Here is a 56,803-nt window from a genome sequence, read left to right on the forward strand (position 1 = left end):
ACAGCGGCGGTGGCGGCCGTTATTCCGCTGTTGCGCAAACTCCCCGCCTTGTTGAAGTTTGCCCCTGAAATCAACCGGTTCATGGGGTCGAAACAGCGGGAAGACGGGCATGCGCAGGGGAACGATCACGCTGGTCCGGGCGCTGATCTGGTCGGCCAGATGTCAGAGCGCGAAGCCTGCGATATCCTCGGCGTGAAAGCCGGTTGTGCCGAGGAGGACATCGTGATGGCCCACCGCCGGCTCATGCAGAAACTGCACCCGGATCGCGGCGGGAACGACTACCTGGCGGCCAAACTGAACGAAGCCAAGCAGGTCCTGCTGGGCAAGCGCCACGCCTGATATCAGGGCAAAACGTCGACCCGCACTTCAAAACTCCGGTTCTCGGACCGACTGCTGTTCACCTGATAGGTAATGCCACTGCGCTCCTGGGTTGATCGGGTTGCGGTGCTTCCCAGTGTTACCCACTGTCCCGGCTCCACACGCCGGATGGTGACTACAGCCTCCGTTTCGTAGCCGTTCAGGTTTGCCGGTTCTTCCTCGAAGGAAACAATGCTCAGTTCGACCGCCTGATCAGAAATAACCTGGGGGCTGACCAGAAAGCCACTGCGCGTTTCGACCTGCTGTAGAAAGGCAGCAGGATTTCGGCCACCACGAACAGCGACGGGGATTGTCCGGACCTGGCCCGAGGTGATGTGTGCCGACTGGCCATCCTGCATGATCACTGATCGTTCCTGAGCGCTGCCGGTACTGGTAACGCGACGCTCTGCGGATATTCCTGCCTGCCCGTTGGACGCGGAGATGCCGGCACCTGAGCGCTTGCCGCCGCTGTCGGTTCTGGAGCGAACGGTGATCCGAACCTGGACTGGCGCTACATCCAGCGTTTCGACAAGCCGTCCGATTTCCTCCAGCAAGGGCGGTTCGCCGCGCACCACCAGTTGTTGCCCCCTTGCAGTCACGGTTACGGGCGAGCCCTGATAGAGCTCGCGGATCTGCACCGCCACATCGTCGCCCGGCCTGTTGTTGAGCTGGTAGGTGCGGGACTCGGCCTGGGCCAGAACCTGGCTGGAGATCAGCCCAAGCAAGAACGCCAGGGCCAGCTGCAGAGGATATCGTCGGACAAAATAGACCATTGATTGCTCCCAACCCTGATGTCGGTGGTGAAAAAACTCCGGCATGCGGGTTGCCAAGGTGAAAACCGTGGGTATATATTGAAAAGCATGAAGACGACACACGCGACCTGTCAATTGAATGTTTTGCAAGCTTTCGGCGCCAAGCCGGCGGCTGCAGTCGCTGCTGTGTTTTTCTGGTGGTTTGGTTATGGCTTTTATTTTAGCCAGAGCCGGGGCCGCCCATAGGATCTTCATCGAACGAATAACGAGGAAGGCAGCCCGGCAGAAAACCCAGGCTGCCACCGGACTCGAAAAGCCCCGACTGGTAGCCCACCAGCCGGGGCTTTTTTGATTCTGACGCAGGGAAACGGAAGCACTGACATGAATATGTCCTTGAACACTGAACTGACACACCAGGTAGTCGGATCACCGGCCACCCACCGGGAAGAAGTGGTTCTGCCAACGCCGGCGGAGCTCAAACTTCAGATGCCGGCCAGCGACGACATTGTCCGGCAGGTCGATGAACACCGGCAGGCAATCCGGCGGATTCTGCAGGGCAGCGACACGAGAACGCTGATCGTCATGGGGCCCTGCTCCATCCACGATGAGGTGGCCGCACTCGAATACGGGGAAAAGCTGAAAGCCCTGGCGGATGAAGTCAGTGATCGCTTCCTTATCGTTATGCGGGCCTACCTGGAAAAGCCTCGGACCACGGTGGGTTGGAAAGGGCTGTTGTACGACCCCGAGCGCACGGGTGCAGGCGATCTGCATGAGGGTCTGCGTCGCTCCCGCCGCCTGCTCCTGAATCTGGCTGCCATGGGGCTGCCACTGGCCACCGAAGCCCTGAGCCCGTTCGCCATGGATTACCTCGGGGATCTGGTGAGCTGGACGGCTATTGGTGCCCGAACCACCGAGTCGCAGGTGCATCGGGAGATAGTCAGTGGGCTACCCATGCCGACCGGCTTCAAGAATGGCACCGATGGTGGTATCGCTGTCGCTACCAATGCCATGAAGTCGGCGTCCCATCCCCATCATCATCTTGGGGTTTCGGCAACAGGCGCGCCGGTGATGATTACCACCCGGGGCAACCCCGACACCCATCTGGTGTTGCGCGGTGGCCGCGGTATCACCAATTACGATGCGGCCAGCATTGAGCAGGCCGTGGGCGCCCTGGCAGAGGCGGGATTGTCCACAGCCGTCATGGTGGACTGCAGTCACGACAACGCCTGCAAGCAGTCAGAACGACAGCTGGATATTGCCCAGGACGTGATGGCGCAGCGCCGCGCCGGTAACCACCATATCCGGGGTCTGATGCTGGAAAGCTTCCTGGAGCCGGGGCGTCAGGACGACGGCGAAGATCTGCGCTACGGCTGTTCGATCACCGATCCGTGTCTTGGATGGGCGCAGACGGAGGCTCTGATCCGCTCACTGTAGACAGCAGTAGCTGTCCGGCCAGCAACAGGAGAACGCCGCCCATCAGCCGGTCGAGCCAGTGCCCGAACCGGTTAAACCCGCGGCGGACGCGGGGCAGGGTAAAGAAAATGGCAACCATGGCGAACCAGAGTGCCGTGGCCAGGGCCATGTAAATGCCATAGCCGGCCTGGAGCACAATGGGTGTGCCTGGGCTGATCACAACAGAGAAAAGGGACACAAAGAACAGCGTTGCCTTGGGGTTCAACGCGTTGGTCAGAAAGCCCAATCGCAGGGCTGCGATACCGGACTGTCCACCCGTCGGATCCTGTTCCACATGAATGCCGCCGGCCCTTGCCCGCAGGCACTGGACGGCAATCCAGGCAAGGTAAAGTGCCCCCAGCACCTTGAGAACATTGAAGAGCACGATCGATTGCTGGATCAGCAGGCCAATGCCCAGCAGTGAATAACACACATGCACCAGAATGCCCCCGCCGATACCAATGGCGCTTAGCAGCGCGTTTCGCCGGGTCTGGCACAGAGCCTGTCTGAGCATCACGGCAAAGTCCGGCCCGGGACTGGCCACTGCCAGCAGGTGGACAAAGGCTACCGTCAGAAATTCCGGCCAGTAACTCTGCATCTTCCCAATTCCTCCGTTGAGACGTCCGTTGCCTGAAAAGTCTGACAGCATAGGCGGAATCGGTGCGTTTTTCATCGTGTGGGTGAAACTTGTCACGGCTTCTATACTGGGGGCACAGCCGTCCCAATCTTCCCTGTTCCCGATTCCGGGAATGCCTGTCAGGAGACCCTTGTATGGAAAAGCGAACCGTAGACGTTGCCATTATCGGAGCTGGAACCGCCGGTATGGTGGCTTACCAGCGCGTGCGCAAACTAACCGACAAGGTTGTGCTGATCGAAGGCGGCCATTATGGAACCACCTGCGCCAGAGTCGGGTGTATGCCGAGCAAGTTGTTGATCGCGGCCGCTGATAACGCTCATCAGATGCAGCTTGGTGAGCTTTTCGGCGTGTCTGCCGGGGATATCAGGATCGACGGAAAGCGGGTGATGGAAAGGGTGCGAAGCGAACGGGACCGCTTTGTTGCTTCGGTGATTGATTCGGTCGAGAAGTTTCCGGATGCGCATCGAATGGAAGGCCACGCCCGGTTTGCCAGCCCGAATCGTCTGGTCGTCGACGGCAATGTCGAGGTTGAGGCGGGGCGTATCATCATCGCCACTGGCTCCCGACCCAATGTTCCCGGGTTCCTGAAAGATGCCAAGGATCGGCTGGTTGTAAACGACGATATCTTCGAATGGCAGGATCTTCCCGATTCGGTGGCAGTCTTTGGCCCGGGGGTGATTGGTCTGGAGTTGGGCCAGGCCCTGAGCAGGCTGGGTGTGCGTGTCCGTATGTTCGGGGTTGGCGGTTCGGTTGGTCCTATCCAGGATGAAACCATCCGGAATTACGCGCTGAAAACGTTTAATGAAGAATTTCCTCTGGATCCGGATTCGGATGTAAAGAAGGTTGAACGTGTTGAAGAGGGCGTTGCCATTACCTTTGAGAGTGGCAACGCCGGTGCAACGACGGAAACCTTCGATTACCTGCTGGCGGCTACCGGGCGTCGTCCTAACGTCGACGGGCTGGATATCCAGAACGCCGGTATTGAGCTGGATAAAAAGGGAGGGCCCCTGTTTGATCCCCATACCCTGCGCTGTGGCCAGAGCCACATATTTATCGCAGGCGATGCCAATAACAGTCTGCCGCTGTTGCATGAGGCAGCCGACGAGGGCCGGATCGCGGGCGATAACGCCGGGTCATACCCGGATGTGCGAACCGGGCTTCGCCGCACGCCGTTGGCCGTGGTCTTCACCGATCCGCAGATTGCGACGGTGGGGCTGACGATTCACCAGGTTGATGAGCGCTGCCGCGGCTGTTTCGCCGTTGGAGAGGTGTCCTTCGAGGATCAGGGCCGCAGTCGGGTTATCGGCAAGAACCGGGGCCTACTCAGAGTTTATGGAGAGCATGGAAGCGGCCTGTTCATGGGCGCAGAGATGTTTGGTCCGGCCGCGGAGCATATTGCCCACCTGCTCGCATGGTCTGCCCAGCGAAGGCTGACCGTCACCGAGATGCTGGAAATGCCGTTTTATCATCCGGTTATCGAAGAAGGCCTGAGGACCGCGCTCAAGGACCTGAACCGCAACCTCAGCATCGGACCGGCGCCAGAGGAGGGTTGCACCGATTGCGGGCCGGGTGTCTGAGCCGGCCCTTAAAAGGAATCAACAGATATGAGGCCTCGCCTCGCTCAGTGTTCCCTCTGGAACCCTTGCATTTCGCTGGCGCCGCGCCCAGATCTTTTCGTGGAAGAAATAGGCAACCGTGTTGATGGCCGGTTCCACCATGGCTATGAGGCTTCCGATGAGCAGGTCACCAGTGAGCAGGTAAGCCACGGTAAAAGCGACGGTAAAATGGGTGAGGGCGAACGTTACCGTCTTTATCAGCGACTGGTCGCCATTCGTGCCATGGTTGTGTACGAATAGTTTTAACGCGCTCATGATTGTCTCCGGTGTCGTTCTTTAATGCGATCATTAGACGCCGGGTGAGAATGATTGTTAAATGAAATGTACTTAGATGATTGATAGGTTAGGGCTATCTTTATTTCTTCTTCTATAGTGTCATTCATCAATCCTATCATCGAGATTAGCAAACTAAACTTCCTGACGTCCGCCGATCAGGCGTATATTCATATATAAACCTGTTATATAACCGCGAAGGAGAAGCGTTATGGGTAAGAATTTCATTGGTCTTGATACCGAGAAAACGGCAAAGCTTGCTGATTCCCTGAATGATCTGCTGTCCAACTATCAGATCTTTTATATGAATGTTCGCGGCTACCACTGGAACATCAAAGGCGACAACTTCTTTGAGCTGCATGTAAAGTTCGAGGAGCTCTACGACGATCTGCTACTCAAGATCGACGAGATTGCAGAGCGGGTTCTGACGCTGGGCCATCGCCCGGCTCATGCCTACAGTACCTACATAGAGCGTTCGGAAGTGCCGGAGCGAAAAGATGTTTCCGACGGCAAGGAAGCGATGGACAACATTGTCGAAAGTTTTGCCAAGCTGATCGGCAAACAGCGGACACTGCTCAGTCTGGCCGGTGAAGCGGACGACGAGGGTACCGTTGCCCTGATGAGCGACTATATCTCCCAGCAAGAGAAGACGGTGTGGATGTATCGCAGCTACCTCGGTCACTGAGCCGAGTGCGCTGAATGAATGGCGACCCTGCGGGGTCGCCATTTTTTTGTCGCTGCAATGCGTTTGTCATCAGATTGTCTTCTGTCTGACGCAGTTATGTCACCTTGCCTCAATAACGTGTGTCGTGAACCAACACACTTTAAAAGACGAGGCGAATATGGAACTGCGTAAATCCCTCCTTGGTACCGCCATACTGGCAACAGTTCTCGGCCTTGCCGGCTGTGACGGCGACGACGGCACAGACGGTGCACCTGGCACCAGTCAGACGCTCATTGAGCTGAATGTGGTGGGCTCCTATCAGGCGGAAGGAGAGGTTTTTGACGAGAGTGCTGCCGAGATTGTCGCCCACGACCCCTCGAATCAGCGACTATTCGTAGTGAATGCCCTCGCCAGTACGATCGATGTGCTCGATATCAATGATCCAGCGATGCCTGTGAAACTGAGCACGATTGACGCCACAGCTGAGGGTGCTGCTGCAAATAGCGTCGCGGTTTATGGTGATCTTGTGGCAGTGGCCATTGAAGCCGAGAACAAGCAGGCAAATGGCAAGGTTGTGTTCTACAACAGCACGGACCTCAACAAAGTTGGTGAAGTTGTGGTTGGCGCGCTGCCCGACATGGTGACCTTCACGCGTGATGGCATGAAAGTGCTGGTTGCCAACGAAGGCGAGCCGAGTGACGACTATAGCGTCGATCCTGAAGGCTCAGTCAGCATTATTGATCTGTCCAACGGCGTAGCGTCTGCCACCGTGACCACCGCCGATTTCACCGGTTTCAATGCTGACCAGGCCGACCTGGTAACCGCGGGCCTGCGGGTCTTCGGCCCAGGCGCCACACTGGCCCAGGACATGGAGCCGGAATACATAGCCGTATCCATCGACAACACCAAAGCCTGGGTGGCCCTGCAGGAAAATAACGCCGTTGCCGAACTGGACATCGCTGCCGGTGAAATCACGGCCATCGTGCCGCTTGGCTTCAAGGACCACAGCATCATCGGCAACGAACTGGACGCCAGCAACCGTGACAGCGGTATCAACATTCGCAACTGGCCAGTGAAAGGCATGTACATGCCCGACGCCATCGCAAGCTACGGCTACAACGGTAAAACCTACTACATCACCGCCAACGAGGGTGATTCGCGGGATTACGATGGCTGGACCGAAGAATTCCGCATGGGCGACCTGACCTTGAACCCAGCCGGTGAGCTGGCGGCCATAACCAATCTGTTGGAAGACGAAAACCTGGGTCGTCTCAACACCACCTCCACCATGGGCATCAGCAACGGCTGCGACCCATCACAGCTGCCCGCTGAACTCGGCGACCTGAACGGTGACACCAATGTGGACGTGGACGACGTCAAGTTCTACGTGGAAAACAGCTGCGAATACGACACCCTGTACAGCTATGGGGCACGCTCATTCAGTATCTGGAGCGCTGACGGCCAGCGTGTTTTCGACAGCGGCAGCGAATTCGAACGAGTCACCGCTAGCCTGATCCCCGACAACTTCAACGGCAACAATGACGAAAATTCCTTCGACAATCGATCGGACGACAAGGGCCCTGAGCCGGAGGCGGTGGCCGTAGGCATAATCAATGGCCAGACTTTCGCGTTTATTGGATTGGAGCGAGTTGGCGGCATCATGGTCTACAACGTTACTAATCCCCAGAATCCGGAGTTTGTCCAATATCTGAATAATCGAGATTTTTCGGTATCCCAGGCGGATCTGGAGGCGGGTATGGCCGGTGATCTTGGACCGGAAGGCCTGGCGTTCATTTCTGCGGATGACAGCCCCAGCGGTAAGCCAATGCTGGCGGTTGGCAACGAAGTGAGCGGCACCACGACGCTGTACAGCATCGACGTAATTGAACTGACTGCAAACTGAGTTCTGACCCTGAAAGAAACCCGGAAGCATCATGATAGGTGCTCCCGGGTTTTGCTTTTCGCCTCAGACAGCAACTTTCAACGGTGGCACCTCCTGGTGCAGGAACCACTTCTCTGTAACCACCTTGCGGGTAAACCAGTGGGAGCGCATCAGGCTGCTGGCCAGAGGCATCTTGACCCAGTCAGGAACCTGCCAGCCCTGGTCTGGCTCGGAGGCGCGAGTGCCGAAGCGTTCGGCAATGGCATCACCGTAAATCTGCAGGGAGGAGGCTGAGTAGTCGGTGGCCTCGCCAATCACATCGGCTGCCAGAAGGGCGGATTCGATCGCCGGCCGTATACCCTCGCCACTCTGGGTGTAGGCAAGGCCAGCGGCGTCGCCAATCAGCATCACACCGTCGTCCACCAGGGGTCTGTCGGCATGGGCGTAGAGCAGATAGGCGTGGCCCTTGAAGCGTCCGGGCAGGTCTTGTGGAATCCGGCCGGTGGATTTCATTTCCTCGACAAACGCTTCCAGATGCCCTGTCAGCTTGTGGTTGTCTTCCCGGCCCAGGCCAATATTCAGGAAATTGCCCTTACGGAACACCCAGGCATAGCCCTTCAGGTCCCGACAGAACCAGAGTTCGGGCGTATCGCCCCGGGCCAGGCAGGCTGAAGCCTGGTCCGGTGTCATTTCAAATTCAACCTCTTTGGCCGCCACAACGGTTTCATGGCCACCGGGGCCATCCCCCAACAATCGCGCAACCGGGCAGAAGTGACCGCCGGCACCGACAATAAGAGGCGCTTCCCAGGTGTCATTGACGACCCAGTTGCCGTCTTTACGAACGATGGATTTGACCGGCGTGGCCAGCTGTTTCGGAGCGTTGACGCGGCTGAGCAGGTAGTCGTCAAATTCACACCGGCGAATACCATAGCTGACTACGTCGCCGTGATCGTTCTCCACGGCCGGCTGGCCCATCATCCCGATGCGAAACCGCCGGATGGGTTGCAGGGTTCGCCCGCGGGAGTATTCCTCCGGGTCAATGCTCAGGGTCTCCATCACGGCAGGCGTAACCCAGCCTGCGCAGGTTTTGTCCCTGGGGAAATTCTGTTTATCAATGATCAGCACTTTTTTGCCGCTGTTTTCGAGGGCGCTGGCCAGGGTGGATCCGGCCGGGCCGGCTCCAACGATGATCAGGTCGTAGTAGTCCATCAGGCCTCCTCGGGTGCCGCAGGAAAGTCGTAAAGATCCCGTCTGTTCCGGGGAAGTTGGTTATTGTCGCCATGGCTGAAGACCACCTGGAACAGCTGCAGAGAACCTGCCCGGAAGGCGGCGATGGAACCGGCCAGATACATGCGCCAGGCCCGGGTGAAGTGGCCGTCGTACATGGCAGTGACCTTGTCCTCGTTCTGGTTGAAGCGCTCCATCCAGTGACTCAGGGTCTGGGCGTAATGCAGGCGCAGGTTCTCGACGTCCAGGACTGAAAAATCGCCGTGCTCACAGATTTGCATGAATTCGCCGATGCTCGGCGGATAGGCACCCGGGAAGATGCGTTTCTCGATCCATGCGTTCATCAGCATCGGGCGGTTGCGGCCAATGCTATGCAGCAGGGCAATGCCGTCAGGCTTGAGGCTGCGTTTGATCAACTCGGACAGGGCCTCGTAATTCTCCTTGCCCACATGTTCGAGCATGCCGATGGATACGAAGGCGTCGTATTGCCCCCTGATGTTCCGGTAATCGTCCTCGATATACTCCACCAGATGATCGAGTTCCTGCTTGCGAGCTTCTTCTCGGGCAAATGCGAGTTGTTCCCTGGAGATGTTGTAGGAGTGGACCTTCACGCCGTAATTGCGGGCCATGTAGCGGGCCAGGCCACCCCAGCCGCAGCCGGCCTCGACCACCGTCATGCCGGGCTTTAACCGGAGTTTGCGGCAAACGTGCTCGAGTTTGGCTAGCTGGGCCTGTTCAAGGCTCAGATCCGGCGTCTCGTAGTAGGCGCAGGTGTACTGCATTTCGGCGCTGTCCAGCCAGAGCTGATAGAACTCGTTGCCCAGATCATAGTGATGGTGAATGTTTTCCTTGGCTTCCGGGATGCCGGTGGATCGGGGGTTGTGGTTGCGCCACAGGGCCTCCAGCCATTTCGGCCACTTCTGACGCGCCTGGTGAACGGACCGGTAGAGGGTTTCCATCAGGTCCGGCAGGTCACCTTCCACCTCCAGGCGACCGGCGCTGTAGAGGTCTCCGAACGCCAGGTTGGGATTGGTTACCAGCGCGTAAAGGGCTTTGGGGTCGGTCAGATGCAGGGTGAACTGCGCGTGTTGACCCTCCGGTTCGATCACATCGCCGTTCCAGAGCCGGAAGCGCAGCGGCGGTGATCCCGCCATCCGCATGAGCTTGGCGATCAGCCAGCGCTCGTAAGTGTGCGGTGACCGGTCCACGTGGGTATTTTCCAGTGGCAGGGTCAGAACATGGCTTTTGGATTCTTGCCCGTTGTCACGGGTTTTCTGGGCAGTGCTCTGGTTCATGGACTCCGCTCTCCCTTGATAACCTCAACATCAATGTTTTTGTCGATGCGCGCGCGCCAGGGTTCCCGAATACCAGTCTGAGAATCGCCGGTTGTCCGTTCAGTATAGAAAACAGTGAGATTTTGTCAGGTTGGCTGAAAATAGAGGAAAACTATTGGAAGGATAGCGAAGAGCGAAAATAGGCGGATAAAAAAATGCCGGGCCCAGGGGCCCGGCATTATTCGGGTCAGTATGAGGAGCTCATACCAAACCATTCAGGGAAAATCACAATCAGCGCCAGCACGAACATCTGTATCAGGATGAAGGGCAGTACGCCTTTATAAATATCGGTCGTTCGCACTCCCGGCGGTGCGACGCCTTTGAGGTAGAACAACGAGAACCCGAACGGTGGCGTAAGGAAGCTCGTTTGCAGGTTCATGGCGATCAGGATGGCGAACCAGAGCATGTTGATGCCCATAGCTTCCGCCACCGGGGCAAGGATCGGCACGATGATGAAAGAGATTTCAACGAAGTCGATGAAGAAACCCAATACCAGAATGACCACCATGGCCAGAATGATGAAGCCCCACTTCTCGCCGGGCAGCTGGAGCAACCATTCTTCCAGCAGATAGTCGCCGCCGGTGTAGCTGAACACCATGGAGAAGGCTGTTGCACCGATCAGGATCGCGAAGACCATGGCGGTCACCTTCACAGTATCCTTGGATGCATCCCATACCATCTTGAAGGAAAACTGGCGGTAGATGATGGCCAGAACCACGGCGCCAACGCCACCCAGAGCGGATGACTCGGTTGGCGTGGCAATGCCGGTGAAGATCGAGCCCAGAACCACCACAATCAGTGCCAGAGGCGGGATGATCGCCAACAGCGCATTGAAGACTTCCTTTTTACGGGAAACGCCTGGCTCATCCGGCATGGCCGGCGCGGTTTCAGGTTTCAGCCTGGTCAGCACCAGGATGTAGATGATGTAGAGCCCCACCAACACAACGCCGGGCCAGACCGCGGCCTTGAACAGATCCCCAACCGGAAGGCCAAGGACATCGCCCAGAATAATAAGGATGATGGATGGCGGCACGATCTGACCGAGGGTGCCGGACGCACAGATGGTACCGGTGGCCAGTCTCTTGTCGTATTTATGCGCCAGCATGACCGGCAGCGAGATCAGACCCATGGCAACTACGCTGGCGCCTACAACACCGGTAGAGGCGGCCAGCAGTGCACCGACCAGAATCGTCGAGATAGCCAGGCCACCGGGCAGGCCACCGAACAGACGGCCCATGGATGTCAGCAGTTGTTCCGCCAGCCTGGTGCGTTGGAGTACCACGCCCATGAAGATAAAAAGCGGTACTGCCATCAGGACGGTGTTCTGCATCACGCTCATGATGCGATAGGGCATAAAGGCAAAGAGATCCATGCCCTCGGCGAAAATTCCGAAAAACAGCGCAACGCCACCGAAGGTGAATGCAACCGGGAAGCCCAGCATCAGCATCACCAGGGCCACACCGAACATAATCATACCGATCATGCGAGGCCTCCTGCGCTGTGCTCACCCGCATACGCTTTCTCCCCGGACATGACCCGGATCGCGTATGTAACCATGTTCAGGCCGGCAATACCGGTGAAAACTGCACTGATGGGAATAACGGATTTGATGATCCAGCGGTGGGGCAAACCGCCAGGATCGCCACTGCCTTCGCCCATGCTGTAAGAGTCCACGGCAAAATCGTAACCATAAATGCCGATCAGGTAGGCAAAGGGAATAACAAAAATGACTGCACCCAACAGGTTGATCCAGGCCTTGGTTTTATTGCTCCACCGGGTGTAGAAAACGTCGACCCGAACATGACCATCCGTGCGCAATGCGTAGGGAATACCCAGCAGGAACACCACAGAATAGAGGTGCCACTCCATTTCCTGCATGCCGATTGAAACGTTGTTAAAAGCGTATCGGGCCACTACGTCGTAAAAGACGTTGGCTGCCATCAGTATCATCGCGACACAGGCAACCCAGCCACAGAAGATGGACAGCCGGGCAAGCCCGTCGTCCAGTTTGATAATCCACCGCATTGATGATCCCCCGCCAGACGGACTGGCGCTTTTATCCGTTGCTATAAACGACAAAACCGGGATCACTCATAGAGCGATCCCGGCTCCGTTACAGCCTATATCTTACTCGACTTCGGCCATGGTGTTGAGGTAGGCACGCTCAGAAATGTTGGTGTAAGCGCGGCTCTTCTCAAGATAGTCGTGCTGGGACTCGATGATCTTGGCGGCCATGTCGCTTTCGGCCGCTGCTTCATCAAGCAGTTTGTTATTGGCCGCGTACATCGCGTCAAAGATATCGTCCGGGAAACGCTTGATCTGGACATTCGGATGCTCTTCGCGAATGTTAGCCCAGGCTTCTGCATTGGCGTGCTGGGAGTGAACCAGCATATCGTAGGAAGCCGTGCGCATGGCAACACGCATGATTTCCTGCAGGTCTGCCGGAAGCTTTTCCCAAACCCGCTTGTTCACAAGGAACTGAAGCTCGGTCGCAGGCTCATGCCAGCCGGTGTAGTAGTAGTCGGCAATTTGCTGGAAACCAAGACGCAGATCCAGTGCCGGACCCACCCACTCGACGGCGTCGATAGTGTTGCGCTCGAGGGCTGTGTACAGCTCGCCCGGAGCGATGTTAGTCGGGTTAACGCCAACTTCTGCGAATACTTCACCGGCGAACCCGGGGATGCGCATCTTGAGGCCCTGAAGGTCTTCCAGTGAGTTGATTTCCTCGCGGAACCAGCCGCCCATCTGGACGCCGGTGTTACCGCCCGGGAACGACAGCATGTTGTGGGGCTCGTAAACCTCCTGCATCAGCTCCATGCCGCCGCCGTGGTAGAACCAGGCGTACTGCTCCATGGCGTTCATGCCGAACGGCATGCTGGTGAAGAACAGGGTCTCTGGAACCTTGCCCTTCCAGTAGTAGGAAGCGGAGTGGCCCATGTCGTACTGGCCAGCCTTGACCATATCGAAGATGCCAAGGGGCGCTTTGTGTTTGTTTGAAGAATCGATACGGACTTTCAGGCGTCCGTCAGACATTTTCTCGACGGTTTCGGCAAAGCGCTTGGTGGTGTCACCGAAAATAGGGAAGTTTGGCCCCCAGGTTTCTGCAAGGCGGAGTGTGAAGGTATCTTGGGCGAGCGCCTGCGAGGAGGCAAAGGTTGTTGCCACAGCCAGCACAGCCGCGGAAAGAACAGAACGGATCTTCATTGCTCTTCTATCCTCTTATCTTTTTTGTGGGTCGAGCGTCTCCCCTTTTGGGGAAAATCACTCTTAATGCTAGTTCACGTTAGCAATTATCGTTAACAAACGAAATCAAAAACCGCTTGGTGTACGACCTTGGTCGTACGGCGGATCAGATGTCGTCCATGCGGCTGATCTGGCTCGACAGTCGCATGGCCTCGTGCTCTTCGAGGGAAAGCAGATCCTCAAGCAAGGCCTTGGCCTCGGGAATCTCTGCCTTGCCAATCAGGGAATCGTAGAGATCCATCACCTGGTCGTGGAACTGGAAGATTTCCCTGGCAATATCCTGAAAGCTCATTGACGCGTAGTGCGTGTAGGAGTCAGCACTGGCCCTAATTGGTTTGTGGTTCAGGTAGTCGTACATGCGGGTATTGAGAGCCTTCGGATCAGCCTGTTTCTCGAATTCCCGTACGGCTTTCTCGAGAATGGTTTCGTGGCTGGACAGGTAGTCGAGGAGGGCGCTGGCTCGCTCGTCGTTGTTGAGCTTGGCGGACTCTTTCAGGCACCTTGCAAGATGCGCGTGCAGTTGCCTCGTCCATTCGATGAGATCCTCGAACGTTTTTATTTCCATTGAGTTGCTCCTTGTCGGGCAGTTCGGTTGTAGTTGGCTTTACCGGTAAGTCTAGTCAAACTTGGAGATTACAGGGTACCTGAACCGGGCCCGGGAACCAGCGGAGCGGAAATCGGCCATGGCAACGACACTCGGCATCATTGAAGGATTTTACGGCCCCATGTGGACCTGGCAGGAGCGGCGGCAACTGGTTCGCACCCTGGCGCCCCATGGTTACGGATTTTATCTCTATGCCCCGAAGGCGGATGTTTTTCTGCGTCGGAAGTGGCAGCAGCCGCACCCGCCGGCGATGGCCGCGGAGCTGGCCGATTTCTCGCGCTTTTGCCGTAGCGAAGGCGTTCGTTTTGGTGTCGGCCTGAGTCCGTTCGAGGTGTTCAACCGGTTTGACGACGAGGCCAGGGCGGCGCTGGCAGAAAAACTCGCCCTGCTGGAGCGCATCGGGATAGATGAGCTGGCGATTCTGTTCGATGACATGCGGTCAGACACTCCGGACCTTGCCGGTACCCAGACGGACATTGTGCACTGGGTCCGTGACCGTACTTCAATCAAACAGCTGAGTGTCTGTCCCAGCTATTATTCCGATGATCCGGTTCTCGACCGCGTGTTCGGGGAGCGTCCGGCGGATTATCTGGAGACGCTCGGGCGCAAGCTGGACCACTCGGTGAACGTGTTCTGGACCGGAGAGGAAGTGTGTTCCCGGGAAGTGTCACCCGGCCATCTGAAACGTGTCGGAGACCTGCTTGGCCGCAAGCCGGTGCTCTGGGACAACTACCCGGTCAACGACGGCGACCGGATGTCGCAACATCTGCACCTGCGAGCCTTCACCGGGCGACCGGCGGCCAACGCGGCGCACCTTGCCGGCCATGGTATCAATCCGGCCCTGCAGCCAACGCTGACGGCCATCCCGGCTATCACGCTGGCGGAGTCCTACCGCCTGGGACCCTCCTATCAATACGGCCAGGCATTCCGCCATGTCGCCCGCGAGGTGCTGGGCAGGGAGTTGGCAGCGCAGCTGCATGCGGATTTACTGGTGCTGCAAGACGCTGGCTTGGGCCGGATCAGTGATGAAAAGCGCCAGAGCCTTCAGCATACCTACGATGCCTTTGACCACCCTGCAGCCAACGAGATTCTGCGCTGGCTGGCGGGTGAATATCAGGTGACCGATGAGATGGTGGCCACGCAGTAGGCGGTTGGGCTAGCGAAGGTAATATTCGACGGTTGAGACTACCCGGACGGTTTTTACCGGCTGTTGCTGTTCCATGATGCCCGGCGCCTGATCCCGGGCCAGAATCTGGAAAACGCCCTGATTGGCACGTCGCAGCCCCCCGAGTTCCGCTTTTGCATCCTGGGCGAACTGGTCGGCAGCTTCCCGGGCCGATGCCGTGGCCTCGGCAATCATCTCCGGCTTGATGTCGTTGAGCCCGTTAAATACGTACGTCGGGCCGGACGGGCCGTAGTCCGAAGACAGCACCACTCCGGAGTCCACCAGTTCACTGACACCCTGGGCTGCCTGCCGGATTCGGTCGATGTCAGTACTGCGTACCATCAGCGTCTGGCTGATGATGAACTTCTGCTCTCCGTTGTTGGCCTGGTAAGGGTTGGCCCGGGTATCGGTGACATCCAGGCGCTGGAGTTCGACCGCATTCTGGTCAATGGCCTGCAGTTTGAGGAACGCCATGATCGCGTCCCGGCTGCTTCTGGCCCTTTCCTGGGCTTCACTCAGGGACGCACCGGTGGCGAGAAAGCGGATCGGCCACAGGGCCAGATCGGCATTCACTTCCCGTTCAGCCACACCTTTAACGGTCACGTAGCGGTCGCCTGTGCGCAGATCGGTCAGGCCATTGCCAATCAGGGCGGCAGAAATGATGGCACTGACGCCGAGAATCACTGAGGCAAAAAGTTTCATGGGGTGTCCCTGTATTACGTCACCGGAATGTTCCGGAAAGCGTCCGGTGTCTGGCTGCTATCCTGAGGTCATGGTCAAGATTAGCGTTTCACGCCCCAAGCGAAAAGGAAGGAAACATGACGGTTGTGAAAGTTGAGTGCATCAGAGGAAACATTGCTGAACAGCAGGATATGGATGTGATCGTCAATGCCGCCAACGCCGAACTTTTGCCAGGGAGTGGCGTGGCAGGCGCCATACACAGCGCCGCCGGACCGGGGCTGGCAGAGGAGTGCCGGGCTCTGGCGCCGATCAGGCCGGGGCAGGCAGTCATCAGCTCGGCTCACGAGCTGCCAAACCAACACGTAATCCACTGTCTGGGGCCGGTTTACGGGGTCGACGAGCCATCCGACCGTTTGCTGGCTGAGTGTTTCAGAAATGCCCTGTTGCTGGCAGATCGGCATAAGCTGACGTCCATCGCTTTTCCTGCCATCTCCACCGGGGTTTTCGGCTATCCACTGCAGGATGCGGCGGCAGTGGCCATGAAGGCGGTGTCTGACACGCTGGCGGAGCTCAACTCTGTTCGCCTTGTCCGGTTTGTGCTGTTCAGCGACGAGGACCGGAAGGTGTTTGAACAGGCACTTGAGTTGGAATCGGGCCTGTCAGGCCGGTAGCCGGCCGTTTCAGTCACAGCTTTTGTCGGTCGAGCGGCGAAAGCGGGCTGTCATCGCCTCACGTTCCCGCTGGGCGTCCCGGAATTCGTCGGGCAGAGGCTGGATAAAGTAGATGAAATCACCCTTGGCGCGATTATTCTCCAGGGGCGCTTCGTTGACGTCCCAAGGCCAGAAAGCCGGGCTTACGATGGCGACCGAGATTTCAGGCGCGCGCTGTTTCAGAAGCGCCACGGTGCCCAGGCCATTTTCACTGTGAAAGGTGCCAGTCACGTGCAGTACCTGGTGCTCCGGGTGCTCTGTCCGCGCCTGAAGAATACGTGTTGCCATGGCGTTGTCCCTGAGCAACTGGGCCTTGTAGGTGTTGTCCATCCGCTCGCTCATGGTGTCGTCTGCCTGGTGGCTTGCACCGATGGCCGCCATGAACTTTTCCCGGTATTCCGGGGTGTCCATGAAGGGTTTAGCGGGTAATTTCTGTCTCAAGGTGTCTGAAATACGGTCGAGATAGCCCGGGCCCTTGCGGCCAACGCAGCGGACCACGTCGGCCGGCGCATTGGACGCGATCACCGGAAGGTCGTGCCGGCGTGCAAACTCCACCAATGGACGATAGGAGGCACGGTAATTGTCCCAGGCTTCGGCGTCTTCGATCATTTCGGTTTCGCCCGTCTCTCCCCGCAGATAACGGTTCAGTTCGTCCTGACGATCCAGGTTGAACTGCTCCATGCTGAGAATCTGCTCCGGCCGCAGCCGAAACAGGGCGCTCTGAAGCCGGGATTGCAGAAGGTGTGAGCCATGGTGCCCGTGGTATTCCCCGACAACCACAACATCGACGTCGGCTAGTTGCTGCGCCAGTTCCTCCGGAGTCAGCGCGGTCTTGTTTGCCGGGTTTACGAGCAGGGCATCGTACTGGGTTTGCGGTGCCGAATTCAGCGTGTCGGGGGCTTTCGATGAAGGCATGGCAGTGCATCCGTTCATAACAGACAAAGTGGCAAACAGCAGGATTGGCGCGATAGGTTTCATCATAGTCTTTACGTAATGAACCCCGTCAGGATTTCTTTTTACGATCTTCGCGCCAGTCCGATCCCAGTCTTTCTTCCACGTATTCCCGAATGAACTGGCGCACTTTCTGGGATGGCGTCACATCTTCCTGCTTGCACAGTTCTTCAAAGGCGGCCTTTTTCTCGGGATCGATCAGCAACGTCAGGCGGGCAGTGCGGTTTTCCATTGGGTTTTTCTTTACCTCGGGTGGCTTTCGATGATGTTAACCGTATTAACATTGAATGTAGATATAATGAGCATATAATTAGTCGTTAAAAGTTGCAATTAACGAGTCACCCATGCCGCATCGAGCCCACCTTTTTTCTCTCCGGATGGCCCACGCATTCCGGGAAGCGTGTATTGATGAGCCCTACCGGGGCCGCCGTTTCCTGCGCGATGTGATGGCGGGTTTGACGGTGGGCATTATTGCCATACCCCTGGCCATGGCATTGGCGATCGCCAGTGGTGTTGCACCCCAGTACGGCCTCTACACCGCCATTATTGCCGGGTTTGTGATCGCATTGACCGGTGGCAGCCGGTTCAGCATCTCCGGCCCCACCGCTGCTTTCGTTGTCATTCTGTACCCCATCGCCCAGAGCTATGGGCTGGGCGGTCTGCTTTTGGCCACCTTGATGTCGGGCGTTTTGCTGATTCTGATGGCTCTGATGCGACTGGGTCGTTTTATCGAATACATTCCAGAATCGGTAACCCTCGGGTTTACCGGGGGGATCGCCGTGGTGATTGCCACCCTGCAGATCCGGGATTTTCTGGGCCTTCAGGTTGGCGATATGCCCGAGCATTATTGGGACAAGCTGGCCCTGCTGACCGGTGCGCTGCCGGAATTTGATGGTATGAGTACCCTGGTGGCCGGTGTCACCCTTGCCTGCATGTTGCTCTGGCCACGCCTGAAAACCCCGGTGCCCCCGCATCTGCCAGCGGTGGTGATCGGAAGCCTGCTTACGCTCTGGTTGAATGCCCAGGGTGCTGCTATCGATACCATTGGTTCAAGGTTCAGTTATCTCCTGCCGGACGGCACCGAGGGAGCGGGTATTCCGCCGTTCTTGCCGGAATTCGCCTGGCCGTGGCAGCAGGCAGGGGCATCGGGCGAGCCCGTCGGGCTGTCATGGTCGCTGGTCCGGGATCTGCTGCCGGCAGCTTTTGCCATTGCCATGCTTGGGGCCATCGAGTCTCTCCTGTGCGCCGTGGTGCTTGATGGCATGACTGGCAAACGCCACAGCGCCAACAGCGAGCTCATGGGGCAGGGCCTTGGCAACATCATCACGCCGTTTTTCGGCGGCATTACCGCCACGGCCGCCATCGCCCGCTCGGCGGCCAACTACCGGGCCGGCGCCGAGTCGCCGGTCTCCGCAATGGTGCATTCGCTGGTCGTTCTGCTGGCGCTGGTTTCGCTGGCGGGCCTGCTGGCGTATCTTCCCATGCCGGCCATGGCCGCCCTGCTGGTGATGGTGGCCTGGAATATGAGTGAGGCCCCCAAGTCCCTGCATCTTCTGAAAACCGCGCCGCGCAGCGACATCCTGGTTTTTCTCACCTGCTTTTCACTGACGGTATTGCTCGACATGGTCATTGCCATCACCACCGGCGTCCTGTTGGCGGCGGTCCTGTTCATGCGGGAAATGGCCCAGATGACCCGGGTTACAGATATCACCCAGAGCAAACGGATTGCAGAATCCCGGCTGCCCGATGGCTGGCAGGTGTTCAAGATAAACGGCCCCCTGTTTTTTGCCGCTGCGGACCGGATTTTCGGGGAACTGGCAGTGCTCGCCCGGAACGCCCGCGGATTCATTCTGTACATGGACGGCGTGACGATTCTCGATGCCGGCGGGCTGTCCGCTTTGAACAAGCTTATTGCTACCTGTGAACGGGACGGTACACAGATTGTGATTGCCGATCTTCAGTTCCAGCCTTTGCGCACCCTCGCTCGTGCCGGGGTTGCGCCGATAGCTGGCGTTAGCCGCTATACTTCCTCCCTGGACGAAGCTTTGCGTCTGATCAGTTGCCCTGCGTCTGAAACTGATCGGGCTTCCGGATAAAAACCTGATTCCATCCGTTTCCGGATGGTCTACCCTGACGCGACGAAAATACTCTCTTCAAGAGGACTGCCATGCTGCCTTTCCGGCTGATCGACCGAGTCAAATTCATACTGGAACGCCAGCTCGTCAAAGGCGCGGGATTTCAGCTTCTCGTGGTCGGTGTCTTCATTGGCCTGATCTCGTTAATCGGTGGCCTGCTTGTGGTTCCCCAGGGCGGCGACTTCGAAGATCCGGGCTCTGCAATCTGGTGGGCGTTTCTTCGGTTGACCGATCCAGGTTACCTGGGTGACGACGTTGGCACCTGGCAGCGCTTTGTTTCGACCCTGCTGACTATTAGCGGCTATGTGGTGTTCATGGGCACTCTGGTGGCGATCCTGACACGGTGGTTGATCGCTAAAATGGCGGATCTTGAGAGAGGCCTTACGCCGGTTACGCTGAAGAATCATGTGGTGGTGCTGGGCTGGACCAGCCAGACCCTCCCGTTGCTCTCCGAGCTGTTGGGCTCCAGTGGCCGGGTGCGCCGTTTTCTGGAAAAGCACGATGCCCAGAAGCTCAACCTCGTGGTGTTGTCTGAGGAGGCGTCTGCAGCCCAGGTTCATGAGTTGCGCACCGAGCCTGGTATCGGGCGCCGGGCCCGCCAGATCATCCTGCGATCGGGATCCGCAATCCAGCCGGATGCCCTGCACCGGGTGGCTTGCCTGGATGCAGCGGCGGTTATCGTGCCCAGCGCGGCCCACGAAGCTGGCAGCCTGGTCACATCGGACGTGGAGACGGTCAAGGCGCTGCTGTCCATAGCCGCGCAGGCAAGGCATTTTCAGTCCTCGTTGCCGTTTGTGGTGGCCGAGATCCAGGACGTCCGCAAACTCCCGGTGATAGAGCGGGCCTACCCCGGGGCCGTGGAGGTCGTGGCAGGCGATGCCACCATCAGTCGCCTGATGGTGCAGAACATCCTTCATCCTGGCCTGTCTGAAGTGTTCAACGAGCTGCTGACAGCCGGTGAGGGTAACGAGATCTATATCCGCGGAGGCGAGTCGCTGGCAGGCATGACGCTGGGCGAGCTGGCGGCCGCCCGGCCCGAAGTCATCGTGCTGGGGCTGTTGAAACCCAGCGGTTCAGGATGGGACGTCCAGTTGCTGGCGCCCTCAGACTCACCCATTGCATCGGCTGATCGGGTGGTCATCATGGCCCGGGATTACTCCGAGACCGAGCCGAATCCCAAAAAGGCGCCCTTGCCTGCCTTGGTGAGAGGGCAGGCGGTGCGGGTTGAGCGGCCCGTGGACCAGATGAATCACCGGGTTCTGGTCTTAGGCTGGAACCGACGCGTGCCCAGCCTGATCGCGGAGTTCCTCAGCTATGGCCACCGTCATTTTGAGGTGGATCTGGTCTCCGTGGTTCCCAAAGCCGAACGGGAACAGGCCATTGCACGCTATGTCGACAATTCGGACCGCCTGACCTGTCGGCATATCGAGGCGGACTACATGGTGGAGGGGGAGCTCCGCCGGATAGGGCCGGCGGGCTACGATACCGTGATCCTGCTGAGCAGTGACCGGCTGGCTTCTGGTGAAGAGGCCGATGCCCGGGCGATGGTGGGGTACCTGCAGCTTGAGGACATCCTGGCCGATTTTGCCCGGAGGCCTCAACTGATCATGGAGTTGAGCGACCCCGACAACCGGCACCTGCTGGATGGGCATCAGAGCGAGATGATGATCAGCCCCATGATTCTCAGTCATGTTCTGGCGCAGGTGGCGTTGCGGCGCGAGCTTCGCATCGTGCTGGATGAACTGTTCACCGTTGGCGGTGCCGAGATCCAGTTCCGGGATCCGGCGGATTACCCTTTGCCCGCCAGTGCGACGTTTCAGGTGCTGGAAAAAACGGTGGCGGCCGAAGGTGAACTGGCACTCGGGATATTTCGGCACCGTGCCAATGAAAGCGAGCGCCACCTGCAGCTGAACCCGCCCCGCAAGGACTACCTTGAGTTACAGCCGGGTGACCGGTTGGTGGTGCTTTGCATGACCTGAATGCCGGTCAGTCGATGCTGTCGAGCAGGGCCGCCATGATGTCGTCCATGACCACAAAGCCTTTGAGATCATTGTCGGCCAGCACCAGAAGGCGCTTTACCCGGTATTTGCTCATCAGGCTGGCAGCGTGTCGGACGTTCAGATTCTCGCCAACGCTGATGACAGGCTTGGCGCAGGCGTCGTAAACGTTCAGAAGGTCGATGTCGCCGTCTTCGGCAATAACCGTTTTTAGCACGTTGGTATAGGTGATCAGACCCCAGGCATCGTGCTCGCTCGTTTTCTCCACCACCAGCGATTTCACAGAGTGCTGTTTCATCTGTGACAGCGCCTCACGGATGCTGGCAAACGGAGAGATGGTCATTACATCCCGCACCATCACATCTTTGACCAGTTTCATGGCTGTTCTCCGGTTACAGTGAATCTTTCAGATGTTGTTCGAATTTTGCGACCTGGGACATGTCGATCCCGCCCAGGTGTTCCAGGGGAAGTGTGAACACCAGTCCCCTGGAATCGTTATGGTCGGGCATGAGTATCTTCTGGATAACCTTCAGAATATCGAGCGAGAGGCCCTTCTCCAGCACCATCAGCAGAACGCTTTGGCTGCCGTCGTAGGTCAGGCCGAAGAAGGTTTTTTTCGCGGTGTTGCTGATGCCGCGGCCGGGAATCACCGTGATACCACCGGCGCCAAGGTCCCTCGCGGCATTAACGCAGTCCTGTTCCTGATCCTCTGGAACAATTGCTACCAGAACCGAAAATTTCATGAGTCTGTTTTCCTCTGCTTGGCAAGCATTTCAACAATGATGGCGTAGCCCATCACCGTCACGATCGGAAAGATGGAGGCGAAGGCAATCAGGCCGAACCCGTCGATCAGCACGTTACGGCCTTCAATGCTGCTGGCCAGACCAATACCCAGTGCGGTTACCAGAGGTACGGTAACCTCGGAGGTGGTAACCCCGCCAAGATCGTACGCCAGCGGGATGATGTATCTCGGGGCCAGCGCGGTCAGGATGATGACCAGAATATAGCCGCCAATGATGTAATGGTGAATGGAGTCGCCACTGATGATCCGGTGGACGCCGAGGGTGATCCCGACAGCGACCCCGACCGCCACGATAATCCTGATGGCATTGCCGTTTATGGTACCGGCCGCGGCCTGTTCCGCCTGGTGTCCGATTGCGATCAACGCGGGTTCGGCCATGGTGGTGGCGAACCCGATCATGAAGGCGAAGAGATAGACAAAGACGAAGCCCTCCATGCTCATCAGTTGCCGGGCCATACTGGTGCCGATCGGGAACAGGCCGAGTTTCAGACCGACCACGAAGGCATAGAGACCGAGCACCACCAGCGCAAACCCGAACAGGATCTTGCGCGGGTTGGTCAGCCCCCGGCGCAACACCAGGTACTGGAAAAAAAGGATGGTGATAATGATCGGAAGTACATCCCGGATCATGCCGGCAAGATCGAGCAGCATCGTCAGCAGAACGGGAGTCTGATCGGCGGTTCCATTGTGTACCAGGGTTGGCACCGTGGTCGGATCGGTGGTAACACCGGAATAGACAAAAATCCCGTAAAGCTGAACGGTAATCATGGGAACCATCACCGCGAGGGCAACCAGTCCGAAGCCGTCCAACAAGGGGTTTCGACCCCGAATGGAAGCCGCGAGACCAATGCCCAGGGCGGCAATCAGGGGAACGGTGACGATGTTGGTGGTCACGCCACCTGAATCGTAGGCAAGACCAACAATCTCGGGTGGCGCGAACCAGGTAATGATCACCACCACGATGTAACCGATGATCATGAACCAGTGCAGCGGGTAACCAAATATGGTTCTGAACACGCCCAGGGCAACGACGAGGCCAACGGAAACGGCCACCAGTATCCTGAGTGTCAGGGCCTTTATCTTGCCCTCGCTGATTTCCTCCGCCTGCTGGGCCACGGCAATCAGTGCCGGCTCTGCCACCACCGCAGAAAAGCCCATTGCGAAGCCGAACGAGAGCAGAACCGGCACAGAGCCCCTGCGGGCAAACTGATTGGACAGACTTTTGCCAACCGGGAAGATGCTCAGCTCAAGGCCCTGGAGGAACAGGGCAACGCCGACAGCCACGATCAGCAGACCCGCTGCCATCGCAAACGTGTTGTCCGGCATTTGCCGGAGAATAACAAGCTGGAAGAAGACAACGACGGCGATGATCGGAAACAGGTTCTTCAGGGCATGCACAAGGGAGTGGCTGAAAGCTCGCAGGTAGAACACTGTTTGCGCCTGATGGGGTCGGGTGATGCTTGCTCACTGTTAACAGTAACAATAGCCACTTTTCCGATGTTGATCCAACTCAAGAATAAGGGGTTCTTACCATTCACCAGGAAAATGCCGAAAATAGATCATATAAATTTCAATTATAAATTTGAAACCACTAAAGTAACCATCAACGTCAGCGCTTCGCTCAAAAAGTGAGCAGGTTGTTGGCTTCGGAAGTGGCTGTACGCTTCTCCGCATCGACTTAGAAAACCAACGTAGAAAGGATTGAGACCATGCCCTACGCACAAGACGTTGACCAGATCGCTTCCCTGTTGAAGCAGCACCCGACCTGGAACGCCATCAACCCGAAGCACGCCGCTCGCATGCGCGCCCAGAACAAGTTCAAGACTGGTCTGGACATCGCCAAGTACACCGCCAAGATCATGCGCGAAGACATGGCGAACTACGACAAGGACACTTCCCAGTACACCCAGTCCCTGGGCTGCTGGCACGGCTTCATCGGTCAGCAGAAGATGCTGTCCATCAAGAAGCACTTCGGCACCACCAAGCGTCGTTACCTGTACCTGTCCGGCTGGATGGTTGCTGCACTGCGTTCCGAGTTCGGTCCGCTGCCTGACCAGTCCATGCACGAGAAGACTGCCGTATCTGGCCTGATCGAAGAGCTCTACACCTTCCTGCGTCAGGCGGATGCCTGGGAACTGAACCACCTGTTCCGTGCCCTGGAAGAAGCCGAGAATGCCGGCGACAACGCCAAGGCTGAAGAGCTGATCAAGCAGATCGACAACCACGAAACTCACGTTGTTCCGATCATCGCTGACATCGACGCTGGTTTCGGTAACGCCGAAGCGACTTACCTGCTGGCCAAGCAGATGATTGAAGCCGGTGCCTGCTGTATCCAGATCGAGAACCAGGTCTCTGACGAGAAGCAGTGTGGTCACCAGGACGGCAAAGTAACGGTTCCCCACGCCGACTTCCTGTCCAAGATCAACGCCGTTCGTCTGGCGTTCCTGGAGCTGGGTGTGGACGACGGTGTTATCGTTGCCCGTACTGACTCCCTGGGCGCTGGCCTGACTCAGAAAATCGCCGTGACCAACGAGCCGGGCGATCTGGGCGACCAGTACAACAGCTTCATCGACGGTGAAGTGATCGAGAAGGCAGAAGACATCAACAACGGCGACGTTGTGATCAAGCAGAATGGTCAGCTGGTTCGTCCGAAGCGTCTGGCGTCTGGCCTGTTCCAGTTCAAGCCGGGTACTGGCGAAGACCGTGTGGTTCTGGATTGCATCACCAGCCTGCAGAACGGTGCTGACCTGCTGTGGATCGAAACCGAGAAGCCGCACGTTGGCCAGATTGCAGCCATGGTTAACCGCATCAAGGAAGTGGTTCCCGACGCCAAGCTGGTTTACAACAACAGCCCGTCCTTCAACTGGACTCTGAACTTCCGTCAGCAGGTATTCGACGCATGGAAGGAAGAAGGCAAGGACGTTTCTGCCTACGACCGCGCCAAGCTGATGAGCGAAGAGTACGACAACACCGAGCTGGGTCAGCTGGCCGACGAGTGGTGCCGTAACTTCCAGCGTGACGGTTCACGTGAAGCGGGTATTTTCCACCACCTGATCACCCTGCCGACCTACCACACCGCGGCCCTGTCTACCGACAACCTGGCCAAGGGTTACTTCGGTGACGAAGGCATGCTGGCCTACGTGGCTGGTGTACAGCGCAAGGAAATCCGTCAGGGTATCGCTACCGTTAAGCACCAGGACATGGCTGGTTCCAACATCGGTGACGACCACAAGGAATTCTTCGCTGGTGACGCGGCCCTGAAGGCCGGTGGTAAAGACAACACCATGAACCAGTTCGGTTAATCGAAGGTTCAGATGTTGTCGAAGCGGGCCCGAGGGTTCGCTTCAATCCCCAAAACCCCGCCTAGAGCGGGGTTTTGTTTTTCTGACACTGCGAATTTCACGTAAGTGTCTGAGACGACGCGATAAAACGTACGTATCCTCCTTTTTGTTTGCCCTCCCTGTTTCATTCCTGAAACAGTTTCAACGGTGCCAGGGCCCGTTGATTTTCGATTGAAAAAAAGAAAACCCTTTAAAAACATGCGCCTGATTCCAGTTTCTCAATTGTGGCACGGGAATCGCTACTTTGTTCTGGCGGGTCTGAACCTTGGCTTACCCGAAGGCTAGCGGGTTGGGTCGGATCCCTTAAAAGCCAATAACTTCAAAGGAAATGACATCATGAACACCAAAAAAACACTGCTAGCAGCTGCCATCGCCATGACAATGGGCGTTTCCGGTTTTGCCTATGCGGACCAGGGCGGAGACGGCGATCCGAATACCAACGCGGACAACACCTCCACCGCCAACAATGACCAATCCGGCAATACCGACTCCGGTAATGACAACTCCACTGACAGCTCGGACAACAGCACAGACGTGGCTGATTCGTTCAAGATTGCGGACAGTGGTAACGACAACTCCACGGATAGCTCCGATAACTCAACCAATGTTGCGGACAGTGCGAACGACAATTCCGACAACAGCACCGATGTGGCTGATTCGTTCAAGATCTCCGACAGCGGTAATGACAATTCGGACAATTCCACCAACGTTGCTGACAGCGGTAATACCGCTGTGGCCGATAGCGGAAATGACAACTCCGACAACTCCACCAATGTGGCAGACAGTGCGAACGACAGTTCGGACAACTCCATTAATGTCGCAGACAGTGGGAATGACAGTTCGGATAATTCCACCAACGTCGCCGACAGCGGGAATGACAGCTCCGATAACTCCACGAACGTCGCGGATAGCGGAAACGACAATTCCGACAACTCCACGAATGTTGCTGACAGCGGCAACACCGCCGTGGCCGATAGCGGAAATGACAACTCCGACAACTCCACCAATGTGGCAGACAGTGGGAATGACAGCTCCGATAATTCCACCAACGTCGCGGATAGCGGGAACGACAACTCCGACAACTCCACCAATGTAGCCGATAGCGGTAATACCACCGTCTCGGATAGTGGCAATGACAGCTCCGACAACTCAACCAACATTGCCGATAGCGGGAACACCACTATCTCCGACAGCGGAAATGACAGCTCCGACAACTCATTGGCCCTTGATCTGGATGTGTTCCTGAACAACGCCGATCTCGATGGCAGTGTATCGGGCTCTTCAACCAACTACGGCGATGCCAACGGCAGAGCGTCCTACACCGATGCCCGGAACCGCAACGAAATCTCTGGCGGTTCCGCGAACTTCACCGGTGTTGGCGCCTTTGCCCAGAATGCAGGCAATGGCAACGTTACACAGGCGAATGTCAGTGTAATGTCCAACCTGTCCACCGGTGGTGGCACCCAGTAAGGAATCCCGGCCGCGCCTTAACGGGTGCGGCCCGGTTATTCCGGGAGAACTGCCATGGGTTACGTCATCAGATGGAAACTGAAGGCTGCCTTGCTGGCGTTACTGTTCGCGGCAGCGGGATTTGTTTCAGCTGAGGAGTGGCTGGATGCCGCGCCGATGTCGGCGGATCAGTTGGCGGATGCAAGTGGTCGCCAGGGAATCCCGATGCAGTGGCAGATTAACGACAACCAGCAAAATGCAAATGTGTCCGATAATCTGCTTTCAGGAAATGTCGTCACAGGTGATAACAGTATTTCCGACAACGCGTTCGGCAACATGAGTGGGGTTGCCACGGTTATCCAGAACACCGGCAACCAGGTGGTCATTCAGGACAGTACCCAGATCAACATACTGATCAATCACTGACGGAGGTGGGCCATGACCAGGAAGGTTCTTGTCGCGGTTTGCGCGAGTGCCGGGCTGCTATGGTCCACCGCATTTGCCGGCTCGGTCATGGTGCCGGGTATTGGCGGTGATGTTCAGGTAAACGTTACCAGTTTTGAGAGTCGCCGGTTTGATAGTGTGATGCGCCAGCAATACGACTTCAGTTGCGGCTCCGCAGCAGTTGCTTCCTTGTTGTCCTTTCACTACCAGGACCGGGTAACAGAACACGATGTCTTCATCGAGATGCTTGCTTTGGCAGATGAGCAGAAGGTACGCCAGAACGGATTCTCCATGCTCGATATGAAGCGCTATCTGGAGGCCAGGGGGTACCAGGCCGACGGTTTTCGCATGCCGTTGACCGGCCTTAAGGAGAAGGTGCGCCTACCCATGATTGTGTTGTTGGACATTGATGGATTCCGGCATTTTGTCCTGATCAAGGGTATCAGTGACAGTGAGGTTCTGGTGGGCGATCCGGCGCGGGGGTTGAAGGTCTATTCCTACTCAAGATTCAGCGAGTACTGGAACGGTACCGCCTTTGTTATTCGCAGTCATCTTGTACAGGGGCGGGACGGGTTTCTCGGTGACGGACATTGGCCGCAAGTGGCCAGGGCGCCGATGCAGAAAGGCCTGAGTGGTCCTTCGCTCGGGCACACATTGCCCTACTGGCCCTCCACAAGGGAATGGTGATGATCATGATGTCCCGGATGCCTGCCATAGCGTTACTGGTTGCTTCATTTGCAACGGTGTCACTATCTGCGCGAGCAGAGCTGGTGCTTGGTGTCATGCCCCTGAGTGATGCGCAACTGTCTGAATATCGGGGTGGTTTCCTGATGGATAACCTGGAGATCAGTATCGGCCTGGAACAAGTTGTCGGCATTAATGGTGACACCCTGGTGGTCAATCGCCTGACCATTCCCAACCTCAACCAGGCGGTCAACGGCGGATTGGTGGACCATCAAACGGAAACTGTACTGGAAGTGATCAGCGCGAACCGCAGCGGCGGTGCGCGGGTAGCCAGCCAGATGGCGGGTCCCAACGGCTGGATGACTGTGGTTCAGAACAGCCTTGATAGCACTGTGATACAAAATATGCATCAGCTGAATATCGAGCTGAACAATCTGGGTGTCGGGCATCAGTTCCCGGCCCGCTTCAGTGATCAACTGATTCAGTTACTTGGTCGCTGAGAGATTCTTGATTCCTCCCTAGAGACTGATCGGAAGCTTGAGTGTGATCTCGCTGTTAGGCGCGTTTTCAGTAACACCAATGCTCACCGTCAGGCTAAGAGATGTGGACTGCGACAGGCGCTGGGACAGCCCGAATGACAGTGATCCGATCTGAATACGGTCGAAATTGGATTCGAAGAGATCAATGTCTCTCTCGAATGTAGTTTTGCGAATGATCGAGTGGTCATAGCCCAGGCTGAATGACGTGCGATCGTTAAAGGCGAACCCCATCCCGAAGCCAAAACGCACGATATCGCCGGGGTCGACCGTGCCTCCGTTTTCAAAGCCTTGCTCCTCTTTGAGAGTCCAGACATAACTCAGATTGCCAAACAACACGGCCGGGTCGGTCGGATAGATAAATGAGAGTCCGGGTTCGAAGGCCCAGAAGCCTGAACCTGTTGGCCGGCTTTCCAGCTCTATGCCAATCGGATTGCCCTGATTATCCTCGATGACCCTCTGGCCAACGTCGTAGGGGCCCTCGCCAGTTGGCGCTCGCACGCGCAGCCCGCCGATCACGTAGGGCCAGCCGCCCAGGCCATCGGTTAACTGATAGCGAGCTGAAATTTCAACATCACCGAGACCCTCTCCGGAGGATTCTCGCAGTGTATCCACCGGTGTGCCCTGGAAAACCTCACGCTCTCTCAGATCCTCATTGATGCTCAGGTAGGGCACGCGTACCGCCGCTTCAAATTTGCTGGTAAAGCCGTATTTGAGTGACATGGCACCGACAAAAATATCGCGCTGGATCTCCGAAATGTTGATCAGCCCGATCAACAGGGCAGGGATCACCGTGTAACCTTCGATCGCGACTGCCGTTGAGTTGCTGTGGGCATGGGAAAAGGATGGTTCGATGGTAAACCGACCCGGCCGGGTGACGATGCCCCGATCCGCGGTAATGGAGGCAATATCGGTTGCCGGGTCGTGGCCTTCTTCAGGTGCTGTGCGGATATTCGTCGGGGCGGGCGAGGCATCGTCGTCGGCCTGAGCGGCTTCCGCCAACATTGAGTAGCCCAGAGAAAAAAGCGGGATGACCCAAAGTATGTTTTTATTCATGTGGCAATCTCCTTCAATAGTCCTTCTTCGGCTGGGTTGCGGAACCATGCGGCACGCGGTGCTTATCCATAAGCCGGTAGAGCGAAACCCGTGAAATATTCAGAAGCCTGGCAGCTGCTGACACGTTGTTGTGGGCAAGCGCGAGACTTACCGAGATCGCCTGTCTGTCCGCTCTGGAGCGAAAAGCGTCTAGTGAGAGTTCTCGGTTGCGGTCGTGGTTATCGTTTGGGTTGGGGATGAAACCCATGTCTTCGGCGCTGATCTGTGGGCTTTCTCCCAGCAATAATGCCTGGCGCAAGCGGTTCTGCAGCTCCCTGAGGTTGCCGGGCCAGGGGTGTTCAGCCAGGCAGATCATTGCAGCGTCACTGAGCCGCCGGGCGCCATTAGCTGAGGGTGTGGCCGAGAGCATCCGGTTGGCCAGTACGGGAATGTCTTCCCTCCTGTCGCGTAGTGGGGGCAAAAACACATGCAGGCTTCCAAGTCGATAAAACACATCGCTTCGGAAATCCCCGGTCTTGACCAGCTGTTCAAGCGGTTTCGTGCTTGTTGCAATGAGCCGGGTATCGACGCTGATGGGATGATTTGAGCCCAGGCGCTCAATCAGGCCCTCCTGAAGGAAGCGCAGAATGGCCGATTGCTGCTCTGGGCAAAGTTCATCGACACCAATCAGTAAAAGAGTGCCGCCATTGGCCGCCTCGATTCGCCCTTTCTGGGCACTCATGGCATGGGTGAAAGCCCCTTTTTCGTGTCCGAAGAGCTCATTCTGGGTCAGAGAGCGGGGTAGGGCTGCACAGTTCACTGCAATCATTGGCTTGTTTTTTCGGGGCGAATGGTCGTGAATGAAACGGGCTGCGGCTTCCTTGCCGGTTCCGTTCTCGCCATAGATCAGTACGGACTCTTCAGTGCGGCCGAATTTCTGCAACAGCTCTCTGACATGCCGAATAGCCACGGATTCTCCCTCCAGAGCAAAGTCGTGGTAACAAGCGGGTTTTGCCCGGGACGCAGTTGCCTGCAGTTCAGACATTCCCCACAGGTGACCGAGAATTGCATTGAGCCGCTCGGCTTGAAGAGGCAGTGTGTGGTAGTCCTTGCAGTAACGGTTTATAAGAGCACAGATTTCAGGGCTCTGAATCTGGTGAGGTTCCAGTGTGGCGACCCAGTGCTGGACCGGGACAGTGTCCAGCCAGTCGGGAAGACGAGTCAGTTGATCCCCTTTCAGAGAGGCGAGGTCGAAGACGCCCACTCTGGCTCCACCCTGGGGCATCCCGCCTGTGTGGGGTTTGTCTGAGGCAGAGACATGAATAAGCTGCCAGTCCCTGAGCAAGGACCCGCTCGCAGCCAAAACCGGGTACACCGCCGACAACCAAACAAGCGGTCGTTTTTCCTTCATGGCGACTCTCCCAGAGAATGTGCCTGGAAAACGAACTGCTGAACGTTCAGTAAATGCTGGTAATACCGGAACTGCTCGATCCGATCACTGCCCTGTGACCGCATACGGCTGGGGAAACAGGCAAACAACTCCTGCTGGCAGACATTCAGTTTGTATGCCAGTTTATACACTTGTAGGCCTTTCAGGAGCTTAAGGACAGAGGATTCTGTCATCCCCGGCTTCCTGTAAAGTTTACCGACACGGGCTGCAAACCAGGCGGACAAGGACTGAAAGCATGGAGTTACAGTGAGCGCCAGTCAGGCAGTTGTTTTTTCGATACTGGGGATCGCCCTGGTGCTGTTCGTCTGGAATCGAATCCGGTTCGACCTGGTCGCCCTGCTGGCGCTTCTCGCCGTTGCCGTCGCCGGGATCGTGCCGGCGGATCAGCTATTCGATGGCTTTGGCCACCCGGCGGTTGTGACTGTGGCGGCGGTTCTGGTGATCAGTCAGGGACTGGTCAATGGCGGTGTGGTTGACCGCCTGGCCCGCCTGCTGGGCAAGGTCGGACACCGGCCGACTCTGCAGGTGTTGATGCTGACCTCGGTGGTGGCTCTCTGCTCGGGCTTTATCAATAACGTCGGTGCGCTTGCACTTCTGATGCCGGTGGCAATCTGGATGTCCAGGGAAGCCGGTCGGTCGCCCTCGCTGCTGCTGATGCCCCTGGCGTTTGGCTCCCTGCTGGGTGGGACCATGACCCTGATCGGCACGCCTCCGAATATCATCATTGCCAGTTACCGGGAAACGGGTTCCTTTGGCATGTTTGATTTCGCGCCGGTGGGCCTGGCGATAACCCTGGCTGGCATCGCCTTTATCACTCTGGCGGGGTGGCGTCTGACGCCCAGACGGGGGAAACCCGATGACGGCGGCAAGCTGTTCAGCGTGGGGGATTATGTTACTGAGCTTCGGGTTCCGGACGATTCCTCGCATATTGGCGCAACACTGCATAGCCTGCTGACACAGGCTGACGCCGAGAAGGATGTGGTGGTGCTCGCGCTGATCCGGGATGACAAGCGGTCACTGGCACCATCGACGTTTTCCGTGCTGCGCGGCGGCGATCTGCTATTGGTGGAGGCAGATACCGATGCTTTGCAGGAATTTCTGGACAGCACCGGCCTTGAGTTGGCGAATGTCGAGGAGTCCTCCTCCGAAGAGTCCGACGAAGATGAGAGTGCACCGGAAAAACCGCACGAAAAGTCACTGTCGGAGGGTGATGTCCGCTTGATGGAAGCGGTGATCACGCCGGAATCCGGTTTGATCGGGAAAACCGCCAACAGGTTGAATCTTCGTGAGCAGAATGGTCTCAATATTGTTGCTGTTGCACGTCAGGGACAACGGTTGCAACGACGCCTGGGTGACATCAGCTTCCAGGCCGGTGACATTCTGCTCGTGCAAGGTGAGGAGGAAGCCTTGCGCGTTACCCTTCAGGGGCTGGGGTGCCTGCCTCTGGCAGAGAGGGGGCTCAGGTTCGGCCGCGAACGCAACGCGCTTCTGGCTAGCGGATTGTTTGTAGCTGCCATTGCCGTGATCGTCGTTGGCTGGTTGTCGCCGCCCGTCGCGCTGGTTGCCTGCGCCGTTGCCATGGTTCTCAGTGGCGTTCTCAGCAACCAGGAAGCCTACCGGGCAATCGACTGGCCCGTTATCGTTTTGCTTGCGGCAATGATTCCAGTGGGACAGGCCCTCGAAACCACCGGTGGCGCGGAGCTGATTGCTTCCTGGATGCTGATGCTCGGCTCCGGGGGCGATGCCTGGGTGGTCGTTGCGATTGTTCTGATGGGCACGATGTTGCTCTCGAACGTTGTGAACAATGCAGCGGCCGCCATTCTGGTTGCACCCATTGCCCTGAGCCTTTCGGGTCAGCTGGGCATTGCCGCAGATGCCCTGTTGATGGCGGTTGCCATTGGCGCATCCTGCGCCTTTCTGACACCGGTAGGACACCAGTCCAACGCGCTGGTCATGGAGCCCGGTGGCTACCGGTTTGGCGATTACTGGCGCCTGGGGCTGCCGTTGTCTCTGTTGGTAACCCTGGTGGCTGTTCCTGCCATTCTGGCTGTTTGGGCGTGAGAGCGTTTAACCCGGTTCTGAACTCTCTGGTATGCTGACGAAACCGTTTGACGATAAGTGGTTGGCGAGATGACAGCGATTGAGCAAATCGATGCGGCAAAGGCGGAATTGCTGGATCAGCTTGAATGGACACGGAAGCGTACCGAAAGTCTTGTCTGTTCTCTTCCGGAGACCGCGCTGGACGTTCCCTACCATCCGGGCGTCAATCCACCGCTCTGGGAAATGGGGCATGCGGCCTTCTTTTACGAAGTCTTCGTCTTCAACCTGCTGGATGGCACACCGAGCCATGATCCTGCCATGGACGACCTGTGGGATTCGTTCCACATCGAACACCGGGATAGATGGAACCGGGAGTTGTTTCCCGGGCGACAGAAAACCTTAGAGTACTTCAATCTAATCTATGATCGCGTGGCCGAGCGGATCGAAAAAGAGCCGTTAACCGACCAGGCTCGTTACCTGTATCGCTACGCAATCTACCACCAGAACATGCACATCGAGTCGATGATCTGGTGTCGCCAGACTGTCGGCTACCCGGCGCCGCCGGGCACCGATCTTTATCGGCCGGCACCGGGCGATCCACATGGGGGAGACGCGGTAGTGCCGGCCGGGGAGTGGCTGATCGGAATGCCGGGTGAGTCAGAACGTTACGCCGGTGAAGACTTTGGCTTTGATAATGAAAAGCCACGGTTTGCCGTGAAACTGGAATCGTTCGCCATTTCGAAATGCCTGGTCAGCAATCGCCAGTTCATGGAGTTCGTGGAAGACGGTGGCTACCGACGACCCGAGCTCTGGTCTTTTGGTGGGCAGAAGTGGCTTCAGACCGAAACCGACGTGGCTCTGGTTCATGGCAGTGACGCGCCCATGTTTCGGGCGCCCCGTCATCCGTTGTACTGGCGCTGGCACGATGACCAGTGGCAGGAGCGTCTGTTTGATCGCTGGCAGCCCGTGAACCCGGACGCACCGGTCACCCATGTGACTTACTGGGAGGCGGAGGCCTGGTGCCGCTGGGCAGGGCGTCGTCTGCCGACGGAGTATGAATGGGAAGTGGCAGCCCTTGGCAATCGACCGGGCGAGCCATTCCGGCACTTTCCCTGGGGCAACTCGACACCGGATGAGCGCCTGGCTGATCTGAACGGGCGCGCCATGGCCCAGAATCCGGTGTTTGATTTTCCCGATGGTGACAGCCCCTTTGGCTGCCGCCAGATGACAGGTACGGTCTGGGAGTGGACCAGTGATCAGTTCCTGCCTTACGACGGCTTCAAGGTGGATATGTACCCTTTCATGTCCACCCTGCAGTTTGGTGATCACAAGGTCACCAAGGGCGGTGGTTGTGCAACATCATCCTGCCTGATCAGGGGCACCTATCGGCAGGCTTACCTGCCCCTGCGTAACGATGTTTATACCGGGTTCCGTACTTGTGCCCTCGGGGAAAACTAGCCTGCTTGCCGCGCCCAGAGGCCAGGCTATACGGATTTCTTCACAGTGAGGGATGGCGTGGCCGGTTTCTTGTCTAACAGGTGACTGGCCAGGGCAACACCCGTTTCACTCATGGTGAGATAGGTATCATCGGCGCCGGCTTCGCAGATTTGCTTTGCTTCATCGGCATACAACGTGTGCGCAACAATATAGCCCTTGAACCCCAGCTTTCTGAGCATTCGTGCGGCAATCAATTTGCCCTCAATATCGCTCATCGCGAGAATGACTGCTTCAACGGATGGCATGTGCAGCCCCTCCCAGAAGGTCGTGTCCTCTGCGTCGGCGAATACGGCATTTCGACCGGCTTTCTGGTGTTTTTCGACTTTTGCGGGATCCGAGTCCAACCCCATCAGGTTCTGTTCGGATTCTTTCAGCCAATCGTAGGCGGCGGTTCCGGTTCGCCCCATTCCCATTACCAGAAAACGGGTGTTGGCCAGGGAGATCGGTTGTTCGTCCGGATGGCGTTTGTGACTTTCAAAGGTTCCAAGTCGATGGCTTATCCGCTCGAAGAGTGGGTGGGCAAACCGGTTCAATGGTGCGGATATAACGAATGACAGCGACACCGTAATTGCCAGGGGAACCAGCCACTCGGGCAAGGCCACGCTCGCAACAATTAACCCGAACTCGCTGTAGTTGGTCAGTGACAGGGCCGAGAGGAAGCTGCTTCGCGAGCGCAGCCGGAACAGAATCAACAGGAAGAAGAACAGAATGCCTTTGAGGGGCAATACCAGTGCCGCAATCACGGCAAACATGATCGCTTCCTGGTCCGGCAGACCACCGATTCCGATTTGCAGGAAAAATCCCACAAGGAATACTTCCTTCACGCTCCATAGGGATTTGGCGAGTTCCTGAGAGCGCGGATGGTTTGCCAGCATGGCACCGAAAACCAGTGCGCCCAGTTCCGAGCTGAGGCCGACCGCCTCGAAGCCAAGCCCGCCGACAACAAGCGCAAGCAGAAGCCCCAGGAGAACCAGCAGTTCATCGTGGCCACTGGCATCCAGCAGCCTGAACAGGAGAGGTCGAAGCAGCGGCAGCCCGAACACAATCAGCGCCCACTCGGAGGGGGTTTTCCCGGCCGCCAGGCTCATAACGACCAGGGCAATCAGATCCTGCATGATCAGGATGCCGATGGCGACCCGGCCGTGGAACGCCCGCAGTTCCCGTTTGGATTCAAGCACCTTGGCTGCCAGGACTGTGCTCGAGAAGGACAGGGCAATGGCCAGCATGAACGCCGTTGACCACCCGATATCCATGAGCAGGTACAGCCCGGGTGTAAAGACCGCGCAGGTAATCCCGAAATGCAGCAGGCTGCCGCCAATAACCTCCGGGCTGACGATGGAGCGAAGCTTCAGCTTCAGCCCCACGGTAAACAGCAACAGGAGTACGCCAAGATGCGCAATGTGCTGGAGAACGTCGGTCTCCTCGATCACCACACCGGTGGCTTCGGCGATGCCACTGAGCACAAAGCCGGCAGCCAGGTAGCCAACAAGAGGGGGGAGGCCAACAAGCTTGACCAGCAGGCCAAGGCCGAAGGCAAAGGTAATCCAGATCGCTTCAGGCATGGGATATCAGTTCGGACGTCAAAAGCACAATGGTTGTTAGGCTACCCTGTTTTGCGGTGCCCTTGTAGTCGCTGAAGGTGGAATGCGGAAACTATTGCTCAAATGAGCCTCACTCGACCGGCTGCCCGATAAAGGTCCGGAACAGTTCTGCGGATTCCGCCGGGGCCTCCACCATCGGTGCGTGGCCGATACCGTCCATCAGTTCCAGCCTGGCATTCGGGATTGCTGCTGCGAACACCTCGCCGTTTCGGTAGTTGATCACCCGGTCTTCCTTGCCCCAGATGATCAGGACCGGGGCCTGAATCCTGGTGATGGCATTGCGGAAGTCCGACTCGAAACCGGCATCACGAATCGCCGCAAAAATGACCTCGTTGATGTCTCGATTGGCGATGGCCCGCTCTTCCATCACGCCCATGATCGGCCAGGGCACAAAGGGCTCTTTCTCGAGAGCGAACTCCATGAGCCGCTCGAAGTCACCGGGCTTTTTGGGGATCAGGGGGTTGTCCCCCTCCATCACAAGATCCACCAGTTCGCTTTCATACTCGAGAATGCCCGCGGGGTCGAACAGCACCGCTGATTTCACTTTGCCGGGATAGTTGGCTGCATAGAGTGCGGTAATCGCACCTCCCATGGAATTTCCCATGATGTGGGCATCCTCGACCGACAGTGCCTCCAGAATCTTTGCGACGTAGCCTGCCTGATCTTCCAGGCGGTAGCCGATGTCGAGGGGCTTGCTGCTGTCACCATGCCCCGGCAGATCGATCGCATAGACATTGAAGTCGTCGGTCAGGTGGCCGGCCAGACGGGTCCAGTTGTCCTTGTTGGCCCCGAAGCCATGGATCATGACGATGGTGTCGCCTGCGCTCATTTCCTGGTTCCTGAGATAGGCGATGTCAAGGTTGCCCACTGCCACGCTCGCCGCCTCCAGACCCGCCGATGATCGTTCAAAATCAATCGCGGTCTGGTAGATGTCCTGACGAGAGCAGGCACTGAACAGCAGGGAAGCGGCCAGTATGATCAGCAGGTATACCGGTGACGGGCGGCGCATCGAAGGGACTCCTTTGGGCGATGTGGTCGGAACTTTGTGTCCGCAGTCTACCTTACTCTCGGGCCGGAGAATGGGAATTGCTTCCCCTGCCCGGCATAAAAAAAGACCCGGCCAACGGGCCGGGTCTCATCAGTGGGCCATTCACAGCGGGTTCGCCCGGAAACCAGGCCAACCCGGTCATTCGTCAGAAATTAACGCTTAACCCCAGTGAAGCGGTGCGCGGCAGGTTCGCCATGGCGCCATCGGGCAAACGTGAGACAATTTGCTGTTCATCGAACAGGTTGTCCACTTTCAGGAAGACATCGGCACTGGCGGTCAGTGCGTAGCGGCTGATGAAATCGACCAGGAACAGGGACTCGGTCTCGTCCAGTTTCGTGGCGGTGTTGTTGCATCCCGCGCTGACACACATCTCATCGACGTAGGTGGCCACAAGGTAGTTGTCCCAGCCACTCGGGTGTTCCATGCCTGTCCGGAAGCTCATCTGGTTTTCAGGTACGTCCTTGAGCTGCTCGCCTTTTTTCAGGCCCGAAGCGGCATTGTCCTTGCTGATTTCCGCCTGGGTAAAGGTGTAGGTAAGGCTGACCGGAAGGTAGAACTCGCCTGCCCGGGTGCCGGTCTGGAGCTGGAACTCAACACCGGAAATTTCAGCCTCGCCGGTTACAAAACTGCCAGAGGTGGCGCCATTGCTGCACGGCGAGCCCACGGAACAGTTTTCGGCCTTGTTGGAGAAGTCGCTGTAGAAGCCGATCATTTCCGCGAAGAACGCATTGCCAAAGTACCGGAGGCCGGCCTCCCAGTTCTTGCTGGTTTCCGGATCTTCGTTTGCCTTGGCACCACCTCCGAGAGGGGAGAAACCCCGGTGCACGCCACCCAGAACCTGCCAGCTTTGGGACAGGTCATAGGTAAAGGAAGCGCCGGGCAGGAGTTCAGCACTGTCATTGGCGCGGGTGCTGTCGACGGTTGTGCGGCCGGGATCCGCGTATTGGGTGCGGCTGGTCTGTACATCCTCGTAGCGCAGGGCGAGGTTAACGCTGAGCTTGTCCGTCGCCTGCCAGGTGTCGAGCGCCCAGAAGCTCAGGGCTTCGCCGGTCTCAAAGCGATTATTGCTGCCCGTGGGGGCGACAGTGTTCTGGAACACCAGAGAGCCGTTGACCTGGTCATAAACATCGACCGGCTGGAAACGATCCATTTCATCTTCGTGGTAGCGGGCGCCGAAATCAAACTGGTGGCTGCCCATGTCGACATCAAAGTTTACCTGCACGCCCTCGGACAGGTAGTCCCTGGCGTTGTTTTTGTAATCCAGGCCGCTGGCGTCAACTGTGCCGTCCAGAATACCCTGGGCATTGGCGTCGCCGCCGTTTGCCGAGTCGATGATGCTTCCGCCGCCGCTGAGCTTGAACCAGTTCCGCTTGAAGTCGTTGCGATAGAGGGTGGCCGTGCTGCTTACGGTATTACTCCAGTCGAACTGATGGGTCAGGCTGATACCGGAGTGGGTATTGTTCATCTGGTCGATGCTGGACAACCCGTAACGCCGGTTCGGATCCTGGCTGAAGTCCGCATCGGTCAGGCCGAGGTAACTGGAGTTGGAGGTTTCCTCGGAGTATTGCAGCTTGGCGGTCACGCTCTGGCGCTCTCCCTGCCAGCGCAGCTTGCCGACATAGTCTTCGATATCAAAGCCGGTATCGCGGTTACTGCGGTCAATCTCCTTGAAGCCTTTCGCGGAGCGCTGGACGGTCTCAAGCAGGTAGCCCCAGTCGCCGGCCGTGTCACCATAGGTTACATGAACGTCGGTGGAGCCGCGGTCGTTGGTGACTGTCTCAACATAGCCCTGCCGCTGATCGGGAATGGGTGTGGAAATCAGGTTGATGACACCACCGGTGGTTTGCGGGCCATAGCGCAGCAGCGGGGCACCCTTGAGTACTTCCAGCGAGGACATGCGCTTCAGTGTCGGAAAATAATAGGCGGCCGGATTGGAGTAGGGCGCCGGTGCGATCAGAATGCCATCTTCCATCAGGGTAATATTACTGCTGCGCTCGGCCGTGGCGCCGCGGATGCCGATATTGGGGCGCAGGCCCAGGCCTTCTTCTTCCCGCACATAGACGCCCGGGACGGTTTTCAGCACCTGGTTGATGTCGGTCTCAACCTCGGTTTTCAACTGCGCCTCACCAACGACGTAGCCTGACCCTGGCAAGGTCTGGGCTGCGGACGCATCGCCAATGATTTCCATGGGTTCAAGCATCTGGGGCTGATCATCGCCGACTGCCCAACTGGCGCCCGGGGCAAGGCTGACAGCCACGGCCAGTGATAAGCGGGAAGGTTTAAACATGTGGTTAATCTCCATTACCATTTGTTTTTCGAAATGTAAGTGACAATCATTACTATTACGTTCGGGCGAAACTTTACGGTTCCGTAACTATAAAGTCAATAGTCAGTGCTTATGACGCAGGCAGGTGTCAGGTCAGGCGAAGAAATCCCCGGTCGGCCGGGGATTGAGAATAGGATCGGATCGGTCGGCCAGGCTCAGTGGGTCTCGCGGCCGATGGCGCGGTGGCCGATGTCCTTGCGATAAAACACGCCATCCCACCGGATCCGGGAGGCCAGCTCATACGCACGCTTCTGTGCTTCGGTGACGGTATTGCCCAGAGCCGTGGCGCAGAGCACCCGACCGCCGTTGGTAACCACCTGGTCTCCGTTGAGACGGGTGCCGGCGTGAAACACTTTCTCGCCTTCGGTCTCGGTGTCCGGCAGGCCGGAAATGGCGTCGCCCTTGTTATAGCTGCCCGGGTAACCCCCGGCTGCCAGCACGATACCGACGGAGGCGCGGTCATCCCATTCGGAATCGCACTGGTCGAGCTTGCCGTCGATGGCCGCGTCGCAGAGTTCCACAAGGTCCGACTTCATCCGCAGCATGATCGGCTGGGTTTCCGGGTCGCCAAAACGGCAGTTGAACTCGATCACCTTGGGGGTGCCGCTGTTGTCAATCATCAGGCCGGCGTAGAGGAACCCCTTATAGGGATGGCCCTCGGCCGCCATGCCGCGCACGGTCGGATAGATCACTTCATCCATGATGCGCTGATGAACATCCGCGGTCACCACCGGGGCCGGCGAGTAGGCGCCCATGCCACCGGTATTGAGACCGGTGTCGCCGTCGCCCACGCGTTTGTGATCCTGGGAGGTGGCCATGGCCAGAACGTGCTCGCCATCCACCATCACGATAAAGCTGGCTTCTTCGCCTTCCAGAAACTCTTCGATGACGACACGGCTACCGGCATCACCAAACGCGTTCCCGGCCAGCATGTCGCGGATGGCATCTTCGGCTTCTTCCAGGGTCATCGCAACGATCACGCCTTTGCCGGCAGCCAGGCCATCGGCTTTGACGACGATTGGAGCGCCCTGCTGGCGAACATAGGCCAGGGCTTCGTCCACATCAGTGAAGTTGCCGTAGCCGGCTGTCGGGATTTTGTGGCGCGCCAGAAAATCCTTGGTGAAAGCCTTGGAGCCCTCAAGCTGGGCAGCGCCGGCACTCGGGCCGAAAACCCTCAGGCCACGCTGCTCAAATTTGTCGACGATGCCTGCAACCAACGGCGCCTCCGGGCCGACGATGGTAAGCCCGACATGATTGGTGGCGGCGAAGTTGGCGAGACCGTCCAGGTCCATCACGTCGATGTCGACATTTTCCAGGCCGGTTTCCCGTGCCGTGCCGGCGTTGCCGGGCGCCACGAAAACACGGTCTGCCTTGGGGGATTGCGCGGCTTTCCAGGCCAGGGCGTGTTCGCGGCCGCCGGAGCCAATAACGAGAATATTCATGGTGATAACCCCTCAGTGCCGGAAGTGGCGCATGCCGGTGAAGACCATCGCGATGCCGTGTTCGTTGGCCGCATCAATCACTTCCTGATCGCGCATGGAGCCACCAGGCTGGATGACAGCGGTGATACCAGCCGCCGCAGCAGCGTCAATGCCGTCGCGGAACGGGAAGAAGGCATCGGACGCCATGACCGACCCTTTCACTTCCAGGCCCTCGTCGGCGGCCTTGATACCGGCAATCTTCGCGCTGTAAACACGGCTCATCTGGCCAGCGCCGACGCCGATGGTGCGACCCGCCTTGGCATAGACAATGGCGTTGGATTTGACGTATTTAGCCACTTCCCAGGCAAACAACAGGTCGTTGAGTTCCTGCTCGGAGGGCTGGCGCTCAGTGACCACCTTGACGTCCTCCATGGCCACCATGCCCAGGTCCCGGTCCTGAACGAGCAGACCACCGGTTACACGCTTGTAATCCATGGAACGGGCACGGTCGCCGTCAAACTCGCCGCACGCAAGCAGACGCACGTTCTTCTTTGCGGCTACCAGTTCCACTGCTTCCGGAGCAACGGTCGGCGCGATGATCACTTCCACAAACTGGCGATCAATGATGGCTTTGGCAGTTTCCGCATCCAGCTCACGGTTGAAGGCGATGATGCCACCAAAAGCCGATGTGGGGTCCGTGGCGAACGCCAGGTCGTAGGCCTGACGGATATCGGCGCCGATCGCCACACCACAGGGATTGGCATGTTTGACGATCACGCAGGCCGGATCCGCGAAAGGCTTCACGCATTCCAGGGCGGCATCGGTATCGGCCACGTTGTTGTAGCTGAGCTCCTTGCCCTGAAGCTGTTTGGTCGTGGCCACGCAGGCTTCCTTGGGGTTGCGCTCGGCGTAGAATGCGGCGCGCTGATGCGGGTTTTCGCCATAACGCATGTCCTGGACCTTCACGTACTGGGCGTTGAAGGTGCGGGGGAAATCAGCGTTGTCGTTATCCGGCGTGCGGCCGCCCAGATAGTTGGCGATGGCGCCATCGTAGCCAGCGGTGTGCTCAAACGCTTTTACGGCCAGATCGAACCGGGTGCTGTAGGTCAGTTGGCCATCGTTGGCCTCCAGTTCCTTGAGGACCCGGCTGTAATCACTGGCGTTGACCACGATGGCGACGTCGTTGTGGTTCTTGGCAGCAGCGCGAACCATGGTCGGACCGCCGATATCAATGTTCTCGATAGCGGTCGCCAGATCACAGTCCGGCTTTGCAACGGTCTCCTCGAAGGGGTAGAGATTGACCACAACCATATCGATAGGGCTAATGCCATGCTCGGACATCACCGCATCGTCAGTGCCCCGGCGCCCGAGAATCCCGCCATGAATCTTCGGGTGCAGGGTTTTTACACGGCCATCCATCATCTCGGGAAAGCCGGTGTAGTCGGAGACTTCGGTTACCGGGATGCTGTTTTCTTTCAGGAGCCGGTAAGTGCCACCGGTGGAGAGCAGCTCAACGCCGCGTTCGGTCAGGGCACGGCCGAAATCGACGATGCCGGTTTTATCACTCACGCTGATCAAAGCGCGACGGACGGAGGTGTTAGCCTGGTTTGCCATGGGTCACTTTCTTCGCTGGAGATGAACGAATAAGGGCCTCGCGAATGGTGTCCGGGAGGCCCTCTTCAAATCAGGGTGTCTGGATTATAGCAGACCGTACTGCTTCAGCTTTTTGCGCAGGGTCCCGCGGTTCAGGCCCAGCATGGTGGAGGCCTTGGTCTGGTTGTTGCGGGTGTATTTCATCACCTGTTCAAGCAGCGGGGCTTCCACTTCGGAAAGCACCAGCTGGTAGACCTCGGTCACCGGAGCGCCGTCCAGTTGGGCGAAGTAGTTTTTCAGGGCGACCTCAACGCTGTCGCGCAGGGTGACGGTGTTGCCGCTGCTGTTCACCGTCTGCAACTGATGGATATCATCGTTGGCCGGGGTGCTCAGGTTGTCGTTTGCCAAAGTCTCAGCGCTCATGCTGCGAATACCTCTCCATTTCGTAAGCCTGCAAAATACCGTTGAATCGTGTCTCTCTGCTCCAGCGCATCGTCGATCGCGTTGAAGCGTTTGCGGAACTGTTTACCCGGATCGTGGGACTGCAGGTACCAGCCCACGTGTTTTCTGGCAATACGCACGCCCATGGTCTCACCATAGAAAGCATGCAACGCCTGGAGATGCTCGGTCAGAATTTCCTCGACCTCATCAAGCTCCGGTGCGGCCATGTGGCTACCGGTTTCCAGGAAATGCCGGATTTCCCGGAAAATCCAGGGGCTGCCCTGGGCAGCGCGGCCAATCAGCAGGCCGTCGGCGCCGGTATGGCGAAGGACGTCCCGGGCTTTCTCAGGCGATGTAACATCCCCGTTGGCAAACACCGGAATGCTGATGCGGGATTTCACATCGGCGATGGTGTCGTACTCGGCATTGCCCTCGTATTTGTCCGCACGGGTCCGACCGTGAATGGCCACTGCCTGAATGCCGGCATCCTCCGCCATTCGGGCAATAACCAGTGCATTGCGGTTTTCCCGGTCCCATCCGGTTCGCATCTTGAGGGTGACTGGGACATCAACCGCCTGAACCACCGACTCCAGAATGTCGCGAACCAGGGCTTCATCTTTCATCAGGGCGGAACCGGCGGCCTTGTTACAGACCTTCTTGGCCGGGCAGCCCATATTAATGTCGATGATCTGGGCGCCGAATTCCGCATTCTGACGGGCGGCATCGGCCAGCATTTGCGGATCGCCGCCGGCAATCTGCACCGAGCGGGGCTCAGGCTCGCCTTCATGGTTCAGGCGGGTCTGTGATTTGCGCGTATGCCAGAGTTTGCTGTCCGCTATGACCATCTCCGACACCGCCAGACCCGCGCCCAACCTCCGGCACAAAAGACGGAAAGGGCGGTCTGTCACGCCAGCCATGGGCGCAACAATCAAGGGGTTGGGCAAAGTGTACGGCCCGATTTTTGCCGTTGGCAGCATGATCTGAGTCCGTGTCACAGCGGGTTAAGCAAAGGTCGGGCTGAGCGGTTGTTCAATAAGTAACCGATCCAGCATCCGAAGGGCGGTAATGATACCGCCGGGTGGACAATGATTGAAGGGGCTGGGCGGTGAAAAAACTGATTATTTTTCGCCCTTTCTGGTTGACTTTTGTTCTGTACGATGACCGTCGGGAATGGCTGTCGAGTGAATACTTGCTTACGGCATCAGGGTGCGTGGGGGCGGAAGAGGATGTTGTAATTCACCGCGTCACGGCCCGGATCCCGAATGTTGATGGCAATGCGAACGGGAGTATCCGTGGGCATGGCGTCCAGCTCCCGACCTTCGCCGGCCAGGTACTCCTCAGGCGTGAACAGACTCTGTGCCACCACATCGCCATTCAGGTTGGAAAAGGTGAGGGCAATGGCGGGAAAGGGTTGCTCGAAGTCGGCCCGGTTAATGATCACGGCATCGACCACCAGTTGCGAGCGATTATCCGGATCGGTCCGCACCACCAGTTTCCGGCTCTGGATGGCTTCCACATTGATCAGCGGTTTGAGTTCGCAGCCGGCCAGTTCACAGCCTTTCTCATAGAAGGGGCGCAGCTCGGGGATGGCCGACAGTCGATCGAACTGGAACCAGGTTACCTGGGCGATCAGAACACCGATCAGACCCAGTACAATCACGCTCCACACGATCGTGCGGACGCCACTTCCACCGGAATCGACAGCAACCGGCTCCCGGCGTAGATCCCGGAAGGGCGGGTCGGCATGGAACGCGTCGGCCGGTCGCTCCGGCTCATCAAAATCGAAACCGGATTCGTCCACAAAGTCATCGAACGGATCAGAATCTTTGGCCGGCCCGGTCGCCGCGGAGGAGGGTGTTCCGGTCTGCTCAAACACCGGTTCTTCCTCCAGGCTCAGCTCAGGGCGAGGTGCTGGCCTCGGCTCCGGTTCGGGAGAGGTGTCTTCAGGTTCCGGTTCGGGGGCAGGCTCGGGGCGCTGGGGGGCAGAAGGTTTTCGGGATGCTGGCTCGTCATCCTGAAGAATGGCTTCGGCCCAGCTCTCATCGACTTGCTCATCGGGGCCGTCGGTGTCAGCGTCTTTGTAATCTGTTTCGTCGCGCTCATCAAAGCTGCGGAAACTATCGCTTAACTCGTCATCGGAGAAGGTCAGCTTGGTGCCGGCGTAAGGCCCTTCCGCCGCATCTTCTTCCGGGTTATCGGCGAAGACAAAATCCTCCTCGCTGACGCCGGAGCCGGAGGTAGAGCCGGCAGGCGATGATGCACCTGCGGGTTGTGCCGGGGTGGCGGGGGTTCGTGGTTTCTCGCCACCGCCTGGGATAACCTGGTGCTCAATGGCATTGAACACCTTCATGCAGTTCCCGCAGCGCACTTTGCCCTTGGCAATGCCAAGCTGTTCTTCGGTTACCCGGAAGCGGGTCTGGCAATTCGGGCACTGTGTCTGCAGGCTGCTCTGGGTCATGCTTCTTCCTGAAAGCGACTAGGCTACGAGTTTCGGAGTTTAGTCGTTAAGACCGGTTTCGTCATCTGTCGTGGCGCCGTCCTGTGAGGCGTATCCACTCTTCCCGCTGCTCGGGCTCGTCCATGACGAACCATGGCTCATAGGCGGCCATTACTTCCCGGGCCTGGTTAGACAGGATGCCGGACAGCACCAGATCGCCGCCGGGCCTGGTCCGCGAGGCAAGATGGGGAGCAAGGCCGATCAGGGGCTGGGCCAGGATGTTGGCAAGCATGATGTCGGCTTTGGTCTCGGGCTCGTTGTCTGGCAGGAACAGGTCCAGCTTGCTGTCTTCGACACCGTTGCGGCGGGCGTTTTCCCGGCTGGCTTCGAGGGCCTGCGGGTCGGTATCGACACCAATCACATGGTCTGCGCCAAGGAGCAGGGCCGCAAGGCCGAGAATGCCGGAGCCACAGCCGTAATCGATCACCTGCTTGCCATGGGGATCCTGGCCATCAAGCCATTCGAGGCAGAGGGCCGTGGTTGGATGGGTGCCGGTACCGAAGGCCAGACCGGGGTCCAGCATCAGATTCGCCGCATCCGGGTCAGGTGCGTCATGCCAGCTCGGGACGATCCAGAGCCGCTCGCCGAATTTCAGGGGCTGGAAATCGTCCATCCAGGCCCGTTCCCAATCCTTGTCCTCAACCAGAGTGACGTCGATTTCCGGAAGGGCCTGCTGGGTTTGCTGGTGCCAGGCATCCCGGATATCGGCGCAGAGCTGCTCGATATCCCGGCCGGAATCGAACAGCCCGGTCACCGTTGTCTGGCTCCATAAAGGGGTGGTGCCGGGGTCCGGCTCATAGAGGGGCTGGTCGGCGGCATCTTCCATGGAGACGGCGTCAGAGCCCATCTCCATGAGCAGATCCTCCAGCTGATCCGCGTTGTCCGGATCAGCCGGGATCTGGAGTTGTATCCAGGGCATGATTAATCCCGCATCAGTTTCTCAAGGTAGTGGATGGTGAAGTCTACCTGTTTAAAGCCACCATCGCGTACCAGTTTCCGATGCAGTGGTTGATTGGTCTTGATGCCCTCGACCACCAGTTCGTCCAGCGCGTTCTTCATCCGGCGCCGGGCAATGTCCCTGTCGTCGCCCCAGGTGATCAGTTTGGCCACCAGGGAATCGTAGTAGGGGGGAACCGTGTAACCGCTGTACAGGTGAGAATCCACCCGCACACCATTACCGCCCGGGGCATGGAAGTGTTTAACCTTGCCGGGGCTGGGGATAAAGGTTTTCGGATCCTCGGCGTTGATCCGGCACTCCATGGCGTGGCCGGAAATCCGGATGTCGTCCTGGGTGTATTGCAGCGGAAGGCCGCTGGCAATGCGGAGCTGTTCGCGGACGATATCAACACCGGTGACCATCTCGGAGACCGGATGTTCTACCTGGACACGGGTGTTCATTTCGATGAAATAGAACTCGCCGTCCTGATACAGGAACTCGAACGTACCGGCGCCCACATAACCGATTTCCTTACAGGCATCGGTACAGGCTTTCAGGGTGCGTTCCCGGGATTCCGGATTGATGTTCGGAGCCGGTGCTTCCTCTATTACCTTCTGGTTCCGGCGCTGCATGGAGCAGTCGCGATCGCCCAGGTGAATGCAGTTGCCATGCATGTCGGCAAGTACCTGCACTTCCACGTGACGCGGGGCTTCCAGGAACTTCTCGAGGTAAACCGTCGGGTCGCCGAAGGCATTTTTGGCCTCGCTCTGGGTGATCTGGACACCCTTGAGCAGGGCCGCTTCAGAATGGACCACCTGCATCCCGCGGCCGCCGCCACCGGAAGCCGCCTTGATCATGACGGGGTAGCCAATTTCCTTGGCAATCCTCAGGGTCCGCTCTTCATCGTCGTCCAGCGGGCCATCGGAGCCCGGCACGGTCGGAACGCCGGCCTTGATCATGGCGTTGATGGCGGACACCTTGTTGCCCATCAGCCGGATAGTCTCGGCCTTGGGGCCGATGAAGCGGAACCCGCTCTTTTCCACCTGTTCGGCAAAATCGGCGTTCTCGGCAAGGAAGCCGTAGCCGGGGTGAATACCCACGGAATCGGTTACCTCGGCGGCGCTGATGATGGTAGGGATGTTCAGGTAGCTGTCGGTCGCGCTGTTCGGGCCAATACAGACAGACTCGTCGGCAAGCCGTACGTGCATCAGGTCGCGATCGACCTGGGAATGCACTGCCACTGTCTTGATGCCCAGCTCCTTGCAGGCGCGCAGAATCCGGAGGGCAATTTCACCCCGGTTTGCGATCAGAACTTTTTCTAACATGGCCATGAGTAGCTATCACCGCGTTCAGGAAATGACGACCAGGGGCTGGTCAAACTCAACCGGCTGGCCATTCTCGACCAGGATGTCCTGGATGGTGCCGCTCTTGTCGGCCTCAATCTGGTTCATCATCTTCATGGCTTCCACGATGCAGATGACATCACCCACATTGACGGTCTGGCCAACTTCCACAAACGCCTTGGCGGTGGGCGAGGGTGAGCGATAGAAAGTGCCTACCATGGGAGACTTCACGCTGTGTCCGGCCGGGGCCGCTGGCGCAGAGGACTCTTCCGAAGCCGGAGCGGACGCTGCCGGCGCCGGAGCTGGCTGCTGGGCAGGCGCTGGCGCAGGGTAGTGGCTCACGTACTGGGTGCCGGCAGCCGGTTCACGCCGGCGGGAGATGCGTACCGAATCGTCGGCCTCGTGAATCTCCAGCTCCTCGACGTCAGATTCCTCGAGCAGCTCAATCAGTTTCTTGATTTTACGAATATCCATAGTCAGTCCAGTCCCGTTTTGTCAGGTCTATCGGTGAATGCGTTTCAGGGCTGCCTGGAGTGCGAGGTCGTACCCCTGGCTACCCAGCCCACAGATAACGCCTTCGGCGATATCCGAGAAATAGGAGTGATGCCGGAACGGTTCCCGGGCATGCACGTTCGAAAGATGCACTTCTATAAATGGAATTCCCGAGGCCAGCATGGCGTCGCGCAGGGCAACGCTGGTATGGGTGAAGGCGGCGGGGTTGATGATGATGAAGTCCACGCCTTCCGCCCGCGCCTCGTGAACCCGCTCAATCAGTTCGTATTCGGCATTTGATTGCAGGTGCAGCAGATGATGCCCATGCTCTGCTGCCAGTGAGCGCAACCGGTCGTCGATGTCTGCCAGTGTCTCGTAACCATAGACCTCCGGCTCGCGGGTACCGAGCATGTTGAGGTTGGGTCCGTGGAGCACGAGAATTGTCGACATGGTTCTGTCTGCCTTGATGTCTTTTTACAGGATCGCCGATTTTAACGGCATGTTCCCCCAATGGTGCGTGCTTGTTTTGTTCAGATCAACACTTTTTGACAATCGTTCCTGTTGTCCATTGGTCGTAAAAAGCCGGCAAATGAATCGAAACGGGATCTTTCCGCTGATGACAATCATTGTCGTGAACGGCGGAACGAACTTCCATACGACGTTGGTTTCATAAAAGGTAGCAGCCGGGCAGTGACTGAGCCATGCCCGACCGAAAATTGTCTGAAAAGTCTGGGGGGAGGGATTCGGGCCGCGGCACGGCCCGGATTCAGGAATCTGCCAGGGTTACGCAGTTGCGGCCAAGCTCCTTGGAGCTGTACAGCGCACGGTCGGCCCGCTCGCACAGTGCCTGGGAAGTGTCGTCGTCCCAGGCTGCGATGCCACAACTGAAGGTGACATTGAATTCCCGGTCGCCGGCCGGTTGCTGCAACTCGGAGAATCGCTCCCGGATTTCATTGAGAACGTTCCGGGCATCGCTCGGACGGGTGTTGGGCAGGATGATGGCAAATTCCTCACCACCGTAGCGTCCGATGTGGTCGGTCTTGCGCAGGCGTTGTTTGAGGAACATCGACAGGCTGCGCAGTACCCGGTCGCCGATCGGGTGGCCAAAGGTATCGTTCACCTTCTTGAAATAGTCGATGTCGATCATCGCAAAGCACAGCGGCTGTTGTTTCTGGCGCGCCCGCACGATCTCCTGGTCCAGCAGGTGGAGGGTGTGGGTGTGGTTGAACAGGCCCGTCAGGCTGTCGCGAATCATCAGGGCCAGCAACGAGCGGGCGCGTCGCCCGCGATTGTGGATCGTGGCAATCAGGTGTTTCGGGTCGATCGGTTTGGTCAGGAAGTCGTCGCCGCCCAGGCTCATGGCATGGAGCTGTTTCGTCACGTCTTCCTCGGCCGAGAGGTAAATGATGGGCACGCTGTGAAAACGGTCCTGCTGGCGGATCACCCGGGCGATTTCCATGCCCGTACAGCCCGGCATATACATGTCCAGGATGATGATCTCCGGCGAGAACTCCTCCAGGGCGTGGATGATCTGCATCGGGTCGGTGATGATGTGGGCGGTCATACCCGCTTTCTTCAAAACCGTTTCCATATATTTCGCCTGGGCCCGGGAATCATCCAGAACCAGGACCTTGTAGGGCTCCACGGTGTTGCCGTGGGTGTAGGTCTCGATCTTTTCGATCAGTTGCCCCGGATCGACAGCAGGGTAGAAGAACTCTTCCCCGCCGCAGCGGGAAGCCTGCAGACGGGTCTCGATAGAACCGTCCTCGTCACTCATGAAAATAATCGGAATCGGCGTATCGTGTCGTTCCTGCAGGCGTTCGATGGTGGTAATGCCGGCATTGGGCGAGCCGCCAAAATTGACGTCTACCAGGATGGTTTCCGGCTTGTGCAGTGCGCAGGCTTCGGTCAGTTCATCGGCATTGGCAAAAGCGGATGCCCGGAAGCCGAAGAATTCCAGCTGCCGGATCAGGCGGGCTGCCATTTCCTGGTTGGCCAGGGCAATGTAAACCGGGGTTCGACGAAATTGGTGGGGCGCTTCAGAACTGTTGAGGTCGGTCCTGCGCAGAGTGCTCTGGGACAAGGTCTCGATGGCATCCTGCAGTTGTCGCTCGAGGCTCTCGTTCAGGGCAGATCCGGGTTCCCACTGGTTGATCAGCGCCAGCGTGGTCTGACCGGCCCGGGCGTGGCTGTCCATTTCAAACCGCTGGGCGTAGCGCACCAGTTTGTCCGTAGCCGCGGCGAACTCGTTGCGGTGGGCCGAAGCCTTGTCCCGGTCCTCGTGAATTTTCTGCCAGGTATCCAGAACAACCCGGGCCTGGGTTGTCACACGGCGTGCGAAATGCTGCCTGAGTTTTTCTTTCTGGCTTTCGTCGTTCATGTTGCTCGGGCCTGTCTCTTTTTCATTATTGGTCGTCCTTTCCCGGTGTGGACGATTTTTCAACCTTAGTCCTTTTGCAGAGTCTATAGTGTTTAATGTTGTCGGCGTAGGTTGCGCTATGTAAATGTTTGTCAACTCTGCGGTGCAGGTCACAAACACCTGGCCGGCTGGCTCACAGCCAATGCGGAGAAGCTCCCCATGGCACGGAAGCACATCCCCCTGAAGCAGACGCAACAGGGTGCGGTCACATTGCGAACCCTGCTTCTGGTGTTGACCGGAAGTCTGTTGGTTGCGGTGTTTATCACCAGCTACGGTTATTTCCGGGACTATGTCTCGGATCAGCTGGCAGGTCATGCCCGTGACGGGGCCACGGCCATCGGGTTGTCCCTGTCCAATGCCATCGACGGCCGCGATCCGGTCGCCTCCGCCTCCCTCATTGATGCGGTGTTTGATAGTGGCCGCTACCTGTCAGTCAGCTATCTGAATCATCAGGGCGAGCAGGTTGCCGGTCGGGCCATGACGCTCAATAAAGTGGCTGTCCCCGCCTGGTTCCGCGACCTCGCAGATCTTCCGCTGCCAGTTGCCGAGGCAGAAGTCGTCCGTGGCTGGAGCCGTCTGGGAACCGTGCAGGTAATCAGCCATCCCGGTCGCGCCTATGAGGACCTCTGGCGAATCACCGTCGGGTTGACTGCCAGTACTGCCGTCATCGGGGGGATTGGACTGTTTGCGGTTTTCCTTCTGCTTCGTCGTACCCTGCGCCCGCTTCATGCACTGGAGGATCAGGCAAAGGCCCTCGGGCAGCGGGATTTCAGGAGGCGGGTCTCTATCAAGTCGACCCGCGAGATCAATCAGGTGACCGACGCCATGAACCGGATGGCGGATGACCTCGGCCAGCTCTTCGAAGGCCAGGCGAAACTCATTCAGCACCTGCGCCGGGTAAACAACGAGGATTCGGTCACCGGGCTGGCCAGCCGGAGTGCCTTCGACCAGCGCCTGAAGGTGGAGGTGGAGTCCGAGGAAAAGGCGGCACCCGGAATTCTCATGCTGATTCAACTGGCCGACTTTTCGGGATATAACCAGGCCTATGGCCGGAGCGAGGCCGACCGGTTGCTGCTGAGGGTAGCAACCTGGATTGGCGAATTCGTCATGCAGCATGCCGGGTCGTTTGCCGGGCGCCGAACGGGCGCCGAATTTGCCATTTTTCTGCCCGGTGCGATGCCGGCTGATGCCGGTGTCTGGTGTCGTCAGTTGGTCACGGACCTCGATGGGGTCTATGCAGATCTTGCTTCGCCGATGGACACCTCTGTTCATGCCGGGCTGGCGAGAACCCTTGAGGGGCGTGGTGCCCGGGATCTGATGGCGGCCGCGGACGAAGCATTGCGCGCTGCCCAGAGCAGGGCCGAGAGTGGCTGCCATCTGGCTGACCCTGAGAAAGACGGCCATCACAACCTCGAAACCTGGCGGGTGATTATCAGTCAGGCGATCCGCCGGCAGGCCCTGTCGCTGTGGCTCCAGCCTATGGTGAACGAGGGCCGGCTCATGCCGGTCTATCATCAGGTGTTTTCCCGGATCGATTCCGCCGAAGGGGCCTTGAAGGCAGGCACTTTTGTACCAATGGCTGAGCGTTTCGGGCTGATCTCGGAACTTGATCGTCTGCTGGTCCAGCGGGTGCTCGATTGCCTGAAACAGAGCCCGGATCAGCCGCTGGCGGTCTCGCTTGGTAATGCCTCCGTGGCCAGCGAGGCATTTCGCACGGATTTGCTGGACCAGCTGCGGCAGGCTGGTTCGCCGGCAAGGAATCTCTGGATCGGTATTTCAGAACAGGCAATCCATCACCACCGGACCGCGGTGGGCCTACTGGTCCGGGCGTTGGGGCGACTCGGTGTTCCGGTACTGGTCGACCGCTTCGGGGTGGGAGGCGTACCGTTCAGTTACCTGAGAAATCTGAGGTTTCAGGCCCTGCGTATCGACAACAGCTTCATCCACAATATCGACACCCATGAAGATAACCGCTTCTACCTTGAGTCTGTGGTGGCCATCGCTCACAGTCGTGGCGTGAAAGTCTTCGCCACAGGAGTGGAAACTGCCGCGGAATACTCGGTACTCTGTAAACTGGGTATCGACGGGGCCATGGGTTACCATCTGGGCAGGCCGTTTGCCGCTGACAATCAACAGACAGGGGATTAAAAGTCATATGCCAGGCAAAATCAGACAGTACTTCAAGGACAAGAAAGACGATGTTCAGGATTATGCCGGCGGCAGCGGCGTAATTGGCAAACTGATTCTGGCGTTGGTTGTGGTCTACCTGCTGGTGGCGCTGGTGCTCGGCATGATCTGGAGCAGCGAGCCGGACACCTTCTCGGTGCGCGAGCACACGAGGTCGGTGGCCAACACGATGGAAAGGGAGCCCATTACCGGCTTTGCCACCACGGTCACCATGATTCGTATCGCAGAAACCCTGTTAGACAAGCCTGGTGGCTATATTTCCAACGACATTTTCCCGCCTGGACTCTGGCTGGATAACATGCCGAACTGGGAGTACGGCGTTCTGGTTCAGCTTCGGGATCTTTCGCGCGCCATGCGCAAAGACATCAGCCGCTCGCAAAGTCAGTCCGCGGAAGATCGGGATCTGACGATCGCCGAGCCCCAGTTCCATTTCGACAGCGAGAGCTGGGCAATCCCGTCTACCGAGGCCGAGTACCGTCGGGGTATTACCGCTCTGAAGCGTTACCTTGACCGGCTGTCGAGCCCGGAACAGGCCGACGCCCAGTTTTTCGCCCGAGCGGATAACCTGAGCAACTGGTTGGCGGACCTGGAGACTCGCCTGGGAAGTCTGTCCCGTACACTTGGTGAGAGTGTCGGCAAGGCATCGGTATCAGACTCGGTGATCACCATGAACTCCGGTGATCCTCTTGCTGAGGAAGCGACCGGAGAAGACGTGAAGACACCCTGGACCAAAATTGATGACGTTTTCTATGAGGCCCGCGGCAGCTCCTGGGCGCTTCTGCACATCTTCCGGGCAATTGAAGTGGATTTCCGGAAAGTGCTGCAGGACAAGAACGCCATGGCCAGCGTACGGCAGGTGATCATCGAGCTTGAGGGCGCTCAGGGCGAAATGTGGAGCCCGGTGATTCTCAATGGCAGCGGCTTTGGCGTACTGGCCAACCACTCGCTGACCATGGCCGCCTACCTTTCCCGCGCCAACTCGGCGATCAGTGACATGCGGGACCTGCTGTCCCGGGGCTGATGACAGGAGAGTTCGATCCAGAAACAAAAAAACCGGGCGCTAAGCCCGGTTTTTTTATGCCATCAAACCAAGAAGAGTCCGGCTTAGCCTTTGTAGGCGTTAACGGAATCCACGATGGCTTTCCTGGCGGCGTCGGCGTTGTCCCAGCCTTGCACTTTTACCCACTTGCCGGGCTCGAGCGTCTTGTAGTTCTCGAAGAAATGCTTGATCTGGTCGCGCAGCAGCTCGGGCAGATCGTCAATTTCCTTCACGTCATGGTAAGTGGTGGTCAGCTTGTCATGGGGAACTGCAACCAGCTTGGCGTCGCCACCGGCTTCGTCTTCCATGTTCAGCACACCCACCGGGCGGCAGCGAATCACGGAACCGGCCTGGATCGGGTAGGGGGTTACAACCAGTACGTCCAGGGGGTCACCGTCGTCGGCCAGGGTGTGCGGGATGAAACCGTAGTTGGCCGGGTAGAACATGGGGGTCGCCATGAAGCGGTCTACCAGCAGGGCGCCCATGTCTTTGTCCAGTTCGTACTTCACCGGGGAGCTGTTGGCCGGGATTTCGATAGCAACGTAGATGTCTTCAGGCGGGTTCTTGCCTGCGGGGATGTTGTCGAATTGCATGTGCGATCCTTCCTGGTACGTTAAAGGTACGTTTAACTGCGGTTAAAAAGTGGGCGCAATTATACGGGAGTATCCTGCAGTTCGAAACTAAACCTTGGTCGTTGAGTTGGGTGCACGCGGCTATCTGGCGGGGCTTTCCGAAAAACGCCCGTGAATACGTCCCTGTAGGGCTCGGTCGCGCCATCCCTGGCGCTCCACGTTTTCGGAAAGCCCCGCCAGATACCCGCCCGAACCTTTGAGGAAAACCGTTGAAGTAAACCCGAAACAAAGAACGCAATATTCAACACGAGGATTGCAAAGTGTTCGAACGGGGCGTGTCAGTGGCTGTTCCAAAACTGTAGAGGGCCATGGATGGCCCGAAACAAGCGCACATGGATGTGCTCGTAGCGTGTTTTGGAACAGCCACTGACATGCCCCGCCACCAAAACCCAGCAAGCTGGGTCAGGACAAGAGGGCGAACGCGGAACCCACAGCTCAGAGCTTGATCTGCTTGGCAATGAGTTCCTTCATGATCTCGGTGGTGCCGCCGCCGATGGAGAGAATCTTGGCATCCCGATAGAGGCGCTCGACGACGGTTTCCCGCATATACCCCATGCCACCGAACAGCTGCACCGCTTCCCGGGTGACCTTTTCGCAGACATCCACCGAGAAGTTCTTGGCCATCGCCACTTCCTTGATGGGGTTTTTGCCCGCCTGCATCAGGGCGGCGCAGCGGTAGGTGTATTCCCGGGCTACGTCGATCTGGGTCGCCATATCCACAAGCTTGTGGCGGGTCACCTGGAAGCCCGTGATATTGCGGCCGAACGCCGTGCGTTGTTGGGTGTATTCCAGCGCCGCTTCGTAGGCCAGTTGGGCGGTCATGTAGGCCATGATGGCCAAGCTGAGACGCTCGAACAGGAAATTGCTCATGATGGCGATGAAGCCGGCGTTTTCGGCGCCGATCAGGCGGTCGGCCGGCACGCGGCAGTCCTCGAAAAACAGCTCGGCGGTATCGCTGGCCCACCAGCCCATTTTTCGCAGTTTCTTGCCGGTGGAGAATCCGGGCATGTCCCGGTCGATCAACAACAGGCTGATACCGCCGTGGCCTTCTCCACCGGTGCGTACAGCAACCGTATAGTGGTCGGCGCGGATGCCGCTGGTGATGAAGGTTTTGCTGCCGTTTACAATGTAATGGTCGCCATCGCGGACGGCCCGGGTTTTGAGGTTGGCGACATCGGAACCTCCGCCGGGTTCGGTCACTGCCAGGGCGGCAATTTTTTCGCCCCGCAGCACCGGCGGCACGATCTGTTCACGGATGTCCTTTTTTGCCCATCTGGCGACTGGCGGCAGCCCGATATCCAGAGACCCCAGGCCAGCGACGAGACCGCCTGATGTGGAGCGCATAAGCTCTTCAGAAACGGCTACTTTCAGGAAAATGTCGCCCTCTCCGATGCCCCCCAATGCTTCCGGAAAGCCAATGCCCAACAAACCTGCATCCCCGGCTTTTTTGTAGAGATCCCGGGGAAATTCACCCGCTTCTTCCCAGTCGTCGATGTGCGGCAACACGTGGGTTTCGATGAACTTGCGGGCGGTCGCGCGGACCTGCTGATGGGTTTCGTTGAAGTATTCGGACACGGTCTGGCTCTCCCTGATCGGAATCAATGGGAAGCAGTGTCGCCTAAATATTATTACCAAGCAAGCGCTTGGTTGTTCGTTCATTCAGGCAATAAAAAAGCTGGCCCGAAAGGCCAGCTTCGACATCGAGGAGCGACAGAAGTCGGTCAGGCGCCTTCGCTGGAGATGCTTTTCACGCCGTCCTTTGTTCCCAGCAGCAGGAGATCAGCGCGGCGGCGCGCGAACAGGCCATTGGTGACCACGCCGACGATGTTGTTAAGCTTTTCTTCGACTCGGATCGGTTGGGAAATGTCC

General features: G+C 58.0%; 52 protein-coding genes (2 of these 52 cut by a window edge). 18 read left to right on the plus strand and 34 right to left on the minus strand.

The window, feature by feature from the left end; all coding sequences use genetic code 11:
- On the plus strand, nt 1-339 hold the 3' portion of the coding sequence (locus AC13DD_RS09175) for a J domain-containing protein (RefSeq protein WP_008173338.1). The gene continues 168 nt to the left of window position 1, outside the view; the window shows 339 of its 507 coding nt (coding positions 169-507); its start codon lies off the left edge, out of view; the stop codon is at nt 337-339.
- 2 nt (nt 340-341) lie between these two features.
- On the opposite strand, the gene AC13DD_RS09180 is transcribed toward AC13DD_RS09175, so the two are convergent.
- Nucleotides 342-1,130, minus strand: coding sequence for a secretin N-terminal domain-containing protein (locus tag AC13DD_RS09180; RefSeq protein ID WP_008173336.1), 789 nt, complete (start codon nt 1,128-1,130; stop codon nt 342-344).
- A gap of 360 nt (nt 1,131-1,490) precedes the next feature.
- On the opposite strand from AC13DD_RS09180, the gene AC13DD_RS09185 reads away from it, so the two are divergent.
- Nucleotides 1,491-2,543, plus strand: a complete 1,053-nt coding sequence (locus AC13DD_RS09185; RefSeq protein WP_014578460.1) for a 3-deoxy-7-phosphoheptulonate synthase — start codon at nt 1,491-1,493, stop codon at nt 2,541-2,543.
- Here AC13DD_RS09185 and AC13DD_RS09190 read toward each other — a convergent pair.
- Entirely contained in the window at nt 2,488-3,159 is a 672-nt protein-coding gene (locus AC13DD_RS09190; protein WP_053113149.1) for a LysE family translocator, read from the minus strand. The genes AC13DD_RS09185 and AC13DD_RS09190 overlap by 56 nt on opposite strands.
- Nucleotides 3,160-3,332: 173 nt before the next feature.
- Here AC13DD_RS09190 and AC13DD_RS09195 point away from each other — a divergent pair, with 173 nt between their 5' ends.
- Entirely contained in the window at nt 3,333-4,775 is a 1,443-nt protein-coding gene (locus tag AC13DD_RS09195; RefSeq protein WP_008173330.1) for a dihydrolipoyl dehydrogenase, read from the plus strand.
- Nucleotides 4,776-4,793: 18 nt separating this feature from the next.
- On the opposite strand, the gene AC13DD_RS09200 is transcribed toward AC13DD_RS09195, so the two are convergent.
- Nucleotides 4,794-5,069, minus strand: coding sequence for a DUF2061 domain-containing protein (locus AC13DD_RS09200; RefSeq protein ID WP_175497340.1), 276 nt, complete (start codon nt 5,067-5,069; stop codon nt 4,794-4,796).
- Between the two features lie 229 nt (nt 5,070-5,298).
- Between AC13DD_RS09200 and AC13DD_RS09205 the strand changes: the two genes are divergently transcribed.
- Both AC13DD_RS09205 and AC13DD_RS09210 read left to right on the plus strand, forming a co-directional pair.
- Nucleotides 5,299-5,772: a Dps family protein gene (locus AC13DD_RS09205; protein ID WP_014578457.1), complete on the plus strand. Its 474-nt coding sequence runs from the start codon at nt 5,299-5,301 to the stop codon at nt 5,770-5,772.
- Between the two features lie 157 nt (nt 5,773-5,929).
- Nucleotides 5,930-7,654, plus strand: a complete 1,725-nt coding sequence (locus tag AC13DD_RS09210; protein WP_053113147.1) for a choice-of-anchor I family protein — start codon at nt 5,930-5,932, stop codon at nt 7,652-7,654.
- Nucleotides 7,655-7,717: 63 nt separating this feature from the next.
- On the opposite strand, the gene AC13DD_RS09215 is transcribed toward AC13DD_RS09210, so the two are convergent.
- The 6 genes from AC13DD_RS09215 to AC13DD_RS09240 form a co-directional block, all read right to left on the minus strand.
- Nucleotides 7,718-8,842 (minus strand): NAD(P)/FAD-dependent oxidoreductase, encoded by a 1,125-nt coding sequence (locus AC13DD_RS09215; RefSeq protein ID WP_053113146.1) that lies wholly within the window; start codon nt 8,840-8,842, stop codon nt 7,718-7,720.
- On the minus strand, nt 8,842-10,155 hold the full coding sequence (locus AC13DD_RS09220; RefSeq protein WP_053113145.1) for an SAM-dependent methyltransferase: 1,314 nt from the start codon (nt 10,153-10,155) through the stop codon (nt 8,842-8,844). The genes AC13DD_RS09215 and AC13DD_RS09220 overlap by 1 nt, the downstream gene beginning before the upstream one ends.
- A 226-nt stretch (nt 10,156-10,381) precedes the next feature.
- Nucleotides 10,382-11,677, minus strand: a complete 1,296-nt coding sequence (locus AC13DD_RS09225) for a TRAP transporter large permease (protein WP_014578453.1) — start codon at nt 11,675-11,677, stop codon at nt 10,382-10,384.
- Complete coding sequence (locus AC13DD_RS09230) at nt 11,674-12,219, minus strand: TRAP transporter small permease subunit (protein WP_482931074.1); 546 nt, start codon at nt 12,217-12,219, stop codon at nt 11,674-11,676. Before AC13DD_RS09230 ends, AC13DD_RS09225 begins: the two co-directional genes overlap by 4 nt.
- A 102-nt stretch (nt 12,220-12,321) precedes the next feature.
- Entirely contained in the window at nt 12,322-13,398 is a 1,077-nt protein-coding gene (locus AC13DD_RS09235) for a TRAP transporter substrate-binding protein (RefSeq protein ID WP_482931075.1), read from the minus strand.
- Between the two features lie 145 nt (nt 13,399-13,543).
- On the minus strand, nt 13,544-14,002 hold the full coding sequence (locus AC13DD_RS09240; protein WP_008173312.1) for a hypothetical protein: 459 nt from the start codon (nt 14,000-14,002) through the stop codon (nt 13,544-13,546).
- A 118-nt stretch (nt 14,003-14,120) separates the two neighbouring features.
- On the opposite strand from AC13DD_RS09240, the gene AC13DD_RS09245 reads away from it, so the two are divergent.
- Complete coding sequence (locus tag AC13DD_RS09245; protein ID WP_473977465.1) at nt 14,121-15,188, plus strand: beta-N-acetylglucosaminidase domain-containing protein; 1,068 nt, start codon at nt 14,121-14,123, stop codon at nt 15,186-15,188.
- 9 nt (nt 15,189-15,197) lie between these two features.
- Here the strand turns inward: AC13DD_RS09245 and AC13DD_RS09250 are convergent, their stop codons facing one another.
- A complete protein-coding gene (locus AC13DD_RS09250) occupies nt 15,198-15,908 on the minus strand; it encodes an SIMPL domain-containing protein (protein ID WP_053113143.1) in 711 nt (236 codons plus the stop codon).
- A 116-nt stretch (nt 15,909-16,024) separates the two neighbouring features.
- On the opposite strand from AC13DD_RS09250, the gene AC13DD_RS09255 reads away from it, so the two are divergent.
- Nucleotides 16,025-16,558, plus strand: coding sequence for a macro domain-containing protein (locus tag AC13DD_RS09255; protein WP_008173304.1), 534 nt, complete (start codon nt 16,025-16,027; stop codon nt 16,556-16,558).
- Nucleotides 16,559-16,567: 9 nt separating this feature from the next.
- On the opposite strand, the gene AC13DD_RS09260 is transcribed toward AC13DD_RS09255, so the two are convergent.
- The gene (locus AC13DD_RS09260) at nt 16,568-17,512 is read right to left on the minus strand and encodes a ChaN family lipoprotein (protein ID WP_008173303.1); all 945 of its coding nucleotides are present in this window, start codon (nt 17,510-17,512) and stop codon (nt 16,568-16,570) included.
- A gap of 88 nt (nt 17,513-17,600) precedes the next feature.
- Nucleotides 17,601-17,780, minus strand: coding sequence for a hypothetical protein (locus tag AC13DD_RS09265; RefSeq protein WP_008173301.1), 180 nt, complete (start codon nt 17,778-17,780; stop codon nt 17,601-17,603).
- 112 nt (nt 17,781-17,892) lie between these two features.
- On the opposite strand from AC13DD_RS09265, the gene dauA reads away from it, so the two are divergent.
- Together dauA and AC13DD_RS09275 are read left to right on the plus strand one after the other, a co-directional pair.
- The gene (gene dauA / locus AC13DD_RS09270) at nt 17,893-19,644 is read left to right on the plus strand and encodes a C4-dicarboxylic acid transporter DauA (RefSeq protein WP_053113142.1); all 1,752 of its coding nucleotides are present in this window, start codon (nt 17,893-17,895) and stop codon (nt 19,642-19,644) included.
- 71 nt (nt 19,645-19,715) lie between these two features.
- A complete protein-coding gene (locus AC13DD_RS09275; protein ID WP_053113141.1) occupies nt 19,716-21,662 on the plus strand; it encodes a CASTOR/POLLUX-related putative ion channel in 1,947 nt (648 codons plus the stop codon).
- A gap of 7 nt (nt 21,663-21,669) precedes the next feature.
- Here AC13DD_RS09275 and AC13DD_RS09280 read toward each other — a convergent pair whose 3' ends face one another.
- From AC13DD_RS09280 to AC13DD_RS09290, 3 genes are read right to left on the minus strand one after another with little or no spacing between them, the layout of a single operon-like run.
- Entirely contained in the window at nt 21,670-22,059 is a 390-nt protein-coding gene (locus tag AC13DD_RS09280) for a CBS domain-containing protein (protein WP_014578444.1), read from the minus strand.
- A 13-nt stretch (nt 22,060-22,072) separates the two neighbouring features.
- Nucleotides 22,073-22,423, minus strand: a complete 351-nt coding sequence (locus AC13DD_RS09285) for a hypothetical protein (RefSeq protein WP_014578443.1) — start codon at nt 22,421-22,423, stop codon at nt 22,073-22,075.
- Complete coding sequence (locus tag AC13DD_RS09290; protein ID WP_053113140.1) at nt 22,420-23,913, minus strand: DUF1538 domain-containing protein; 1,494 nt, start codon at nt 23,911-23,913, stop codon at nt 22,420-22,422. Before AC13DD_RS09290 ends, AC13DD_RS09285 begins: the two co-directional genes overlap by 4 nt.
- 278 nt (nt 23,914-24,191) lie before the next feature.
- Between AC13DD_RS09290 and AC13DD_RS09295 the strand changes: the two genes are divergently transcribed.
- From AC13DD_RS09295 to AC13DD_RS09315, 5 genes are all read left to right on the plus strand, one after another.
- Nucleotides 24,192-25,784, plus strand: a complete 1,593-nt coding sequence (locus AC13DD_RS09295; protein ID WP_482931076.1) for an isocitrate lyase — start codon at nt 24,192-24,194, stop codon at nt 25,782-25,784.
- Between the two features lie 375 nt (nt 25,785-26,159).
- The gene (locus tag AC13DD_RS09300; protein WP_104270831.1) at nt 26,160-27,293 is read left to right on the plus strand and encodes a hypothetical protein; all 1,134 of its coding nucleotides are present in this window, start codon (nt 26,160-26,162) and stop codon (nt 27,291-27,293) included.
- Nucleotides 27,294-27,347: 54 nt separating this feature from the next.
- Nucleotides 27,348-27,698: a hypothetical protein gene (locus AC13DD_RS09305; RefSeq protein WP_104270832.1), complete on the plus strand. Its 351-nt coding sequence runs from the start codon at nt 27,348-27,350 to the stop codon at nt 27,696-27,698.
- Between the two features lie 12 nt (nt 27,699-27,710).
- The gene (locus AC13DD_RS09310; RefSeq protein ID WP_104270833.1) at nt 27,711-28,403 is read left to right on the plus strand and encodes a C39 family peptidase; all 693 of its coding nucleotides are present in this window, start codon (nt 27,711-27,713) and stop codon (nt 28,401-28,403) included.
- Entirely contained in the window at nt 28,403-28,900 is a 498-nt protein-coding gene (locus AC13DD_RS09315; protein WP_241956221.1) for a hypothetical protein, read from the plus strand. The genes AC13DD_RS09310 and AC13DD_RS09315 overlap by 1 nt, the downstream gene beginning before the upstream one ends.
- Before the next feature lie 18 nt (nt 28,901-28,918).
- Here the strand turns inward: AC13DD_RS09315 and AC13DD_RS09320 are convergent, their stop codons facing one another.
- From AC13DD_RS09320 to AC13DD_RS09330, 3 genes are read right to left on the minus strand one after another with little or no spacing between them, the layout of a single operon-like run.
- The gene (locus tag AC13DD_RS09320) at nt 28,919-29,992 is read right to left on the minus strand and encodes a transporter family protein (protein ID WP_104270834.1); all 1,074 of its coding nucleotides are present in this window, start codon (nt 29,990-29,992) and stop codon (nt 28,919-28,921) included.
- A 13-nt stretch (nt 29,993-30,005) separates the two neighbouring features.
- Nucleotides 30,006-31,382 (minus strand): sigma-54 dependent transcriptional regulator, encoded by a 1,377-nt coding sequence (locus AC13DD_RS09325; protein WP_104270835.1) that lies wholly within the window; start codon nt 31,380-31,382, stop codon nt 30,006-30,008.
- The gene (locus AC13DD_RS09330; protein WP_104270836.1) at nt 31,379-31,594 is read right to left on the minus strand and encodes a hypothetical protein; all 216 of its coding nucleotides are present in this window, start codon (nt 31,592-31,594) and stop codon (nt 31,379-31,381) included. The genes AC13DD_RS09325 and AC13DD_RS09330 overlap by 4 nt, the downstream gene beginning before the upstream one ends.
- Before the next feature lie 73 nt (nt 31,595-31,667).
- Between AC13DD_RS09330 and AC13DD_RS09335 the strand changes: the two genes are divergently transcribed.
- Nucleotides 31,668-33,482: an SLC13 family permease gene (locus tag AC13DD_RS09335; protein ID WP_104270837.1), complete on the plus strand. Its 1,815-nt coding sequence runs from the start codon at nt 31,668-31,670 to the stop codon at nt 33,480-33,482.
- A 69-nt stretch (nt 33,483-33,551) separates the two neighbouring features.
- On the plus strand, nt 33,552-34,919 hold the full coding sequence (senA, locus tag AC13DD_RS09340) for a selenoneine synthase SenA (protein WP_104270838.1): 1,368 nt from the start codon (nt 33,552-33,554) through the stop codon (nt 34,917-34,919).
- A gap of 26 nt (nt 34,920-34,945) precedes the next feature.
- Here the strand turns inward: senA and AC13DD_RS09345 are convergent, their stop codons facing one another.
- From AC13DD_RS09345 to AC13DD_RS09405, 13 genes are all read right to left on the minus strand, one after another.
- Nucleotides 34,946-36,520 (minus strand): cation:proton antiporter family protein, encoded by a 1,575-nt coding sequence (locus AC13DD_RS09345; protein WP_104270839.1) that lies wholly within the window; start codon nt 36,518-36,520, stop codon nt 34,946-34,948.
- Between the two features lie 109 nt (nt 36,521-36,629).
- Entirely contained in the window at nt 36,630-37,568 is a 939-nt protein-coding gene (locus tag AC13DD_RS09350) for an alpha/beta fold hydrolase (protein WP_008170928.1), read from the minus strand.
- A gap of 184 nt (nt 37,569-37,752) precedes the next feature.
- Nucleotides 37,753-39,894, minus strand: coding sequence for a TonB-dependent receptor family protein (locus AC13DD_RS09355; protein WP_053113137.1), 2,142 nt, complete (start codon nt 39,892-39,894; stop codon nt 37,753-37,755).
- A gap of 194 nt (nt 39,895-40,088) precedes the next feature.
- Nucleotides 40,089-41,375 carry a phosphoribosylamine--glycine ligase gene (gene purD / locus AC13DD_RS09360; protein ID WP_008170931.1) on the minus strand — a complete coding sequence of 429 codons (1,287 nt, stop codon included), beginning with the start codon at nt 41,373-41,375 and terminating at the stop codon, nt 40,089-40,091.
- 12 nt (nt 41,376-41,387) lie between these two features.
- Complete coding sequence (gene purH / locus AC13DD_RS09365) at nt 41,388-42,968, minus strand: bifunctional phosphoribosylaminoimidazolecarboxamide formyltransferase/IMP cyclohydrolase (protein ID WP_482931077.1); 1,581 nt, start codon at nt 42,966-42,968, stop codon at nt 41,388-41,390.
- Nucleotides 42,969-43,052: 84 nt separating this feature from the next.
- Nucleotides 43,053-43,370, minus strand: coding sequence for a DNA-binding transcriptional regulator Fis (gene fis / locus AC13DD_RS09370; protein ID WP_008170934.1), 318 nt, complete (start codon nt 43,368-43,370; stop codon nt 43,053-43,055).
- The gene (gene dusB / locus AC13DD_RS09375) at nt 43,367-44,365 is read right to left on the minus strand and encodes a tRNA dihydrouridine synthase DusB (protein WP_008170935.1); all 999 of its coding nucleotides are present in this window, start codon (nt 44,363-44,365) and stop codon (nt 43,367-43,369) included. Before dusB ends, fis begins: the two co-directional genes overlap by 4 nt.
- Nucleotides 44,366-44,589: 224 nt before the next feature.
- Entirely contained in the window at nt 44,590-45,846 is a 1,257-nt protein-coding gene (locus tag AC13DD_RS09380; protein ID WP_092030463.1) for a DUF3426 domain-containing protein, read from the minus strand.
- A gap of 61 nt (nt 45,847-45,907) precedes the next feature.
- Complete coding sequence (gene prmA, locus AC13DD_RS09385) at nt 45,908-46,804, minus strand: 50S ribosomal protein L11 methyltransferase (RefSeq protein ID WP_008170937.1); 897 nt, start codon at nt 46,802-46,804, stop codon at nt 45,908-45,910.
- Nucleotides 46,805-46,806: 2 nt separating this feature from the next.
- Nucleotides 46,807-48,153 carry an acetyl-CoA carboxylase biotin carboxylase subunit gene (accC, locus tag AC13DD_RS09390; protein WP_014578428.1) on the minus strand — a complete coding sequence of 449 codons (1,347 nt, stop codon included), beginning with the start codon at nt 48,151-48,153 and terminating at the stop codon, nt 46,807-46,809.
- An 18-nt stretch (nt 48,154-48,171) separates the two neighbouring features.
- On the minus strand, nt 48,172-48,639 hold the full coding sequence (gene accB / locus AC13DD_RS09395) for an acetyl-CoA carboxylase biotin carboxyl carrier protein (protein WP_008170940.1): 468 nt from the start codon (nt 48,637-48,639) through the stop codon (nt 48,172-48,174).
- 27 nt (nt 48,640-48,666) lie between these two features.
- Nucleotides 48,667-49,107: a type II 3-dehydroquinate dehydratase gene (gene aroQ, locus AC13DD_RS09400; protein WP_008170941.1), complete on the minus strand. Its 441-nt coding sequence runs from the start codon at nt 49,105-49,107 to the stop codon at nt 48,667-48,669.
- Between the two features lie 316 nt (nt 49,108-49,423).
- The gene (locus AC13DD_RS09405) at nt 49,424-51,037 is read right to left on the minus strand and encodes a diguanylate cyclase (protein ID WP_008170942.1); all 1,614 of its coding nucleotides are present in this window, start codon (nt 51,035-51,037) and stop codon (nt 49,424-49,426) included.
- Nucleotides 51,038-51,235: 198 nt separating this feature from the next.
- Between AC13DD_RS09405 and AC13DD_RS09410 the strand changes: the two genes are divergently transcribed.
- Entirely contained in the window at nt 51,236-53,224 is a 1,989-nt protein-coding gene (locus tag AC13DD_RS09410; protein ID WP_482931078.1) for a bifunctional diguanylate cyclase/phosphodiesterase, read from the plus strand.
- Between the two features lie 7 nt (nt 53,225-53,231).
- On the plus strand, nt 53,232-54,284 hold the full coding sequence (locus AC13DD_RS09415) for a DUF2333 family protein (protein WP_014578424.1): 1,053 nt from the start codon (nt 53,232-53,234) through the stop codon (nt 54,282-54,284).
- 83 nt (nt 54,285-54,367) lie between these two features.
- On the opposite strand, the gene ppa is transcribed toward AC13DD_RS09415, so the two are convergent.
- The 3 genes from ppa to rpiA form a co-directional block, all read right to left on the minus strand.
- Nucleotides 54,368-54,895 (minus strand): inorganic diphosphatase, encoded by a 528-nt coding sequence (ppa, locus tag AC13DD_RS09420; protein WP_008170949.1) that lies wholly within the window; start codon nt 54,893-54,895, stop codon nt 54,368-54,370.
- A 474-nt stretch (nt 54,896-55,369) separates the two neighbouring features.
- A complete protein-coding gene (locus AC13DD_RS09425) occupies nt 55,370-56,509 on the minus strand; it encodes an acyl-CoA dehydrogenase family protein (RefSeq protein WP_053113132.1) in 1,140 nt (379 codons plus the stop codon).
- Nucleotides 56,510-56,655: 146 nt separating this feature from the next.
- Nucleotides 56,656-56,803 carry the final stretch of a ribose-5-phosphate isomerase RpiA gene (gene rpiA, locus AC13DD_RS09430; protein ID WP_053113131.1) on the minus strand. Its footprint extends 533 nt past the window's final position, so 148 of the gene's 681 nt are visible here — the last part of the coding sequence; the start codon falls outside the window, past its right edge — the gene reads right to left on this strand; it ends in the stop codon at nt 56,656-56,658.

The organism is Marinobacter sp. L-13, assembly GCF_056857715.1.

Bases quoted from the DNA above. Each gene is read 5' to 3' on its own strand.
- AC13DD_RS09180 (WP_008173336.1), bottom strand. From the start codon at position 1,130: ATGGTCTATTTTGTCCGACGATATCCTCTGCAGCTGGCCCTGGCGTTC.
- AC13DD_RS09185 (WP_014578460.1), top strand. From the start codon at position 1,491: ATGAATATGTCCTTGAACACTGAACTGACACACCAGGTAGTCGGATCA.
- AC13DD_RS09190 (WP_053113149.1), bottom strand. From the start codon at position 3,159: ATGCAGAGTTACTGGCCGGAATTTCTGACGGTAGCCTTTGTCCACCTG.
- AC13DD_RS09195 (WP_008173330.1), top strand. From the start codon at position 3,333: ATGGAAAAGCGAACCGTAGACGTTGCCATTATCGGAGCTGGAACCGCC.
- AC13DD_RS09200 (WP_175497340.1), bottom strand. From the start codon at position 5,069: ATGAGCGCGTTAAAACTATTCGTACACAACCATGGCACGAATGGCGAC.
- AC13DD_RS09205 (WP_014578457.1), top strand. From the start codon at position 5,299: ATGGGTAAGAATTTCATTGGTCTTGATACCGAGAAAACGGCAAAGCTT.
- AC13DD_RS09210 (WP_053113147.1), top strand. From the start codon at position 5,930: ATGGAACTGCGTAAATCCCTCCTTGGTACCGCCATACTGGCAACAGTT.
- AC13DD_RS09215 (WP_053113146.1), bottom strand. From the start codon at position 8,842: ATGGACTACTACGACCTGATCATCGTTGGAGCCGGCCCGGCCGGATCC.
- AC13DD_RS09220 (WP_053113145.1), bottom strand. From the start codon at position 10,155: ATGAACCAGAGCACTGCCCAGAAAACCCGTGACAACGGGCAAGAATCC.
- AC13DD_RS09225 (WP_014578453.1), bottom strand. From the start codon at position 11,677: ATGATCGGTATGATTATGTTCGGTGTGGCCCTGGTGATGCTGATGCTG.
- AC13DD_RS09230 (WP_482931074.1), bottom strand. From the start codon at position 12,219: ATGCGGTGGATTATCAAACTGGACGACGGGCTTGCCCGGCTGTCCATC.
- AC13DD_RS09235 (WP_482931075.1), bottom strand. From the start codon at position 13,398: ATGAAGATCCGTTCTGTTCTTTCCGCGGCTGTGCTGGCTGTGGCAACA.
- AC13DD_RS09240 (WP_008173312.1), bottom strand. From the start codon at position 14,002: ATGGAAATAAAAACGTTCGAGGATCTCATCGAATGGACGAGGCAACTG.
- AC13DD_RS09245 (WP_473977465.1), top strand. From the start codon at position 14,121: ATGGCAACGACACTCGGCATCATTGAAGGATTTTACGGCCCCATGTGG.
- AC13DD_RS09250 (WP_053113143.1), bottom strand. From the start codon at position 15,908: ATGAAACTTTTTGCCTCAGTGATTCTCGGCGTCAGTGCCATCATTTCT.
- AC13DD_RS09255 (WP_008173304.1), top strand. From the start codon at position 16,025: ATGACGGTTGTGAAAGTTGAGTGCATCAGAGGAAACATTGCTGAACAG.
- AC13DD_RS09260 (WP_008173303.1), bottom strand. From the start codon at position 17,512: ATGCCTTCATCGAAAGCCCCCGACACGCTGAATTCGGCACCGCAAACC.
- AC13DD_RS09265 (WP_008173301.1), bottom strand. From the start codon at position 17,780: ATGGAAAACCGCACTGCCCGCCTGACGTTGCTGATCGATCCCGAGAAA.
- dauA (WP_053113142.1), top strand. From the start codon at position 17,893: ATGCCGCATCGAGCCCACCTTTTTTCTCTCCGGATGGCCCACGCATTC.
- AC13DD_RS09275 (WP_053113141.1), top strand. From the start codon at position 19,716: ATGCTGCCTTTCCGGCTGATCGACCGAGTCAAATTCATACTGGAACGC.
- AC13DD_RS09280 (WP_014578444.1), bottom strand. From the start codon at position 22,059: ATGAAACTGGTCAAAGATGTGATGGTGCGGGATGTAATGACCATCTCT.
- AC13DD_RS09285 (WP_014578443.1), bottom strand. From the start codon at position 22,423: ATGAAATTTTCGGTTCTGGTAGCAATTGTTCCAGAGGATCAGGAACAG.
- AC13DD_RS09295 (WP_482931076.1), top strand. From the start codon at position 24,192: ATGCCCTACGCACAAGACGTTGACCAGATCGCTTCCCTGTTGAAGCAG.
- AC13DD_RS09300 (WP_104270831.1), top strand. From the start codon at position 26,160: ATGAACACCAAAAAAACACTGCTAGCAGCTGCCATCGCCATGACAATG.
- AC13DD_RS09305 (WP_104270832.1), top strand. From the start codon at position 27,348: ATGGGTTACGTCATCAGATGGAAACTGAAGGCTGCCTTGCTGGCGTTA.
- AC13DD_RS09310 (WP_104270833.1), top strand. From the start codon at position 27,711: ATGACCAGGAAGGTTCTTGTCGCGGTTTGCGCGAGTGCCGGGCTGCTA.
- AC13DD_RS09315 (WP_241956221.1), top strand. From the start codon at position 28,403: ATGATCATGATGTCCCGGATGCCTGCCATAGCGTTACTGGTTGCTTCA.
- AC13DD_RS09320 (WP_104270834.1), bottom strand. From the start codon at position 29,992: ATGAATAAAAACATACTTTGGGTCATCCCGCTTTTTTCTCTGGGCTAC.
- AC13DD_RS09325 (WP_104270835.1), bottom strand. From the start codon at position 31,382: ATGAAGGAAAAACGACCGCTTGTTTGGTTGTCGGCGGTGTACCCGGTT.
- AC13DD_RS09330 (WP_104270836.1), bottom strand. From the start codon at position 31,594: ATGACAGAATCCTCTGTCCTTAAGCTCCTGAAAGGCCTACAAGTGTAT.
- senA (WP_104270838.1), top strand. From the start codon at position 33,552: ATGACAGCGATTGAGCAAATCGATGCGGCAAAGGCGGAATTGCTGGAT.
- AC13DD_RS09345 (WP_104270839.1), bottom strand. From the start codon at position 36,520: ATGCCTGAAGCGATCTGGATTACCTTTGCCTTCGGCCTTGGCCTGCTG.
- AC13DD_RS09350 (WP_008170928.1), bottom strand. From the start codon at position 37,568: ATGCGCCGCCCGTCACCGGTATACCTGCTGATCATACTGGCCGCTTCC.
- AC13DD_RS09355 (WP_053113137.1), bottom strand. From the start codon at position 39,894: ATGTTTAAACCTTCCCGCTTATCACTGGCCGTGGCTGTCAGCCTTGCC.
- purD (WP_008170931.1), bottom strand. From the start codon at position 41,375: ATGAATATTCTCGTTATTGGCTCCGGCGGCCGCGAACACGCCCTGGCC.
- purH (WP_482931077.1), bottom strand. From the start codon at position 42,968: ATGGCAAACCAGGCTAACACCTCCGTCCGTCGCGCTTTGATCAGCGTG.
- fis (WP_008170934.1), bottom strand. From the start codon at position 43,370: ATGAGCGCTGAGACTTTGGCAAACGACAACCTGAGCACCCCGGCCAAC.
- dusB (WP_008170935.1), bottom strand. From the start codon at position 44,365: ATGCTGCCAACGGCAAAAATCGGGCCGTACACTTTGCCCAACCCCTTG.
- AC13DD_RS09380 (WP_092030463.1), bottom strand. From the start codon at position 45,846: ATGACCCAGAGCAGCCTGCAGACACAGTGCCCGAATTGCCAGACCCGC.
- prmA (WP_008170937.1), bottom strand. From the start codon at position 46,804: ATGCCCTGGATACAACTCCAGATCCCGGCTGATCCGGACAACGCGGAT.
- accC (WP_014578428.1), bottom strand. From the start codon at position 48,153: ATGGCCATGTTAGAAAAAGTTCTGATCGCAAACCGGGGTGAAATTGCC.
- accB (WP_008170940.1), bottom strand. From the start codon at position 48,639: ATGGATATTCGTAAAATCAAGAAACTGATTGAGCTGCTCGAGGAATCT.
- aroQ (WP_008170941.1), bottom strand. From the start codon at position 49,107: ATGTCGACAATTCTCGTGCTCCACGGACCCAACCTCAACATGCTCGGT.
- AC13DD_RS09405 (WP_008170942.1), bottom strand. From the start codon at position 51,037: ATGAACGACGAAAGCCAGAAAGAAAAACTCAGGCAGCATTTCGCACGC.
- AC13DD_RS09410 (WP_482931078.1), top strand. From the start codon at position 51,236: ATGGCACGGAAGCACATCCCCCTGAAGCAGACGCAACAGGGTGCGGTC.
- AC13DD_RS09415 (WP_014578424.1), top strand. From the start codon at position 53,232: ATGCCAGGCAAAATCAGACAGTACTTCAAGGACAAGAAAGACGATGTT.
- ppa (WP_008170949.1), bottom strand. From the start codon at position 54,895: ATGCAATTCGACAACATCCCCGCAGGCAAGAACCCGCCTGAAGACATC.